Annotated in this window: 58 protein-coding genes (1 of these 58 cut by a window edge); 11 read left to right on the forward strand and 47 right to left on the reverse strand. The window is 68.1% G+C overall.

The annotated features are described in order from the left end of the window. Positions 1-71: 71 nt before the first annotated feature. The 28 genes from J5X75_RS03850 to J5X75_RS03985 all read right to left on the reverse strand — a co-directional run bounded on the left by J5X75_RS03850 (position 72) and on the right by J5X75_RS03985 (position 27,613). Entirely contained in the window at positions 72-245 is a 174-nt protein-coding gene (locus tag J5X75_RS03850) for a hypothetical protein (RefSeq protein ID WP_208465870.1), read from the reverse strand. A 392-nt stretch (positions 246-637) separates the two neighbouring features. Further along, positions 638-1,075, reverse strand: a complete 438-nt coding sequence (locus J5X75_RS03855; protein WP_208465871.1) for a single-stranded DNA-binding protein — start codon at positions 1,073-1,075, stop codon at positions 638-640. 74 nt (positions 1,076-1,149) lie between these two features. Then, positions 1,150-1,560 (reverse strand): single-stranded DNA-binding protein, encoded by a 411-nt coding sequence (locus J5X75_RS03860; RefSeq protein ID WP_208465872.1) that lies wholly within the window; start codon positions 1,558-1,560, stop codon positions 1,150-1,152. 582 nt (positions 1,561-2,142) lie between these two features. Next, the gene (locus J5X75_RS03865; RefSeq protein ID WP_208465873.1) at positions 2,143-2,466 is read right to left on the reverse strand and encodes a hypothetical protein; all 324 of its coding nucleotides are present in this window, start codon (positions 2,464-2,466) and stop codon (positions 2,143-2,145) included. Between the two features lie 330 nt (positions 2,467-2,796). Beyond that, positions 2,797-4,116 carry a hypothetical protein gene (locus J5X75_RS03870; RefSeq protein WP_208465874.1) on the reverse strand — a complete coding sequence of 440 codons (1,320 nt, stop codon included), beginning with the start codon at positions 4,114-4,116 and terminating at the stop codon, positions 2,797-2,799. Further along, positions 4,113-4,859, reverse strand: a complete 747-nt coding sequence (locus J5X75_RS03875) for a GGDEF domain-containing protein (RefSeq protein WP_208465875.1) — start codon at positions 4,857-4,859, stop codon at positions 4,113-4,115. The genes J5X75_RS03870 and J5X75_RS03875 overlap by 4 nt, the downstream gene beginning before the upstream one ends. A 160-nt stretch (positions 4,860-5,019) precedes the next feature. Beyond that, positions 5,020-5,553, reverse strand: coding sequence for a hypothetical protein (locus J5X75_RS03880; protein WP_208465876.1), 534 nt, complete (start codon positions 5,551-5,553; stop codon positions 5,020-5,022). Continuing rightward, positions 5,550-5,900: a hypothetical protein gene (locus J5X75_RS03885; RefSeq protein ID WP_208465877.1), complete on the reverse strand. Its 351-nt coding sequence runs from the start codon at positions 5,898-5,900 to the stop codon at positions 5,550-5,552. The genes J5X75_RS03880 and J5X75_RS03885 overlap by 4 nt, the downstream gene beginning before the upstream one ends. A gap of 4 nt (positions 5,901-5,904) precedes the next feature. Beyond that, positions 5,905-6,063, reverse strand: a complete 159-nt coding sequence (locus J5X75_RS03890; protein WP_208465878.1) for a hypothetical protein — start codon at positions 6,061-6,063, stop codon at positions 5,905-5,907. Positions 6,064-6,397: 334 nt separating this feature from the next. After that, positions 6,398-7,321: a bifunctional DNA primase/polymerase gene (locus J5X75_RS03895; RefSeq protein ID WP_208465879.1), complete on the reverse strand. Its 924-nt coding sequence runs from the start codon at positions 7,319-7,321 to the stop codon at positions 6,398-6,400. Positions 7,322-7,412: 91 nt separating this feature from the next. Beyond that, a complete protein-coding gene (locus J5X75_RS03900; protein ID WP_208465880.1) occupies positions 7,413-8,264 on the reverse strand; it encodes a hypothetical protein in 852 nt (283 codons plus the stop codon). Positions 8,265-8,369: 105 nt separating this feature from the next. Beyond that, complete coding sequence (locus J5X75_RS03905) at positions 8,370-8,756, reverse strand: hypothetical protein (RefSeq protein WP_208465881.1); 387 nt, start codon at positions 8,754-8,756, stop codon at positions 8,370-8,372. Between the two features lie 241 nt (positions 8,757-8,997). Next, positions 8,998-9,852 (reverse strand): hypothetical protein, encoded by an 855-nt coding sequence (locus J5X75_RS03910; RefSeq protein ID WP_208465882.1) that lies wholly within the window; start codon positions 9,850-9,852, stop codon positions 8,998-9,000. A gap of 122 nt (positions 9,853-9,974) precedes the next feature. Continuing rightward, the gene (locus J5X75_RS03915; protein WP_208465883.1) at positions 9,975-10,604 is read right to left on the reverse strand and encodes a hypothetical protein; all 630 of its coding nucleotides are present in this window, start codon (positions 10,602-10,604) and stop codon (positions 9,975-9,977) included. Positions 10,605-10,795: 191 nt separating this feature from the next. Continuing rightward, the gene (locus J5X75_RS03920; protein ID WP_208465884.1) at positions 10,796-12,337 is read right to left on the reverse strand and encodes a ParB/RepB/Spo0J family partition protein; all 1,542 of its coding nucleotides are present in this window, start codon (positions 12,335-12,337) and stop codon (positions 10,796-10,798) included. A 737-nt stretch (positions 12,338-13,074) separates the two neighbouring features. Continuing rightward, positions 13,075-14,079 carry a hypothetical protein gene (locus tag J5X75_RS03925; RefSeq protein WP_208465885.1) on the reverse strand — a complete coding sequence of 335 codons (1,005 nt, stop codon included), beginning with the start codon at positions 14,077-14,079 and terminating at the stop codon, positions 13,075-13,077. Continuing rightward, a complete protein-coding gene (locus J5X75_RS03930) occupies positions 14,076-15,023 on the reverse strand; it encodes a DUF4192 domain-containing protein (RefSeq protein WP_208465886.1) in 948 nt (315 codons plus the stop codon). Before J5X75_RS03930 ends, J5X75_RS03925 begins: the two co-directional genes overlap by 4 nt. A 202-nt stretch (positions 15,024-15,225) precedes the next feature. Then, entirely contained in the window at positions 15,226-16,119 is an 894-nt protein-coding gene (locus tag J5X75_RS03935; RefSeq protein ID WP_208465887.1) for a hypothetical protein, read from the reverse strand. Then, on the reverse strand, positions 16,116-16,598 hold the full coding sequence (locus J5X75_RS03940) for a hypothetical protein (protein WP_208465888.1): 483 nt from the start codon (positions 16,596-16,598) through the stop codon (positions 16,116-16,118). Before J5X75_RS03940 ends, J5X75_RS03935 begins: the two co-directional genes overlap by 4 nt. Positions 16,599-16,693: 95 nt before the next feature. Beyond that, positions 16,694-17,794, reverse strand: coding sequence for a DNA-processing protein DprA (locus tag J5X75_RS03945; protein ID WP_208465889.1), 1,101 nt, complete (start codon positions 17,792-17,794; stop codon positions 16,694-16,696). A gap of 418 nt (positions 17,795-18,212) precedes the next feature. Continuing rightward, positions 18,213-18,863: a hypothetical protein gene (locus J5X75_RS03950; RefSeq protein ID WP_208465890.1), complete on the reverse strand. Its 651-nt coding sequence runs from the start codon at positions 18,861-18,863 to the stop codon at positions 18,213-18,215. Positions 18,864-19,349: 486 nt separating this feature from the next. Further along, on the reverse strand, positions 19,350-19,853 hold the full coding sequence (locus J5X75_RS03955) for a DUF5983 family protein (RefSeq protein ID WP_208465891.1): 504 nt from the start codon (positions 19,851-19,853) through the stop codon (positions 19,350-19,352). Between the two features lie 99 nt (positions 19,854-19,952). Beyond that, positions 19,953-22,091 carry an ATP-binding protein gene (locus J5X75_RS03960; protein WP_208465892.1) on the reverse strand — a complete coding sequence of 713 codons (2,139 nt, stop codon included), beginning with the start codon at positions 22,089-22,091 and terminating at the stop codon, positions 19,953-19,955. A 155-nt stretch (positions 22,092-22,246) separates the two neighbouring features. Continuing rightward, entirely contained in the window at positions 22,247-23,269 is a 1,023-nt protein-coding gene (locus J5X75_RS03965) for a DUF4192 domain-containing protein (protein WP_208465893.1), read from the reverse strand. A gap of 442 nt (positions 23,270-23,711) precedes the next feature. Next, positions 23,712-24,686 carry a DNA-processing protein DprA gene (locus J5X75_RS03970; protein ID WP_208465894.1) on the reverse strand — a complete coding sequence of 325 codons (975 nt, stop codon included), beginning with the start codon at positions 24,684-24,686 and terminating at the stop codon, positions 23,712-23,714. A gap of 100 nt (positions 24,687-24,786) precedes the next feature. After that, on the reverse strand, positions 24,787-25,428 hold the full coding sequence (locus J5X75_RS03975; protein WP_208465895.1) for a GP88 family protein: 642 nt from the start codon (positions 25,426-25,428) through the stop codon (positions 24,787-24,789). Between the two features lie 254 nt (positions 25,429-25,682). Then, the gene (locus J5X75_RS03980; protein ID WP_208465896.1) at positions 25,683-26,348 is read right to left on the reverse strand and encodes a GGDEF domain-containing protein; all 666 of its coding nucleotides are present in this window, start codon (positions 26,346-26,348) and stop codon (positions 25,683-25,685) included. Positions 26,349-26,449: 101 nt separating this feature from the next. Further along, positions 26,450-27,613, reverse strand: coding sequence for a DUF932 domain-containing protein (locus J5X75_RS03985; protein WP_208465897.1), 1,164 nt, complete (start codon positions 27,611-27,613; stop codon positions 26,450-26,452). 695 nt (positions 27,614-28,308) lie between these two features. Here J5X75_RS03985 and J5X75_RS03990 point away from each other — a divergent pair. After that, positions 28,309-28,824: a hypothetical protein gene (locus J5X75_RS03990; RefSeq protein ID WP_208465898.1), complete on the forward strand. Its 516-nt coding sequence runs from the start codon at positions 28,309-28,311 to the stop codon at positions 28,822-28,824. Here J5X75_RS03990 and J5X75_RS03995 read toward each other — a convergent pair. After that, the gene (locus J5X75_RS03995) at positions 28,802-29,722 is read right to left on the reverse strand and encodes an IS3 family transposase (protein WP_307797928.1); all 921 of its coding nucleotides are present in this window, start codon (positions 29,720-29,722) and stop codon (positions 28,802-28,804) included. The two genes, J5X75_RS03990 and J5X75_RS03995, sit on opposite strands and share 23 nt — an antisense overlap. Beyond that, positions 29,719-30,030 (reverse strand): transposase, encoded by a 312-nt coding sequence (locus J5X75_RS04000; protein ID WP_208465900.1) that lies wholly within the window; start codon positions 30,028-30,030, stop codon positions 29,719-29,721. Before J5X75_RS04000 ends, J5X75_RS03995 begins: the two co-directional genes overlap by 4 nt. A gap of 861 nt (positions 30,031-30,891) precedes the next feature. Between J5X75_RS04000 and J5X75_RS04005 the strand changes: the two genes are divergently transcribed. After that, positions 30,892-31,230 (forward strand): hypothetical protein, encoded by a 339-nt coding sequence (locus J5X75_RS04005; protein WP_208465901.1) that lies wholly within the window; start codon positions 30,892-30,894, stop codon positions 31,228-31,230. A gap of 191 nt (positions 31,231-31,421) precedes the next feature. After that, the gene (locus J5X75_RS04010; RefSeq protein ID WP_208465902.1) at positions 31,422-33,104 is read left to right on the forward strand and encodes a hydrogenase maturation protein; all 1,683 of its coding nucleotides are present in this window, start codon (positions 31,422-31,424) and stop codon (positions 33,102-33,104) included. Between the two features lie 220 nt (positions 33,105-33,324). Here the strand turns inward: J5X75_RS04010 and J5X75_RS04015 are convergent, their stop codons facing one another. The 10 genes from J5X75_RS04015 to J5X75_RS04060 all read right to left on the reverse strand — a co-directional run bounded on the left by J5X75_RS04015 (position 33,325) and on the right by J5X75_RS04060 (position 42,033). Further along, complete coding sequence (locus tag J5X75_RS04015; RefSeq protein ID WP_208465903.1) at positions 33,325-34,059, reverse strand: hypothetical protein; 735 nt, start codon at positions 34,057-34,059, stop codon at positions 33,325-33,327. A gap of 278 nt (positions 34,060-34,337) precedes the next feature. Further along, complete coding sequence (locus J5X75_RS04020; protein ID WP_208465904.1) at positions 34,338-35,204, reverse strand: endonuclease/exonuclease/phosphatase family protein; 867 nt, start codon at positions 35,202-35,204, stop codon at positions 34,338-34,340. A 210-nt stretch (positions 35,205-35,414) separates the two neighbouring features. Continuing rightward, positions 35,415-36,803: an MFS transporter gene (locus tag J5X75_RS04025; protein WP_208465905.1), complete on the reverse strand. Its 1,389-nt coding sequence runs from the start codon at positions 36,801-36,803 to the stop codon at positions 35,415-35,417. Next, positions 36,800-36,967, reverse strand: coding sequence for a hypothetical protein (locus tag J5X75_RS04030; protein WP_208465906.1), 168 nt, complete (start codon positions 36,965-36,967; stop codon positions 36,800-36,802). The genes J5X75_RS04025 and J5X75_RS04030 overlap by 4 nt, the downstream gene beginning before the upstream one ends. Before the next feature lie 28 nt (positions 36,968-36,995). Next, positions 36,996-37,805, reverse strand: a complete 810-nt coding sequence (locus J5X75_RS04035; RefSeq protein WP_208465907.1) for an SAM-dependent methyltransferase — start codon at positions 37,803-37,805, stop codon at positions 36,996-36,998. Further along, a complete protein-coding gene (locus J5X75_RS04040) occupies positions 37,802-38,572 on the reverse strand; it encodes a hypothetical protein (protein ID WP_208465908.1) in 771 nt (256 codons plus the stop codon). Before J5X75_RS04040 ends, J5X75_RS04035 begins: the two co-directional genes overlap by 4 nt. 73 nt (positions 38,573-38,645) lie before the next feature. After that, positions 38,646-38,927, reverse strand: coding sequence for a helix-turn-helix domain-containing protein (locus tag J5X75_RS43895; RefSeq protein WP_208465909.1), 282 nt, complete (start codon positions 38,925-38,927; stop codon positions 38,646-38,648). Between the two features lie 276 nt (positions 38,928-39,203). Further along, positions 39,204-39,821: a GNAT family N-acetyltransferase gene (locus J5X75_RS04050; protein ID WP_208465910.1), complete on the reverse strand. Its 618-nt coding sequence runs from the start codon at positions 39,819-39,821 to the stop codon at positions 39,204-39,206. Continuing rightward, a complete protein-coding gene (locus J5X75_RS04055; RefSeq protein WP_208465911.1) occupies positions 39,818-41,326 on the reverse strand; it encodes an APC family permease in 1,509 nt (502 codons plus the stop codon). The genes J5X75_RS04050 and J5X75_RS04055 overlap by 4 nt, the downstream gene beginning before the upstream one ends. 74 nt (positions 41,327-41,400) lie before the next feature. Further along, complete coding sequence (locus J5X75_RS04060; protein WP_208465912.1) at positions 41,401-42,033, reverse strand: GOLPH3/VPS74 family protein; 633 nt, start codon at positions 42,031-42,033, stop codon at positions 41,401-41,403. A gap of 639 nt (positions 42,034-42,672) precedes the next feature. Here J5X75_RS04060 and J5X75_RS04065 point away from each other — a divergent pair. Continuing rightward, a complete protein-coding gene (locus J5X75_RS04065) occupies positions 42,673-42,813 on the forward strand; it encodes a hypothetical protein (RefSeq protein ID WP_208465913.1) in 141 nt (46 codons plus the stop codon). Positions 42,814-43,145: 332 nt separating this feature from the next. Here the strand turns inward: J5X75_RS04065 and J5X75_RS04070 are convergent, their stop codons facing one another. The 5 genes from J5X75_RS04070 to J5X75_RS04090 all read right to left on the reverse strand — a co-directional run bounded on the left by J5X75_RS04070 (position 43,146) and on the right by J5X75_RS04090 (position 47,661). Further along, complete coding sequence (locus tag J5X75_RS04070) at positions 43,146-44,612, reverse strand: SAM-dependent methyltransferase (RefSeq protein ID WP_307797913.1); 1,467 nt, start codon at positions 44,610-44,612, stop codon at positions 43,146-43,148. Further along, positions 44,609-44,929 (reverse strand): hypothetical protein, encoded by a 321-nt coding sequence (locus J5X75_RS04075; RefSeq protein WP_208465914.1) that lies wholly within the window; start codon positions 44,927-44,929, stop codon positions 44,609-44,611. The genes J5X75_RS04070 and J5X75_RS04075 overlap by 4 nt, the downstream gene beginning before the upstream one ends. Beyond that, positions 44,926-45,888 carry a hypothetical protein gene (locus J5X75_RS04080; RefSeq protein ID WP_208465915.1) on the reverse strand — a complete coding sequence of 321 codons (963 nt, stop codon included), beginning with the start codon at positions 45,886-45,888 and terminating at the stop codon, positions 44,926-44,928. The genes J5X75_RS04075 and J5X75_RS04080 overlap by 4 nt, the downstream gene beginning before the upstream one ends. Positions 45,889-46,466: 578 nt before the next feature. After that, positions 46,467-47,162, reverse strand: coding sequence for a GNAT family N-acetyltransferase (locus J5X75_RS04085; protein WP_208465916.1), 696 nt, complete (start codon positions 47,160-47,162; stop codon positions 46,467-46,469). Positions 47,163-47,316: 154 nt separating this feature from the next. Further along, positions 47,317-47,661 carry a hypothetical protein gene (locus J5X75_RS04090; protein ID WP_208465917.1) on the reverse strand — a complete coding sequence of 115 codons (345 nt, stop codon included), beginning with the start codon at positions 47,659-47,661 and terminating at the stop codon, positions 47,317-47,319. 229 nt (positions 47,662-47,890) lie between these two features. On the opposite strand from J5X75_RS04090, the gene J5X75_RS04095 reads away from it, so the two are divergent. Together J5X75_RS04095 and J5X75_RS46600 are read left to right on the forward strand one after the other, a co-directional pair. Beyond that, positions 47,891-48,253, forward strand: a complete 363-nt coding sequence (locus J5X75_RS04095) for a hypothetical protein (RefSeq protein ID WP_208465918.1) — start codon at positions 47,891-47,893, stop codon at positions 48,251-48,253. A gap of 524 nt (positions 48,254-48,777) precedes the next feature. Continuing rightward, complete coding sequence (locus tag J5X75_RS46600) at positions 48,778-50,046, forward strand: NsdA family TPR-like regulatory protein (RefSeq protein WP_504739687.1); 1,269 nt, start codon at positions 48,778-48,780, stop codon at positions 50,044-50,046. Here the strand turns inward: J5X75_RS46600 and J5X75_RS04105 are convergent. Continuing rightward, complete coding sequence (locus tag J5X75_RS04105; RefSeq protein WP_208465920.1) at positions 50,027-50,686, reverse strand: HAD family hydrolase; 660 nt, start codon at positions 50,684-50,686, stop codon at positions 50,027-50,029. The two genes, J5X75_RS46600 and J5X75_RS04105, sit on opposite strands and share 20 nt — an antisense overlap. A gap of 642 nt (positions 50,687-51,328) precedes the next feature. On the opposite strand from J5X75_RS04105, the gene J5X75_RS04110 reads away from it, so the two are divergent. Next, a complete protein-coding gene (locus tag J5X75_RS04110) occupies positions 51,329-52,042 on the forward strand; it encodes a Type 1 glutamine amidotransferase-like domain-containing protein (RefSeq protein ID WP_208466151.1) in 714 nt (237 codons plus the stop codon). Here J5X75_RS04110 and J5X75_RS04115 read toward each other — a convergent pair whose 3' ends face one another. Then, positions 52,043-53,347, reverse strand: a complete 1,305-nt coding sequence (locus J5X75_RS04115) for an NsdA family TPR-like regulatory protein (protein ID WP_208465921.1) — start codon at positions 53,345-53,347, stop codon at positions 52,043-52,045. Between the two features lie 206 nt (positions 53,348-53,553). On the opposite strand from J5X75_RS04115, the gene J5X75_RS04120 reads away from it, so the two are divergent. The 4 genes in view from J5X75_RS04120 to J5X75_RS04135 are tightly spaced (at most 45 nt apart) and all read left to right on the forward strand, a layout consistent with a single transcriptional unit that may run on beyond the window. Beyond that, positions 53,554-54,522, forward strand: coding sequence for a nucleoside triphosphate pyrophosphohydrolase family protein (locus tag J5X75_RS04120; protein ID WP_208465922.1), 969 nt, complete (start codon positions 53,554-53,556; stop codon positions 54,520-54,522). Next, positions 54,519-55,097, forward strand: a complete 579-nt coding sequence (locus J5X75_RS04125; protein WP_208465923.1) for a hypothetical protein — start codon at positions 54,519-54,521, stop codon at positions 55,095-55,097. Before J5X75_RS04120 ends, J5X75_RS04125 begins: the two co-directional genes overlap by 4 nt. After that, complete coding sequence (locus J5X75_RS04130) at positions 55,097-56,059, forward strand: TylF/MycF/NovP-related O-methyltransferase (RefSeq protein WP_208465924.1); 963 nt, start codon at positions 55,097-55,099, stop codon at positions 56,057-56,059. Before J5X75_RS04125 ends, J5X75_RS04130 begins: the two co-directional genes overlap by 1 nt. Positions 56,060-56,104: 45 nt before the next feature. Next, a protein-coding gene (locus tag J5X75_RS04135) for a nucleotide kinase domain-containing protein (RefSeq protein ID WP_208465925.1) crosses the window boundary here: on the forward strand, positions 56,105-57,113 show its 5' portion. The gene runs 26 nt beyond the window's last position; 1,009 of the gene's 1,035 nt are visible here — the first part of the coding sequence; it begins with the start codon at positions 56,105-56,107; its stop codon lies beyond the right edge, outside the window.

Genomic DNA, 57,113 nt, shown 5'->3' on the forward strand with positions numbered 1-57,113 from the left:
TTTTGGTGGTGGGTCTGGGGGGGGGGGGGGGGGGGCCCCCGGGGGGGGGGGGGCCCCCCCCCGCGAGGGGCTCAGTGCAGGCCGATCATGGGCAGCGCCGGGGTGTGCTCGAGGATGGCGAGGGCGGCGACGTGCAGGCCGATCAGACCGGAGAGGTGGGCGAGGCTCTTCGCGATGTCGTGGGTCAGGTGGTCGCGGACCTTACGCAGAACGCTCTTGGGCTCGTTGCCGTCGTTCTGTGACATGGGCGTCACCTTTCGATCGATGAGATGCAATAGCTGACGGTGCGAACAGCGGGTTCAGTGGTTCTCAGGCTGGTCGTCTCCGAGTGCGCGGCACGGCCATCGGGCCGCGTCGAGGCTCAGCCCGAGGCAGGCGCTGCTGTCGTCGTCGCTCCAACACCAGGAGCAGGTGTGCTGGTCGGTGCCGGGATCGGCGCCGCAGTCACTGCACGGCGGGGGTTCCGCCGGGTGGAGCAGTCGGCGGTGTGCTCGAAGTACCAGCCGGTGCAGCAGCCCGGCGGTACACGGACATGAACCAGTGGTGTGGAGTCGCGCATCGGGGGGCTCCTTCACGCGCGCGAGGAAGGCCGCCCGGTCCCGGGATGTGGCCGGGACCGGGCCATGTACGACCCGCGTCAGCGGGAGCGGTGAACGGCTTCGAGGTCGCCGACGACGTCGGGCCATGCCTCAGCGGCGATGGTTTCGCCTTCGGGGCTGGTGACGAGGTGGCCACTGCGCTGCCCGGCGGTGGAACGGTTGCCGATGTCGCGGATGTTGACGCTCAGCTCGCGGGCGTACATTTTCAGCCCGGGGACGCCGTTGTTGTCGTAGGGCATCAGAGTGATGCCGACGACCGTGACGGTGGTCCGCAGGCTGAGCTTGCGGGCCTGCTGCGCGAGTTCACCCCAGCAGACGATGTCGATGACGATTCGGCCTGACGTGCGCTTCTTGTTGCCGTCCACCCATTCACGGAAGTGGGTGATCTCGAACTGGGTGTACTCGCGGCCGTCACGAGCGACACCGGTCTCGGGCCGGCGGCTGACTTTGCCTTCGTAGACGATCTGCGCGAACATGAGCGGCTCCTGCCAAGACGAGGGGTGTGCGGGATACCGGGCCCGGGGTCGGCACAGCCGGCCCCGGGAACCGGTCAGGCGTACTCGGGCTCCGGGACGGTGAGGTCGTCGACCGTCCACGGGGCGTTCTCCGGCTCCAGCGACTCGGCACTCTTGAATCGCATGCTCAGGCTGACGTTGCTGGCGGTGACCTGAAGCTCGGCGGCGGCCTCGCCGTCGGCGCGGCGGTTGTAGGCCCAGGGGCGCAGGTCGTCGCGGCCGACGACGAGGACCGTGTCGCCCTTCTTCAGCGACATGCACCGCTCTGCCAGGCCCTCCCAGGCGGTGACGGTGACCCACGTGGTGTGTGCGTCAGCCCACTCGCCGTCCTTGAAACGGCGGCTGGTGCGGCCGACGCGCATCTGAGCGACCTTCTTGCCGTCGCGGGTTTCGCGCAGCTCGGGATCGTTGCCGAGGTTGCCCTCGATCTTGAAGTCGAACAACATGGGGTGGCTCCCGTCGTGTGGTGCGGGTGCGGCTGCCCCCGGTTCTCGGATCGGGTGATCCGGGGTGCCGGGGTGCCGCGCTGACGGGGCCGGTCAGAGCCCGCCCATGTGCCTGGGGGTGCAAGCCCCCGTTCTGCGGAAGATCTTGGCGGTCGAGCGCAGCGCTGACCTGGGTGCCAAGATGTTCTGCTTGAGGGCTTAGCGCCCTCGGCGCGGGTGGGCTGACCTGCGGGCCATCTCAGCGGCGGACACCTCCGGACGCCCTCCGGATTGCACGTCAAACGCCGGGACTGAGTCCGCGAGTGCACGCTGTGGGTGGTGACCCGGTGAAGGCCCGACGGCCACAGGGCTCCGGCGGAAGTGCCGGAGGTTCGGGCTGTAGCCGAAGGTGTCGCCGACCAGCGGTGCCGGCGGACAGGCAGCAATGGCAGCGTCAGGCCAGGAGTCGACGTCAGTGTGACCGGATCCGGTGATCGGTTGGATGCGGTCGACGGCATGGTGGGGCGATCGGCTCTTGCTGCTTCGAGCCGGTCGGGAGGAGCGGCTTGTCGTGTGCGACGCGGGAGTGGTCAGGGACCAAGGTCAGAACAGGGACAGCTGCTCGTGGCCGCCGGTCGGTATCGGCGGGGTTCGCCTGTTGGTGCGTGATGCCGCGCGTTGAAAGTGCGGGTCGCGGCGGAGCAGGTTATCGACGTGGATGCGGTGGCTCGGGCCGATCCGCGGGTAGCGGATGCCGTTGGTGCCGGGTTGGCGCGGGGCGCGGCGTACCTCGACGTACGGCCAGTGCAGGGCGATGATCGCGCATCGTGGCTGCTGGTAGCAGATCGGCTGGGCCAGCAGGGTTCGCGGCGTGGGCCAGACGCGCATGCCTACCCAGAGGTCACCAGGAACGATCTTGGAGGCCATGGAACTGGAGCCTTTCGTTCAGGCGGGCCAGGGGTCGATGGCCTCGCCGAGCCACAGGGATGGTCAGCCCGCCTTGCTCGCGCGAGCAGGCAATGCGTACTGGGCGGAGTTGTCGTGCGCCCGCGCGGTGCATCGGGGTTTGCAGGCTGACCTTCGACCTGGCCAGGGTGGCGGCGGCTGGCCGCGGCGATCTCGTCTTCGGCCCAGTCGATGGGTGCCAACAGTGACCTGACTTCCGTCTGGATTGCGGCGAACAGAGCGGCTGGGCCAGATCCCTTAAAGAAGCGCCATTGAGGCAGAGACGGTGTCGCCCCTGCCCGCACTGGCTTGTCAACCGTTGCCGGGCGCCGAGCTTTCACCCTCAGGCGGCTGGCGTGTCGTGCCGAGGACCCGCACGGTGGTGCTCGCCTTGATCGGCAGGTTCTCCGGCCCTTTCAGGAATGGGTCGATGTCGATTTCTTGTCGGAGGGTGCGGCCGGGGCCGTATGCCTGGTTGCGTTTGTGGCCGCTGACCCAGAATCGGTGATCGGGTTTCGCTCTGCCGGTTCGTGCGCCGGCTGTCGGGGTGTCGGCCAGTTGTGGGGGTGAGCTTCGCGGTCTGATCCGGAGGAGCCGGACCTCCGGTGCGGGTCGGCGGGCGCGGGCGTATGCCTTGCGGATGGGCGAGTCGACCGGTGTCGGTTCGTCGTGGGTGAGTTGCTGGGCGATGATCAGCCAGGATGCGATCAGCGCGGCCAGTGGGTGGTCTCCGTTGACGGTGAACTCGTGGGGAACATGTTCGACGTGGATGGGCACGAGCCAGCCGATCTCGTGCCGGATTGCTTCGGTGGCGGCCGGTGGCTGGTCGAGGCCGAGGCTGCGATAGCAGATCATCTGCCAGCCGTCTGGTTGTGGGGCCCAGGAGGCGGCGGCGATGCGGTGACGGTGGTCGAGTGGGGTGGACCAGGCCAGTAGGCCACTTCCGGCGGGGACGATTCGGTCGGTGATGTTGGTGTCGGGCAGGTCGGTCAGGACCTCGGCGACGAGTGTCGTGAATTGGGGGTCGATCCAGTAGAGCCGGGCTTGGTCGAGGCTGTCGGCGATGAGCCGACGCGGTTCGGGGTGGTCGATGGGTGCGGGTAGGCCGATCGTGCCGCGGAGCAGCCCGGCGAGGCGGTCGCGGACCTTGGGCAGGGTTGACGCCTTCAGCGGTGCGGCGGTCTGTGCGCCGGTGGTGAGTAGGGTTCTGCCGGGTTCGCGGGTGAGCACGATGGCACGGTGGAGGAGTCCGAGGAGCTGTGCCCTCGGGTCGGCGGGGTGCCAGCGCATCACGGCGATGCTGCGTTGGGTGAGCGTGACGTGGTCGTCCTGTTCGATGAGTGCAGCGCACGGGATGCAGATGTTCCACTGCGTGCTGTAGGTCTCGGTGATCTGGCGGGTGCCCTGGGACATCACCTCGATCTGCGGGGTCCGGTACATCCAGACCGGCTCGTTGTCGCTGCACAGGTGGCAGCGGCGGTACACGTCGGCGAGCTGGTGGGCGGGTACCGGTGCCGGGTTGTGGCCGCCGCCGGCGGGTGCGACGGGGTGTTCGTAGGTGATCGTGCCGTTGTCGTCGATGGGGTTGAGGGCGTAGGTACACACCGTGCAGGCCTTGTCGTGCTCGATCATGCGGTGCCCTCGCCGTCGAGTTGCTCGTCGCGGTCGGCGGGGTGCTGGTCGTGGCGGCGGGGTCCGTGGCGTCCGGCGTTGTGCGGCATCCGCATGTGCGGCAGATAGGTGCGGTGGCTGCCTCGTTGCCGTTTGGCCTGGTAGAGGGCGATGTCGGCCTGGCCGAGGAGGGTGTCGAAGTCGCCGTAGGTGCCGTCGAAGACGGCGATGCCAGCGCTGGCAGTGGGGTGCACGGTGATCTCGCCGTCGTGGGTGAGCAGCGTGGCGGGCTTGGCCAGTAGGTCCAGGATCTCGGCGATCGGCTTGGCGGCGTCGGGGTCGCCGCCGTTGAGCAGGACGGCGAATTCGTCTCCGGCGAGGCGTGCCGCGGCGCCGTCGCGTTCTTTCGCGGCGAGGCTGAGCCGTTCGGCGATGGTGCGCAGCAGGTCGTCGCCGACGTGGTGGCCGTAGGTGTCGTTGGTGTGCTTGAACCGGTCGAGGTCGATCAGAGCGACGATGGTCGGCCAGCTGAGCAGGGCGCGGACGGTGAACAGCTTCGTGGCCGAGGTCCGGTTGGGTAGGCAGGTGAGCCGGTCATGGCCGGCGGCGTACTCGGCGACGCGCAACAGCGCGTCGAGGGTCGCGACCCGGGCATCCAGCCTGGTGATCTCGGCGCGCAGCGCGCGGATAGTGGGCCGGACGCTGACCCGGCCGAGGTAGAAGCCCAGGGTCGCGGTGGCGGCCAGGGCGGCGAGGATAGACACTGGAGACCTCTCTTTGCGGAGAGAACCCGGGACGCACGTTTTCCAGGCGAGGCGCCCGGGGTCCAAAAACATGACGACGGCCCGCCGAGAGGCGGGCCGTTTTTCGTGTTTGTGCCGCGCGTAGCGCGGCGGGATGTCGGTGTGCGGAACGTGCGCTCGGCTACCGCACGGGTTCGGGGCCGACCTCGGCCAGCCGCCCGTCGGTGTAATCGAATCGGGTGGCCGACTGCCAGGCCGCGGGCAGGAACATCAGGGCCGGTGGGTCGCCGATGAGGGCCACGTCGTAGGCCCAAGTGACGGCGAGGATGACCGGCTGGGATTTCTCCAAGTCGGTGAATCCCAGCGCGGCGGTGACCTCGGTGAGCCCGCGCCGCCGGTGGCGTTCGATGGCCAGGTAGGGGCAGAGGTCGATCGCTGAGTGCATGCAGTCGATATGGCCCGGCGGGTCGGTGTAGAGCCGCTGCTGGAATCCGCCGAGGCCGCCGACGAACGCGAGCAGGGAGTCATGCGGTTGTCCGCACAGTCCACACAGCCGGTCGCGGACGCATTCGAAGACGCGGCGGCCGTTGACCATGGCGAAGTTGACGGTGCCGTCGTCTTCGACGTTGACGTACGGGATGGGCAGTCCACGTCGGGGATCGACCGGCCGGGCCGCCAACCTCGGGGCGATGGCGGGCCGCTGTGGGCCGGTCACCGGTCGTCTCCGGTGGACGGCTCGCCGACGCGCCGCCAGCCAACGTCCTCGCAGGCCCACATCTGGCCGTGGACGGTGACCGTGTCGCCGACGGACAGGCTCCGGAGCCGAACGCGGACCTGTCCGGCGAGGGCGAGTTGGATGGCTCTGGCCGGGCCGGCGGGCGCGAGGCCGGGGTGGTTGGATGCGCTGAACGCCGCGTCTGCCCAGTCCTCGGCGCTGTACTCGTCGCCGTCGCCGTCGCCGTCGAGGGTGACCTGCTGCAGGGCGCCGGGCCGGTAGCCGTCGGAGAAGCTGACGTAGCCAGCGTCGCGGTCCGACCCGGTGAACCCCAGCGTGATGATCACGATGTCACCTCGTACTGGTGAGATCGGGGTCGGGAAGCTTCGTACGGTTGGCGAACACCGCGCGGTTGTCGGTGAAGGCGAGCACGACGATGCTGCCGTTGTCGGGCCGGTAACCAAGCAGGTACGGAACGACGGTGGCGAAGTGGACGTTGGTGCGCAGCACAATTCGGGCACGGGAGACGACATGACAATCTCCTTGGAATGAGGGCTATTTCCGTAGGTGAGAGCCAGCGGCCGGCAGCAGGGTGAAGTCCTGGCCGGCGCGGTTGGGTCGCTAGTGGTGAAGGCACCACCCGAGCAGACAGAGGGCGGCCCTGGCCCGGGCGACAGGCGTCCGCGGTCGCGTATGGCGCACAGTGCGGCCGATGGGTCGGGCCAGCGACACCGACTGCCGTCACAGCGACGGCGGTATGGGCCTGCGGCGCGGAAGACCGGGCGGTGGCGCTTGCAAGCATGGAGCACCACCGTGGTGTCAGCGATGCTGAGCAGTCGGGGGCTTATCGGCGAGGTCGTTCGCGGCCGGCACGCCATCCGGAGTCGATGGTGCGCTGGGCCTCGACTCGGCTGAGACCGACCTGCATGGCCGCCTCCGTGAGTTCCTGGCGGGCTGCGGCCTCGTCGACATTGCCGCGGGCGGCGAGCTGTCCCATGCGGAACGCTGCCAGGTGCAGGGTGTTGTTGCGTTCTCCGCCGGCGATGCGGGTGCCCCCGGAGTACACCGGCACAGGTGCCTGCTGGATGCGCTGCAACTCGCCGTCGAGCGCGGCCCGTGCGTACCGGTCGAACCGAATGATCGTCTCGGCGGTGGGACTGCCTGATGCGGCAGGCACCGGGACGAGGGCACGCAGCGACGGCGGGCAGGAGGGAAGGGCCAGCCCGTCCCAGGGCTGCTGAAACACGTATTTGACGCCGCTTACATGAGCCGACGGCGGGGCGACGACCAGGCCGCCGGTGCCGCGCCAATCCACGCCGGGTAGCAGGCCCACCCGGTTCGGTAGATCGGTGGAGGCGTACCAGAGATGCCAGCCGTTGCCGGTGCGCACCAGTGGCGCGGCCGGCTTGACGACGTCGAGGACGTCGAGGACGGCGGCGAGCCCGGCGCCGGTGTCCATGTCGCAGACGTCGAGGGCTGTTCCGGTGGCGAGCCCGACGTTGGCGTGGGGCCACTGCTGCCACCAGGAGCGGATCAGCACCGGGTCGCGGGAGGCGTCGTGCAGGCCGTGCCGCAGCCGCGGATGCTTGCCCACGGACTCGCACGCGTCTGAGCTTCGGCAGCTGCACGTGCTGTCAGCGGCCGGGGTGTGCAGCGGCAGCACGGGAATCCCGGATTTGGCGTACCACAGTGCTGCTCGTCGCAGGTTCGGATCGGCCGGCTGCGATCGGTGTCGTGTGCGTGAGGGTGCGGTCTTGCTGCCGGTCATCGTGAATCACCGGACCGGGGTCGCCGGATGGCTGGGCCGATGGACGTCGGCCAGGTGCGGTGACGGCCATGACCTGGAAGCGGAATGTTGATCATGTTTTCTGTGCCTTGCGTCGGGCCCGTTCGAAGTTCTCGGCGCGCTGGAGCGCCATCAGCCGGGCGATGACCTGGTGGCCGTAGTCCAGGCCGGGGCCGTCGGTCATGGCATCGAAGTCCTGGCCGCGGGCCGTGGCGCCGATGCGGCGCATCTGCTGATAGCCCGGGAGTGTTTCGACCGTGTTGATCAAGGTTTGGCCGTCGGATCGGGTGCGGCCGTAGGTGTAGATCCGCGCGTCGACGTCGACGGCGACCACCATGCGCATCTCGTCCTTGCGAGCGCCGGGGTGTCTGTTAGCCGAGCGGGTCTCTGCGGGATCCTTGATGTAGGACTCGGACAGCAACGCCCAGGCGATCTGCGGTTGCCGGGGGTCGAGCCCGGCGGTTATGCGCCAGTGCCGCCACCATCCCGGCCGGGCTGCGGCCTGCCCGCCGAGGGCGTACAGCACATCGGTCGGATGTCCCTGGTGCCAGAAAGTGTCGGGCAGGTCGAGTTGCTGAAGCACGTAGAGCTGGCGGGCGTGGATCGGGTCCACCGGGAGGTGTGGGGTGGTGCCGATGACAGCGAGCAACGGCTTGTTCCCCCAGCCGTACGTGGCGTGGTCGGCCTCCCAATGCTCCAGGGTCCGCAGCAGAGTATCGGCTTGGGCGGCGTCGAGTATGGTGCGCTCGCCCTGCAGTTCGGTCAGTTCCTGCAGGGCGCGGTCGTCGAGGCGGCTCTGCTCGTCGGCGTGCAGAGTCCAACCGAGGCAACCATCGTCGCCGCAGTCGGCGCATGTTCCGAGCGGCGGGTGGACGTGCAGGCAGGTTCCGCAGCGGTACGGCAAATCGGTGATGCGAACGGTCATGGACTGCTCCTTGGGCATCTGGCATGGGCGGACATGGCGAGACGGCTGCGGCTCGCGGTGATCTGCGCATGGCCGCTGGCAGGCACGGAGGGATCCGGGCGAGGGTTACAGGCCGAAGAGCTGCTCGACGGAGAGCCCCGCCGTCGTGTCGGTCAGTGCCATGCGGGCGGTCTCGTGGCCGAAAAGGTGATGAACGAGGTCACGGGCCGGTCGCCAGTCGCGGTGCCATGAGCCGTCTCCGCCGATGGCGAACGTGTCAGGTAGCAGTAGGTGGCAGCGCAGTAGCGTAGCGGTGACGGCCAGGTCGTACGGCAGCCGGCGGGTGTCGCAGTAGAACCAGTGCCGCGGCCGAGAGCCAGGCGACGGGAGCAGGAAGCTGTCGCAGCCGGCCTTGTCGGCGCCGTTGAATGCGATGCCGGAAAGCGCGTCGACAAGTGGTGGGCCGCTGCGATCGGGTCCGGCCAGCGCAACGCTGCGCGACACCTGCTGCACTATCCGAGTCGTGTCGTGGACGACCGACGGCCAGGCCGCAGCATAGGCAGGACTGTCCGGCTGGTAGCGCCAGTAGTGGGTGTGACCCACGATGCATCAACTCCCGGAGTTTCGGCGAGTTCGGGCAAGGTGGGGCGTGATCGCCCGTGGCAGGGAAGGAACGGGCGATCACGCCCCGGGCAGCCCCGCCCCGGGGGCAAGAAGGGCCCGGCCAGCGGGGGACCGGGCATGCGGAGGAAAGTCAGTGCGACGCGGCCGGGCGCGGTGGATCGGCCGCGATGGCGCGCAGGGTCCCCACAGCGCGGCGTAGTTCGGTCTGTACACCGCCGAATGCGGTGTCGGCCTGCTCGAGACGGCTGGTCAGGTGGTCTCGGCGACTGGCCGGGTTCGTGCCGTCGAGGCTGGTGATGAACCGGCCGTGAAGGCGTTGGTCGATCGCCGTTGCCCAAGAGGTGACGACGGTGCGGGTGCGGCCGGTGAACAGCATGAGGTTCTGGATGAGGCTGATGGCGTGGCCGGTGGCCAGGACCGGCGGCAGGGCGTGGATCGCCTCGTGCAAGGCGGTGCCGAGATCGCCGATGGGCAGGTCGTGTGGCTCATCCGGGAAGGCTGTGACGCTGCGGGGGCGGACGCAGAGCAGATCGTCAAGATCCTCAAGTAGCAGCGACAGCCGCAGTCGGCCGCCGCGGTGGCCGCAGCGGCGGCAGTCGCACGGTCCGGCGAGGACATGGGCTCCGTGCCGCGCGGTGATGCTGCCCTGGTAGTGCACCGGTTCCATGTCGGTGACCACCAGTAGCGCTCCGGCCGCGAGCGGTGTGAGCTGGTGTGCGAGCCGGGCGGTGTGCTGGGCCGCATGGTCGCAGGCGTGACGCACGTCGTTCCACCGCCCGTCGATACGGGCCGGGCCGGGTTCGGCCCCCGGCGGGCAGATGATGTCGGTGACGTCGGCGATGGCCGTCGCGATCGCCGCAGTGGCGGCGACTGCGGCGGTGATCCCTGCGCTGCGCCCGGCCGCAGTCACGGTGAGTTCGGGGTTGCGGTCGGCGCGTAAACGGTTGAGCAGGTCGATGACGGTGGCGGTGTTCAGCCCGCGCACGAGGTTCCTCCAGCAGATCCAGGCCGATATTTCAGACAGGGCGCCAGCTGGCGCGAGTCACGGTGAGGTGCGCGCCGCGACGGGCCCCGAGGGCCATGGTCGGGCGCGCACCTTCGCCGGGTTCAGCGCGGTGAGATGTCGAAGGTGCTGGCATCCGGGGAGGTGGCGGTGGCTTCCGGGAACTGGGTGAGAGTGGCGACGGCGACGGCGATGACCGGTGCGGCTTCGACACGAGCGTGTCGCTCGTTGGTGGCGTCGAGGTCGATGCGTAGCTGAACGTGCGCGTGCACGGTGGCCGACCGGCCGTTCACAGTGACGGTGAGATCCTCCGGATGTGTGTAGTACACGTGGACGCCGTTGAGCTGGCGAAGCTGGTCCTCGGCCTGCCGGATGATCACTATCGCGGCCTTACGCGCGGGGAGATCGCTGCTGGCAGCGACAGTGAGATCGACGGTGAGTGTGGTGTCGACGAGGTACGGCCAGCCGCGGTGGGTGAGTTCGACCGTCAGTTGCTCGTTGAGTGCGTCGACGATGTCCTCGAAGTCGTGGCACCAGCCGCGGTTGCCGGCCTCGGAACGCAGGCGCTCGCCGATGCAGGCGATGTCCGCCTGGTGGAGCCGCAGGCGCTCGTCGGCCAGCTGGCGGTGCCGTTCTGACTCTGCCGTGGCCGCCGCCAGCTGGGCGCGCAGTCGCACGACGTCGGCGATGGTGGTGGTGGAGGCGGCTGGCCGCCGCCGTAGGAGCCCGATCATGAGGTGTTCGCTTTCTCAATCGGCAAGGGATGAAGGTGGTCGACTGGACCGCCGGCACTAGGGATCCGCCGCCGCAGGAAGCTGGACGACGAGGTGTGCCGGGCTGGTACTCGGCCGGCCTGGGAAACGACGGCACGGTGGGGGCCCTGCGCGAGCAGCACAGGGCCCCCACCGTGGGTTGGTGACAGGGGTCAGGCAGCGGTCGCGTACTCCGAACTGTCGTCCTGCCCCGAGGCGAGCGCTGCGGGGTGCAGGGCCACCGGATCGGTTACCTGCGGATCACCGATGTCGTCGTCGGAGACAGACGGCGATGACTCGCCATCGGGTTCACCGCCTCCGGCGACGCGATCGTCGTCGGCCGCAGCCGTGTCCTGCTCGTTCGACGTCGCGGCGTCCGGGTCGCTGTCGCCCAGCTCCTCGTCCTCGTCCACGGCGTCGGCTGCGGTGGCCGGCAGCAGTGACTGGTAGAGCAGCTGTTCCGCATCGGACATCGGGTAGCCGTCGGCGGTGAGCCGGTCGAACCAGGCGACCGCGGGCTCCTTGCTGATCCAGCTCAGGTTGCGCTGCAGGGCATCACCGAGGTTGTTCTCCTGACTGCACGCGAACTTCGCGATCAGGCTCCGACGCAGCCGGTCCTCGCCAGCCGTGGCGATCTCGGCGCTGGTGAGACCACCGAGAGCCCGATACAGGCCGTCGAGGTCGCTGCCGCGGTACATGCCGTGGCCATTGTTGGCAGCGCGTAGCGCCGCAGTGGCCAGCTTGCGGCAGTTCTTGGCGGTGCCGTAGTTGCGCTGCACGAACTCGTGGCGCACCGCGGCGGCCGCCCGCAGTCCGTCGAGCATTTCTTCGCGGCAACGGTCCTTTTCCTGCTGCTCGGCGATCTCCTGCGGGCTCATGCCCTCGTGTTCGTCGGTCTCCGGGAGGTGGTAGCCGTACTTGGCCGGGTCTGCGCAGTAGATGACGGTGCGGGCCTGGCCGCCGTTCTTCTCGACGAACGCGTGGAACCCCGACAGGGTCTTGACCTTCTCGACGTCCAGGGGCTGGTTGTCGGCGTCGACGAGCCGGTCGGCGGCCACAGCAGTGCTGCCGTACCCGAATTCGCGTGGCTTCGGGGTGACGTCGACGCCGTCGACGAGCAGCTGGGCTTTCTCCAGGTCCCGGCTGCGGCGGTACGTGCGCTTGTCACGCAGCGTGCTGAGGGTGTGCTTGAACTCGTACTCGCCCTTGTCGATCTTGCCGAGCAGCCGCTGCTGGTCTTCCGGGGAGTCTGCGAACTCCTCCAGCCCTGTCGCCATGTCGATCGTCAGCGCGCCTGAGTTGAGGGCACGCTGCGCGCGGGCTGGCAGGGACAGGGCCTTGACTGCTGTCCTTACCTGATCCACCGCGATGTTGCGGGCCTGAGCGATGGCGTCGGCATCCCAGTCGAGGTCCAGCAGCATCTGGTAGGCGCCGGCCTCCTCCATGGCTAGGAGGCCCTTATGGTGGTGGTTGATCTCCAGCATGGCCAGGATCTCGAACGCGGCGCTGGCGTCTTCGACGATGATGCATGGCACCGCAGTCTGCCCGGCTTTGATCGCCGCATAGTGGCGGCGCTTGCCGCCGTGAACCTCGAAGACCTCGGTGACCGGCTCGTCCACCTCGTCGCCGTCGACAGGGGGCGTCGGTTCGGTGGGCAGCTCGTTGACCGGTGCCGGGCGGCTGACGACGACTAGCGGATCGCGGACACCGAACATGCTGATCGACGCGATCAGTTCCCCGAGGTCACCGAGTTCCTTGCGGGGGTGCAGCGGGCTGTCACGCAGGTGCCGCGGGTCCAGATAGCCGGCCCGAAACGGGGGCAGCGGGACCTCCTCCCCAGTGTTGAGCCGGATCGGGCCGACGACGATCTCTCCGACGACAACGGGCGAGGCCGGTTCGAGGCTGGTTCCCGCCGACGCTGCGACCTCCAGAGTGGCGTCGGTGTCGGGCTTCTCAGCCTCGCTGGAGTTCTCCGCGTTGATAGCGACAGTAGTCACGATGGATCTGTCCTCCTAGAAAGAGAAAAGAAGAGGCCGAGGGCGTCCGCCGAGGGCTGGGTGGCCTGGGCGGTGCTGGCACGATCCGTTCGGGCCGGCCGATCGGCGCAGACCCGCAAGACCCACCGGGCAGCAACAGCGAAGCTCGGCGGGTGCAGCGAACGGTGGGTCTTGCGGGGCCAGACGCGGTCGGCCAGGATCAAGGGCCAGCGCCAGCAGGGGGCCGCCGCCCGCGGCGGCGAACCCGAAACGAGCCAGATAAATGCTGGAATGGCCTTCGCGGTGGAGAATCACTTCCCTCAACAACGCGCGAAGGCACATTCACTTCTGAAAGAAATGCGTTCCTCGTAGCTGCTCAAGGCTGCCACGAGACGCCCAGACTGAACAATTCTCTGGTATTGAAACCGGGTGCAGGGCACTTGCGGCCCCGCGTGGGAATGTCGTCGGAGGCGGCGTCAGCGGCCCGGCCGGCGGGCGCGGGCGTATCGATATCTCGTTGCGTGGGCAGCGATCCGGTTCCGCGTGCCGGGCCGGGAGCGCCGTTGTTCGGCCATCAGGCGGGCGGCGAACAGCGGCGCCAGTTCGGTGATCGGCCATCGCACCCGCCGGCCGTCATGGACCGGCCCGACGCCGGCGGCGGTGACCACCTCCCACAGCAACTCGGTGACCCGCCGGGGCTCGGTGCGGTCCCACACCTGCCGGTACCGGGGCCGTAGCTGCGAGTACAGGTCGATGGCCGCCAGCCCCCAGGAGTCGACGATGTCCTCACGGTGCAGCGCCTGCCGATCGTCGATGTCCAGGACAGCGTCAAACTCAGCCAGCGAGCACAACGCATCGACAGCCTCAGGTGGCAGGTCAGCGACGAAGGCGCCGAGCTCGGTCACGTCGGTGGCCACCGTGTCGGTCCAGACATCGGGGAACCGGCGGTGCAGCACGCGAAAGTTGCTGCGTTGCACGGCGCTGGCGAAGCCGGCCACGCCATCGCCGCAGGCGACCTGGCCGCAGTTGACGTAGACAGCCTGACCCAGGCTTTGGCGCCAGTCAGTGACCGCTGTGGGCGGCACGTATCCGGATCGGCGGTGGCGGGAGTCGGTGAGGCCGAAGCGGTATCCCGCATGATGCAGCCGGTCGAGGACCACGGCAGCGGTGTCCTCGAACCGCAGCAGAAGGTCGCCCTGGTCACGCGGCAGATTCAGCACGTCCACCTTGCGCGCGGCTGCGGTAAGGATGTTGTCCGGCGCACCGGCCGACACGATGATCACCTCACCGCCCGGCGGCACGGCAAGCTCATCGGTGACAGCCAGCCGGTCGATTCCGATCAGCGTGAGCGGTGGGGCCTGACCCGCCATTTCCGGGGACATGGCAGTCTGCACATTCACGTGCGCGCCAGCACGTGCGGCCAGCTCCCGGATGTGTCCGATGACGCCCAGGTCACCGGTGATCAGCAACGCGCCGTTCACGGGTGACTCCGCGACGACGGCGTGTCCAGGCTCTGGGCGACCGGCCAGCGCACCCGGTGGGCGGGCAGGTGTGCACCCACGATAAGGCTGACGATGCGGGCGAAGCCGTCTGCGGGATCGACCTTGTTGGCCCGGTCGAGAGCGGCCTCGGCCAGCGCGTCCTGGCCGCAGCGCCACGCCGACCAGGCGGCCAGACTCGCCGGTGCGACCACATGCTGCTGCGGGGCGCGGCGGGTGACGTCGAGCCACAGCTCGCGCTGCCAAAGGCGGCCGCTGGTCTGGTGCCACGCCGCAGTGAGCCGGTCCTTGTCGTGCAGCGCCAGGCACAGCCGGGCCACCTGGTCAGCGGTGAGCCGCTCGCCGGTCTGGGCCGGCGCCATCAGCGACGCCACGTCCGTCTCAGACAGGGCGCCGTTCTCGTCGAGGGTGTCGAGTGCCGCCTGGGTCTCGGTCTGGGCTACCGGGTCGGGAGCAACCAGCGTGTGCAGGTCCTGCCGTGAGGGCAGCGCCACCCGCCCGATCATGGCCATTCGCGCGGCCGTCTGGGTGCTGCGAGGGTCGACAGCGATGCCGTCAGCAGGCGTGCAGTCGCACTGCGGAGTCAGACAGGTCAGGACCCCGTCGTCGTACAGGAAGCGGCCGAAGACGGGCACCAGGAGCCGCAGTACCTCACTGATCTCGATGATTTTCCGACGCTGGTTGTGGGGTCCGTAGCCGATCAGGATGATGCCGGCCGTGCGGTCGCGAATGCGCAGAGCCAGGTGTTCCAGCAGTGCCTCGGCCGGCTCGTTCAGCGGCAGGCTGATCGCGTGCGGCCAACGGCGTTCCGGCTGGTGGATGATGGCGACCAGCGCATCGGTGGGATGGTAGCCGAGCAGATACGGGACCAAACCTAGCAGCTGATCTGAGCCACCCGCACGCGGTGGGAAAGCGGATTCGAGCATGGTTGTGGAGCTCCTTAAGGCGAATGGAAAAGAGGGCCGGGCGGTGTCACCGCCCGGCGGGACGAACTGTTCGGACGCCGGGAACGCGGATATTCATCGCGGTGTCAGAGAGCAGCGCGGCGTCACCGACGATCACGTCGTATGACGCGGCGGTCAGCCCGGCACCCGCGCATCGACGCGTCCGGGCGGCCGTCGCGCCTGCTCAGGTTGGCCGGTTACTGTCGGCGTCCACAGCGAGATCGGCGTTGTGCTGCGCGGCGATATGCCGGGCGATCGATTCCGAGGCGACGTCGGCGACGGTGGGGATACCCGACGACGGTGGCGCGTCGACGGGCATGACCGACCATCCACCGATCAGGTCGTTGGGCTGTGCGAACCAGCGGGCATGTGTCAGGGCGCGACTCAGCGCCGGGCCGACCAGGCCTTGCCACCATCCGGCGGTCGCCTGATCTACCGGCGCGGCGGGCCTGTCGTCGTCACCGGCAAGGCCGGTGTCGGTGACGGCGGACTGGCCCAGCAGGTAGGCCGCCAGCAGCCGGGCTTCGTCGAGGCCGTAGACATCCCACCAGGCGCCTGCCTTGATCCAGAGAGTGTGCTGGTCAGAGCCACAGTAAGGACAGGCCGGCAGATCGAGGCGCTGTTGCAGGATGACCCCGTACACCTGGCCGGTCAGCCAGTACCGCCACTGCCGCGCGTCGTCGGCCAGGTGCGGTGCACCGGTTCGGGCGCGGTACTCGCCGGTGTCGAACAGGGCGACCGTGGTCTGGCCATCACGCAGCCAGGCCACGGTGGTGGTGTCGTGCCACTGCCGCAGATAGCGCTCGAACCGGCCCGGATCGGCAAATCGTTCGTAGGCGTCGGCAACCCGCGCGCCGCCGGCCGGCTGGAACACGTCACCGGCCAGCCGAGCCCGCCCGCTGAGACCGATCAGTAACGCTGGAGCGAACGCGTCACCCCACGGCGGGGCGGGGTCACCGTCGACAACGATCAGCGCGCGCCGGTCCGGCAACAGCGCATCGGTGACAATCTCGACCGCGTGCGCCGCCGTCCACGTGGCGGGGCAATCGGGAGACGGCGGTGTGCTCGAGGCGGTCACGACCGGCTCCGCGGTAGATCCGCCGCGGTGGACAGCAAGGCACGGTAGATCTTGTCAGCGGTGGACAGGACGGCGGCCAGCACGAACGCGGCTACATCGTCGGCGCCGCGAAACAGTCTGGCGCTCAGCTGACCGGAGGCCACGGTGGTGACATGGCCGACGGTGACCAGGACGAGGAATCCGCCGTCACGCCGTTCGCCGAGCACGGTCGGCTCGATGCGGATCCCGGTGATCGGGGCGTCGAAGGTGAGGATCTGTCGGGAGACGCAGGCGTCGATGAAGTCGGCCACGTCGCAACCGAAACTGGCCGATACGGGATCAAGCGCGTCGACGGCCGCCTGCAGCAGCTCGTCGGACTCCGACAGCGACGCCTGCTGCCGGTGCGCGGTGAGTTTGGTGTCGTCAGCATGTACGACCGGCCAGATCTGTCGCCGGCGGTTGCGCCGCGAAGGGAAGAACCGGAACGAGGAGAAAGGCATCAACGTCTCCAGAAACACAAAGCAGGGCGCCCACCCGAAGGTGAGCGCCCTGCTGTACCGGGGAAGAAGGGGTGTGCGGGTCGGCTGCGGTGTGGTCAGCTCCTGCGGTTGATCGCGATGGCCTCCCGGCCGCCGCTGGCGTCATGCACCCAGACAGTGAGGTCGACCGGGACGCTTGGTGCGTCGACCACCAGGTCAAACGCCGTGTTGGCGGCGTGCGCCACGGATGCGGCCCACACCATGAACGGCCCATGTCGGCGGCGGCCGAGGGCAGCGCCACCGCTGCGCAGCTCCACAGTGACCGTGAACGGCTTGATGAACGCGGGCCTGTCGAAGCCGACGGCGTTGATCACGTCATCGATATTGGTGACCATCTCCGCGGAGCCTTCGACGACGAGCTGGTGACAACCGGCCGCCAGGGCGGAGGTGACCGGTCCCGGCACTGCACACACGTAGAAACCGGCGTGGGCCGCGTGCCGGGCGGCCAGCATGATCTGACTGCCCAGCGAAGCTTCCACCACGACCGTGCCGGCAGCGAGCCGAAACAGCAGCTGGTCAGCGAAAATCCTGCGTGACGGTGTCGGGCTCGATCCGGGCGGAAACGGGCTGATCACCGTGCCGCGGGACGCCGCACGCGCTACGGCGTCGGCCACCGGGGGCCTGAATGGCTGATCGAGACCTTGGTCACCGACCAGGACGGTCCTGCCGGCCGGCACCGACAGCGCCGTCGAGAGTGCCCGTCGGGCGATTCCGGGTGCCGTGCTCGTGACGATTGTTCGCCGCGCTTCGGTGAGACCGAGCGTGAACTCTTCGGCTACGCGCAGGCCGTACTCACTGCAGGCGCGGGCGCCGGTGAGCGTTACCGATTGATCGAGCAGGGAGGCGAGGTCCGGGTTGCCCTGTATCCACAGGGCTGGCAAGTTGCAGCCGGTGCCGGCAGGCCAGCCGGGATCGTCGGGAACGATCAGGGTGGCGCCTGCCGCTCTGGCACGGTCACGAAGCGAGCGGCCCAAGGCACGTAGTTTGTCCAGCGCCTGTTGTTCGCCGATGGGCAATCCGTCAGCAGGTTTCGGGAACACCCAGGAACCGGGCTGTAGGCCTTGGGCTCGGACGGCGTCGGCCAGATGGTCGGGCAGGGCACGCCCGGTGTAGTAGGACAGGCCGGCTCGGATGGTGCGATCGTTGTCGGTGCTCATGCGGCCTCCGCGTCACCACTAGCGGTTGGTCCGGCGGCAGCGGCGATGCGGGCGCCGCCGGGAGGGACGGCACGAAACCAGCCCGCCCGGCGCGCAGACGGCGTCCAGCCCCGGCCCCCGTACACCCCGAGCCGCTACGACACCGCACGACGAGGCGGGAGTGGATCGTGGCGGCCGGTGGCTTGACGACGGCGGTGCCCAGGCGGGACCGTGCCAAGTCCCTTTCCGGCAGGCGCGGCACCGACTGCCCGGCCGCGCACGGCTGAACGCGAGGAACACGGCAAGCAGTGCGCTGGCCGGCGCACTCGACGATCAAGAGCGGCGCACGGGAAGGCGCGGGTCGCCGGGATCGCGACGCTCATCGCCGCTGGTAGCCGTCCTGACCGCTGCCAGCGGCGTGGTGGCAGTGATCGGCCGGTCAGTTCAACGCGGCGTCAACCTTCGTAACCGCCCGGCGGGCCACCTCTTCGGTCAGCGCCGTATCGATAGCCTCACCGGCCTGCTGAACGATGAAGACGAGCACACCGCCGCGCCGCACGACGGCCATGTCGAGGTTCACAGTCCTGCCGAACACGGTGGCCGTCGTGCGGAAGGCGAACGTCTCATCGGCGAGCTGAGGGAACGACAGCGCCGTGAAATACATGTCGAACGCAACGCCGCTGTCCATCTGGGTGGTGAGCTTCTTGCATGCCGTCACGGCCTCGGAGAAATCGGCCAACATGCCTTGCGCGTCCGTCTCGGCAAGCGGGAGCAGCGCCTCGCTGACGTCGGATCCGTCGGGAGCGGTGAACTCGGCGGAGACGTCGTCGGCTCGGCTCACCCTCTGCATCACGGCGTCGTATGCGGGACACTGATCGTAGTCTCCGGACGAGTCCTTCTTCGGCGCGCCGGTGTCGGGCTCGGCGATCCAGCCGGTCGGCAGGTCGGCCGCGACCAGCAGCGCACTTCTCGCCTGCTCGGCAGTCAGCGTCCGAAGCGGTACGTGTCCCACGGTGCTGACGGCGCCAGAGTCATCGACGGTATGGGCACGCTCGTCACCGGTGCCGCTACAACCGGCGAGAACGGTCACTGTCACTGCTGCCGCGATCACCCATAGCCCTGCGCGCATCATTCCTCCCCGTAGGAAATCGCCCGACGACATCGGCGATCATCGTAGCGTTGGTGTACCTGCCTTGTGGACTGTCGTATCGGATCCCGCTGGTCAGGCGTATCCCGCGCACAGGGTTCCAGCCCGGGGATGACCTGTGCTGGAGCCGGAAAGGTCAGCGGTTTCACACGGGAAGTGTCCGCAGCGTGAGGGGTCGGCTCTGACTGGCATCGGGCGCAGGAAACCGCGGACCTCGGTCAGCGCGAGGCCGAGCAGGTTGCGGCCCGGCCGGCGGGCAGGATCATGAAGCAGCGGGTCCGCGGTGCCCGGGCCGGCACCCCACACCCCTTCCAGGAGCGTCCTGCCCGTCAACACCTGTGCCGCATGGTGGCGCGGACCGCGGCTCTTGCTGTTCGCACTCGACGTGGTGCCGGGAATCGAACCCTCGGGTGTGTCGGCCGGCGGGTTTCACCAGTCCCACGACGGCAACGCATCGACGCGGTCGGCATCGCTGTGAAGCAGGATGTAGGAGGCATCGAAGCGGCTCGCGTATTCCCACAGCTGCCATACCTCCTCCGGCACGGTGTCGGGGTGATCAACGCGGTGTTCGGTGAGCATGCCCGGGACGTACAGCAGCCAGCCGTATTCGGTGTCGTGGGCGGTGACACCGGAGTAGTCGTCCAGGTCATCGCAGATGTGCTGGGGCAGGTGATGGGTGGACAGATCGAGCACGCACAGTATCCGCGGACCTGCGGTCCTGGTGGTCAGGTTGTTTCGGGCGCGGTTGAGCCAGCCGTGAAGCGCGGTCTCGGTGCCGGCGATCTGAATGCCGTCCTCGCCGCTGTCGGTGATGATCGACAACGTGCCGTCGGGCTCGGGCTCGTCGGCGTCTTTGGTGATCTCGAACGTCTCAGCACTGTCCAGGACGCGGACATCATGCGCTGCTTCGACGCGTTCCAACCTGATCGACATGATGGTGCCTTCCTGCCGGAGCGACGGGGTATCGGTGACGGCCGCCGCTGGCCTCGCGTCGAGGCCGCGCCCAGCGACGGCCGGTCTGCATTGCTGGGATCAGCCGTGGCGGCTGCTGTTGTCGTCAGCCGCGGCGGCGGTGACCGGTCCGGTGGCACCGCTGTTGGAAGGCAGATGCTTGTCGAGGCCGAGCCGGCGGCGTTCCAGAGTGATCAGGGCCCGGGCGGGGGCGTGCCAGCTGTCGCTGTCCATGGCCGCCGCGCTCTGGCCTTCGGACAGAGCGCGCAGGGCCGGGATGTGCTGCGTGTAGGAATCGCCGAGCTTTTCCAGGTCGGTGCAGGCTCGCTCCATGGCGTCGCGCATCTTCTTGGTCCAGCGTCCGGGCTGCCCCCACTTGGTACGGGGACGGCCGTGCAGGGGTCCTTCGCAGAGGTGGTAGCCGAGCCAGACGACCGGGGGGTGTATTCCGGCCGCAGTGGCGAGCAGCGCGTTCTTGTCGTAGTCCCAGGCTCTGCCGCCGCGCTGCTGGCGGTGTCCGGTGGCCTTCGGCTTGGTGAGGGTGCGCCAGTAGTCGGGGTGGACGCCGGTGGACGCGACCAGGTCCTTGGCGTCGCGGAATCCGCCGTCGGTGATAGCACCGGGAAGACGGTCGACGAGCAGGTGGGCCAGTTCCCGGCGGACGGCGGGCACTGCGGGGTCGTCCGCCGCTGTCAGGCGCTGCTGCCTGCCGGCTGGCTCGGGTACGGCGACCAGATCGGGCAGTCCTGCGCCATCGGCTAGATAGCCGAGCAGCAGGGCGCCGAAGTCGCTGAGCAAACGCTCGAAGCCGCGGGTGCGATCTCGGTAGTCGCGGATCGGTAGCCAGCGTCCGCCGCCTCGGTGGCCGACGCGGTGCGCCGATTCGTGGACCATTACCAGCAGGGTGCGGTGCCGGTCGGCGAGGACATCGCGGTGGATCGCCGTGTCGCCGGTGCTCGGTGTGTAGAAGCCGTCCGCACACGGGCTTTCCTCGCTGGCCGAGTAGACGCGGACCCGATCGAGGGCGAACGGGCCGATAGCGCGGCGGACGAGGTCGCGAGAGGAGGTGAGCATCTCACGCTCGGCGGCAGTGAGCGCCTTGTTCGGCACCCAGGTGGTCTTGTTACGGCTGCGTTCGTAGTGGCGGGTCTGCCGTGTTCGGGCAACCTCGACACCGAGCAGGTCCATCAGCGACCGCTGCAGGTAGCTCGACAGACCCTTGGCGGCGACCTCGGTGTAGCCGTTGTCGATCAGGTCCAGCGCCGCTTCCTCATTGCCGGTGGTGGTGTAGTACGTCCAGTCGGGTAGATGGGTCCGGGCCCACCAGCGCCAGGCCGCGCGGGTGTAGGGCTCATACACCTCACTGAAGAACTGCTCCAGTTCCGCCAGCCTCCCGCCGCCGAGCACATGCTGCGCGAAGCGGTCGATGATCTTTTCGTCCTGACTGGTGGCGAGCATGGCCCGCACGGCGGTGCGCAACGCACCCGCGTCGACGACGGTCCGATCGCGGTTCTGCAGGCCCTTGGCGTCCAACGGCAGGTCGTAGGAGGCCAACAGATCCGGTTGGACATTGACCAGGACCCCACCGATCCAGACTCGGCCCGGCTCACCGTCGAGCACACACTGGCCCGGAGAAGCCGGTGGCCGGTAGCCGGGCTCGGTCAGGGCGCGAAATCGGCCCCGGGCCTCGTCAGCGAGTTCACGGGAACATTCGACGGTGAAGACCGTGCCTTTGACCCGGCCGGTGCGGTACAGGTGGTAGACCAGCAGCTCCGCACCCTGCTGCGATAGCGACGGGACCAGGCCGTCGAGCAGCCGATGCCGCTGCACGCTCGGGGTGAAGCCGTACCCGACGGTCTCACACCGCACCTCGCCGATCTGCGGACTGCGCGCCAAGACGAGCGCTGCCAGTTTCTTGCCCTCACCGAACTGACCGATCTGCCCGGCGCCCTTCGTCGAGTGGCCGAGCACGAGCCCTTCCTCCGGGATGCCCGGCCCATCATCGGCAATGATCAAAACGCCGTTGGCCCAGCTGACCCGAGCGTTCGGGTCCTCATCCAAAGCGTTGGCAATGAGCTCGGACAGCGCCCGAACCGGGGTCCACGAACTCACGTAATCAGGAGAAATGGGGTAGGTGAGGGTGCTCACGGTTGATTGGTCCGCGTTGCTGGTGGTGTCGAGGCGGTCGGCGGCAACGGCGGTGGCCGTGGAGTCGTCCACGGATGTTCTCCTTGCTGAAAATCGGGGGTGGGCAGCGCGAGACGGCAGCTCGCAGGTACCAGCGGTGTCGTTCCGGCGCGAAGGAAAAGCCGCCGAAAATCGGCACGGCGACGGCCGGTGCCGCGGCATGCGCGGGCACCGGCCAGGTCGTGTGGTCAGCCGAGGAGCCGCTCGAGCGGGATGGTCTCCGGCAGCGGCCAGGGCAGCTTCTCCGGTTTGAGCGGCGTGGTCAGGATGGTCGCGATCAGCACCGACAGACTGTTGTTCGGCGACGCTGTCGCCGCCCTGGTCAGCGCGGCCCACGCGAGCAGGGATTCATGGCGTCGCCAGGCGTTCCAGGCGAGCAGGTTCGCCGGCGTCGTCACGTAGGCATCAGGAACCCGGCGGGTGAGATCCCGCCACAGCTCGTGCTGCCACTGCTGATCCGTGGTCGCTCGCCAGGCCGCGGAACGGCCGTCGGCGGCAGTGAGCGCCACCGCCAGGTCCGCGACCTGCTGATCAGTGAGCCGGTCGCCGGCTCGCGCGATCGCCAGGCTGGAAGACACGACGTCGGCCGGATCCGGAAGCAGCTCCGGCAGCGCCGCGAGCGCCGCGGCGATGCGCTGCTGAGCATCGGTGTCGCCGGCAATCATGTCGGCCAGGTACTGCGCCGACGGCAGCACAGCCCGGCCGCGCAGCGTCATCTCCGCGGGGATGACACTGCTGTCGGGATCGAGAACGGCACCCTGCTCCGGCGTACAGGGACAGCCGGAGCCGAGACAGTAGTAGCGGCCCTCGCAAACCAGCAGGCAGTGGCCGACCCGCACCGCCGTGTGCAGCTTGTCCGCGATCTCGATGAGCTTGTCGCGGTCCGACAGCGGACCGTATCCCACGACGAACGCCGCGGCGGCGTCCGTCGTCGAGGCCATGTCGGTGCTCTGTTCGAGAATCAAGGGCAGCGGTGTGTCCCGGTCGAAGGCCAAGCCATCGGTGAGCAGGCCGTCCAGGTTGAGGAACACTACGATCACGCACTGGTCGAGATGGACACCGACCACGTACGGCAGGGCGGCGAGCAGATCGGCAGGGCCACGGGCGACAGACGGCATTGATTCGAGCATGTGATCACTCCAGGTATCGCAAACGGGCTGCGGCCCCGATATGCGAACTACCGGAGGTGTACCGCGATCGGGAGAGGCCACCGATCGCGGTACACCGGTCCGGGACGGGCGCGGGGCCGCACTGACCCCGGGCGCGGACCGGCCTTGACGGCCCAAGGGCCGGCCAGGGCCAAGCCCCGGGCGGCACAACGGCAACAGCGCCCGTCGGTGGCAGCACCGGGGCCGCCCAGGGCGCCGTGCCCTTGCCGGTCCGGGACGGGGCCGGTATAGGCGCTTGCGGGCAGTGACGGCCACCGCCCTCTGGCCAGCCGCGACACCCGCCACGACCGAGCAACCTGTGATGGCTCCCCCATCAACCGCCCCGGATCAAAACGGCAGCCGCGCCGGTAGTGGACGAGCGTCACTTTTGAGCGGTGTACGCCTCGCCCGGTTGCCAAGATCGCGCGTAGAACCGGCGACCACGAAAGGTCTGCGGCACCCCCACGCGGGCCGGTGTTAATCGTCTGCGAGTACCGGAATGGGGTCAGACGGCGGGCTGGCCGATGTCCTCGAGCACGTCGTCGACTGAGGTGACCACCCGGGTGGCCGGGTGCCGGCGCAGCAACGCATGGCAGCCCTGCGACAGCACGGACGTGATCGGGCCGGGGACGATCATTGCCGGCCGTATCAGGTCGATGGCGCAGCCCAGCATCCGGCTGGTGCCACTGCGGGGCGCGGCCTCCACCACGACAGTGCCCGCCGTCACTGCGGCGATGATTCTGTTTCTCAAGAGAAAACGATGCCGCAGCGGCTCGGCACCGGCTGGCCACTCACTAACCAGCAGCCCACGGTTGGCGATCAGGTCGAACAAGGCGGCGTTGCCGGTCGGAGAGGGCCGGTCCAGTCCGCCGGCGAGCACCGCGACGGTTCGCCCGCCCTCGACGGTCAGCGTGCCTCTGTGCGCAGCAGCGTCAATCCCGTACGCGCCACCCGAGGTCACGGTCCATCCACGATCGGCCAGATCGGATGCGAAGTCGGTAGTTATGCGGATGCTGTAACTGGTCGCGGCACGGGCACCGACGATGGCCACGGACCGGGTGAAGGCATCACTCAGCGACCAGTCACCCCGCACCCACAGGCACAGCGGGGGCATGGCGTCGCGACGGCCTCCGCCGAGTGTTCCTACCTGCGTGGTCGCCAGATCGTCGAGGGATGTGGGCCACTCGCTGTCCGAGGGTGTGACCAGCCGAATGCCCGAACGGTCCGCGCGCCGCATCGCGATCTCGGCGGCCCGCCGGGCATCAACCCCGCGAGTGCGCGCTGCGACAGCGGCCCGCCGGTCGGCGTCGGCGATGTCCCCGGCGAGCAGCTGGTCCAACGTGGCGATCGCGCCGGACTGCTGAACCATCGACCAGACGCTGCTGTTACCGGGGTCGGCGAGCCAGGTCAGCGCTACCCGGGCAAACCGGTCCGCGTCGGCCGCGGACCGGCTCGTCTGCGCGATGTCGTGCTGAGTCATGTGAACCTCCCGAGAGGGTGAGCAGAAGTGGAAGAAGCGGTGTGCTCACGCTGCTGGCCGGGCACGCGGCGAGCCCGCCGCGGCCTCGAAGAGATCATGTTCAGGTCGATGGCTGTCGGCTGAGGTGGTTTCTGGCGGCGTCCGCTTCGTGCTGCCAGGTGCGGAACGTGCGCTGGCCCTCCAGCTTGAGGCAGGGCGGGATCCGGTTGGCGGGAATGCCGACTGGTGCCGGGCCGTCGACGGCGAGCAGATCGGAGGCCGACTGGTCGTGATAGCCGGCCGCGCAGTGCCTCGACGGTCGGGAAGACGTTGACGACCCGGTCCCGGTACTCGTGAGCAGATGATCCTGGGCGCCGCCGTAGCTGTACGCCCAGCGGAGGTTGGACGGCGGGCACGGCTTCACGAGCTTCTCGAAGCGGCGGATCTCCTTGGTGTGGCAGTAGAACCAGCTGCCGGGGTGGCCTTGCATGGTCGTCAGCCACGCCAGGTAGGCGTCGGAGAAGAAGTCGCCGGCGTCATGGACGCGCACGATGGTGCCGCAGCTCTTACGGCCGATCTCGTCGATCATCTGTCGGGTGAAACCGGGCAGGTCGTCGAGCACATAAACGAGGTTGCGTTTGTGGCGTCCCCGGACGGGCCGGAACCGGTACGAGCCCGCCCGGGCGTAGCAGACTTTCGCGCAGATGCCCGCGTTGGGGCAGGCATTTTGTTGGTACGCCCGTCGACCATCCGGCCCGCCCATGCGGGCAGGCGTCAGTTGATGATGCCGTCACGGCGCAGGTTGCGGTTCTGGGTCAAGAGCCGGCCCGGGCGCACAGCGAGATGCTGGGCAGCAGACAAGCCGCAGTCCGTAGCAGTGAACCCTTCTGGTGTGATGGGCAGGAGGCTGACAGCGCGGGTCCGGGGTGTCCGCAGTGACTGGCCCGTGGGCCGGGTGGCGTCCTCGCGCGGATGCGTTGGCCGATCAGACGGAACCCGCCCGAATTGGCGCTGCCGCTACTGCTCGGTGGTGTCGCGAGCCCTGCGGCGGTCGGCTTCTGTTCGCGGGTAGGTCATCCCTGCCGCGAACATGACTGGCCTCTTGGCGTGTTTGCCGTGGTAGAGCGCGATGTCGGCGTTGGTTAACGCGCTGTCCCACGGGTAGCCGGCTGGTACGGATGCCAGGCCGGCACTGCCGGACACCGTCAGCGGGCCGGTCGGCAGATCAGTGATGGTGATGGCGGCGGTCGCCGCGGCGGCGACCGCCTCGGCTGTCGCGCTGGTGGCCGCGGGCAGGATGACGGCGAATTCGTCACCGCCGAGACGTCCGGCCCAGCCATCGTGCTGGGATGCCAGGCCGGCTAGACGGCGGCCGAGCGCGGACAGGATTTGATCGCCGACGGGGTGCCCGTGTTGGTCGTTGGCCAGCTTGAAGGCGTCTAGATCGACCAGAATCACCTGTCGGCCTTGTCCGGCCGTGCGGGCGTAGGCGTCCTGGAGGCCGGAGCGGTTCAGCAGCCCGGACAGTGGATCATGCAGAGCCCGGCGGGTCAGCGTGTCGACCTGGGCGTGGAGTCGCCGGATGACCGGCGTCGCGGTGAGTCGTCCGGCGACGGCGCCGATCACGACGGCGGTGAGGTATGGCACGGCGGCGCAGAACCAGTGCATGAGTGGCGCCTCCACACGGAAATCACCCGGATCCCGCAGTCGTGGACGACTGCGGGATCCGGGAAGGTGGCTGGTGCGGGTGCCGGTCGAACGGGCCGGTTACGGGGCCGGCCGCGTCAGGCCGTGGCGGCCCTGGCTGCGAGGTGCAGCGCCTGGGTGGCGGTGGTCTCCATCCGGTAAGCGACGTCGGCGTCAGCGACGCTGCGCCCGAAGGAGGTGACGGCCTGCATGATCCCGCCGGCGCTCAGATCGGCGCCGGTGATGAAGTGCGCCAGGATCTCCTTCTGCTGTTCCTCGGTGTACTTGAGCTCCTTGCCGACGATCTTGATCGTCTCGTCCGGCCGGGAGACCACGATCCCGGCGGCCTGCTCCAGGTCGCGAACGGCCCGAGTGACGAAGTCGACGTCCAGGTAGGCGCGGACGGCGTCGATGGTCTGCGCGGTGATCAATTCGAGGAGCTTGCGCAGTGTCTGCGGCGAAGGGTCGATGATCCCGTCATCGTCGGTGATCTTGGCGCCGATGTGGGTACGGCTGAGCACACCCTTGTCGATGGTCTGACCGTTCTTGCAGATCTCGACCCGTATGAACGGGGCGACGCTGTACTTACCGAACCCGGTCTCGGAGTTGGTGAGCAGGAAACCGCCGAAGATGACCGGCAGATCACTGCCGCGGCGACCGTCGAACGGCGAGCGATAGTTGCGCAGCAACTCCGGCGCCATCACCTGCACCTCGGGAGAGATGAACCGGACGTACACGCGCCGGTCGGTGAGATCGCAGGACGCCACCTTGACGGCCACGCCAGCCTTACGGATGCCGTCCAGGGCGGCCAGCAACACATCGAGGTTGTCCAAGCGCAGAAACCGGTCGGACAGGAACGCGTGGGTGACACCGTCCGCTCCGGCTGCCGCATTTGCCGAGCGCCGGCAGCGCACCAGGAAGCGCCGGTGGTCGCGCTCAAGCCACGTGTTGATGTTGTAGTCCAGCGCCGGTAGGTTCTCGTCAGCCATCCGCCGCAGGTAGGGCCCCGGGATCTTCAGCTTCTCGGCGATCCCGCCGAGGGCGATGTCGTTGAGCTCGTAGGTGCCGTCGCAACTGGTGACGCCGTCCGGGCTCAGGCGCGCCTCGGTTCCTGCGATGATCAGTTTGCCGTCCTGGCAGCTCAGGGTGCCGGAGCCGGCAATGACGTCCATCGCCCGGGCCTTCTGGTCGTTCAGGATCTCCATGAGCCGGGCGATGTCGATGTGACGGTTCGGTGCGACGGTCAGAGTTGGCTGAGCCATGAGGCACGTCCTCCACGAACGCAAAGCCACCACTGCTGTGGCGGCTAACGGGACGCGCCCGCCCGAGCCGGGTCCGAGACGACCGGCGGGCGAGCGCGTGCTGGCCCCGGTGCCCGTGGCCCGGCCCGGCTGGACGGACGGCAAGGCGAGTACGAGGAGATCTCTGGCCGAAGGCCAAGATGTTCTCGGGCTCGGCTTGCGGACGGCGCCGGGCCGAGCCAACGTGCCCGGCCAGCACCGCCGCCCACCCGGGGCCAGTTCGGCCCGCTCGGTGACAACATCGCTCTGATCTGAGGCGTCCACCTGGACGGCTCAAACCGGGCCACCGCGCCACCGTCCGCCGAGACGCAATCAGGTTGCTTCCAGGCAGGCCGGGATTCCAGGAGATCGGCGCTTTCCCGCCTGATTTTTCCTTGGGCGAGCGGGACAGCCACGGACAACCGGAGTCAACAGCAGACAACTATTCGCGTTGCTTCCCGTCCGGCAATCTCAAACGCGGGAACGGCATCAAGCGCCTCGTCGGCGAATGTCTGAGATGGAGATCGCCGGGAATGTCTCACGCCGTTCGCACCCCTGAAATTCGGGATGCGATTGATGCGACGACCTGCCGAGAGCAGTTCTACGGAGGCATATGTGCGCCTGGTGCCAATGCCCTCTGCCCATTTCGCTGCTCAGAGCCTGTCAGGAGTTCTTCCATGTCACGTAGACCCGTCATCGCGGTGCGCCGATCGCGAAAGACGATTCTGATGGCGGTGGTCACCGCAGTCGCCGTCGGTATCGGTGTTCTGGTTGTTTCCGGCCCGGCTTCGGCAAGCGTATCGAAGCATCATGGCAAATGGATGAGCCAGGTCGCCGGCTGCAAGTCGAACTTCCGGATCGGGAAAACCGCCCGGATGGTGGCCGAAAATGGAGCGGACTACGGCTGGGTGGAATGGCGGGCGAGCCGGACCGGCGCGTGCGCCGGCTACCAGTGGGTTCGCCTGCACTTCACCCGGAACCTCGGCTTCGTCGCGGACGAGTCGGACTACAAGGACTGGGGGATCTACTACAAGGACAACCCGTGGGGGCGGGGCATCAGCACGTTCCACAAGTACAACATGAAAGTGCGAGGGCTGCGCTACTTCAAGGCCGGCGCCTACAACTCACGGATCTTGAGTTTCCCCCGGTTCGATGGAGCAGTTTTTCCTGCTACCAGCCGGTGGCAGGGGTGAGCAATACGGGCTCGGCCTGGCTTGCCTGAGCGTGATGCCAGGCCGTCTCGTACTCGTCCGGGCTCAGGTAGCCGAGTTCCTTCTGGATACGCTGGGTGTTGTACCAGCCATCGATATACGCGAACAGCGCGTTCTCGGCCTCGTCGCGGGTCCGCCACTCACTGCGATAGACCAACTCGATCTTCAATGTGGACCAGAAGTTCTCCATCAGCGCGTTGTCGTACGAGTCGCCGACAGAGCCCATCGAGGGCAGGATTCCGTTGTCGTACAAGCGTTCCGCGAACCGGAACGACGTATAGTTCGAGCCCCTGTCGCTGTGGTGAATGAGTTCGCCGTCACGGACCTGACGCGAGTAGATCCCGTATTCGAGGGCGGCCAGGATCAGATCGGTGTCACACCGGGTGGAAGTCTTCCAGCCCACGATCCGGCGCGAGAACGCGTCGCGGACCGCGGCCAGCCAGAACACTCCCTCGGCGCACGGGATCCGGGTGGCGTCGGCCACCCAGAGCCGGTCCGGGGCGTTCGCCCGGAACTGCCGGTTGACCAGGTCCGGGGCCGGCTCCCGGGTCGGGTCCTGCTTCGTGGAGCCGCCGCGCCAGCCGCGTCGCAGGAACGCGCCCTGCCAGCCCTGTGCGCGCATCAGCCGCTCGACCCTCTTGCGGCCGACCCGGATCCCCTCCCGACGCAACTGCTGATGCACCCGGTCGGAACCGTAGGTGAAGCCGGACGCCTCCCAGACCTCATAAATGTTCGACAGCAACCCGAGGTCGACCACGTCGCGGTCGCAGGGCTGTTCGACCTGCTTCTTCCAGGCGTAGTAGGTCGACTCACCGATTTCCAGGACCCGTAGCAGGAGCGCGACCGCGAAGCGGTCCGACTGTTCGTCAACGAACGTCAGGACCGTCGCCGGGTCGGGTCGAGCTCCGACGCGAAATACGCTGAGGCGGCTTTCAAAATCTCGTTCGCCCGGCGCAGCTCCGCGTTCTCCTTTAGCAGCCGCCGGTTCTCCTCGAGCATGTCCGTGGTCGGCCGATCGGCGCGTTCGCCGGCGTCGGCCTCGGCCTGCCGGATCCAGTTGCGCAACGCCTCCGGATGCACGTTCAACTGCTCCGCCAGCCGCTTGATCACCGGCTTCGGATCCGAGTCCCGATACAGTCGCACGGCACGTTGCCGCAGCTCATCGGGATACTTCTTCGGTGCTGCCACGGATGCTTCCTCCCCATGGCCATCAGACCATGATCATGAAGCTCCATGAAAGCGGGGGTCCCTCATCTTCTACGCGCCCAATGAGAAAGCCTGTGCGCAGCTATACACCTATGCCAACCGGTACCGTGTCGGCCTGGAAATCAAAGGCCAGGGAGATCTGCCCAGACTCAAGTATTGCGCCTGACTCTGACGGTCCCCGCAAGCCGGGTCGACGACATGTGTGTGATCGCTTCATTGTCCTGAACGGCCATGCACTCTGAGGTGGTCCTTTAATGGGGGTAGCGATCGATGGAGTCCTGTCTTCTCGTCGCTGTGCCGGATGGCGAATCGTGTGAGGGCCGGGGTCATCCCGGCCCTCCGGCACGTTACGGCATCAGAGTCGGGCCAATGCGCCTACTCGGGGCGTTGCTCGACAGCCGGGTCGCTGCGTGATTCAACTTGCACACCATCATCTATTCCAATGCCCTCCCATCTGCGGGTGGTCGGACTGGTGGAGCGCAGGGCGAGAGCGGCCAGACGGCGGGATCCGGGCGGGACTACAGCAGCCAACCGCGGAGTACTGGGGACAACCGCAGACAACTATCCGCCCCTTGGCGTGTTCGGCAGCATCAAATCAGCGAGCGGGATTTTCGCGGGCACGAGACGAATGCGCCTTGTCGCACGGAGAGGTTACCGGAAGTCGCTGGTCGTAGCTGACGTGTCCAGAGGGGACAGACGACGGCCCCAGCGGCAGCAGAGAAACGGGGTCGCTCTGTACCGGTGCATCAACAGGATTTGCCGGCCGCTCGCCGATCGATCGGTCGGACGGAATGCCGTCAACGCGGAACGGAGTGGACGTTGAATCTTCTGAAGAAGAGTCTGATGATCATGGCCGCCTCGGTCGTGGCCGCGACCGCGCTCATCGTCGGTGGTGCATCCCCAGCATCGGCAGCCAGCACCTCGTGCACGGCCCCGTATTGGTACCCGCCGTGGTACCGCACGTGCACGACCGGCACGATCTCCGCCAACAGCAAGCACGAGATCTCGATCTCCACCTCGGCCTGCACGGGCAGCCCGTGGAAGGTATGGGATACGGGCACCGGCGTGACGATCGCCTCGGGCACCGGCACCGCCAGCCGGAAGGTCGGCGGGCTCTACGGCACGTACAAGGCCAAGCTGACCGACGCGTGCTGGCGCGACAGCATCTACCTCAGCAGCTGAGCCATCGTGCTCCGGCCGGGACACCCGAACGCCCGGCCGGAGCACACGGTGCGCCGCGACCACAACTTCTCGAGACGCCCTGGGCCCGGCGTCCCCTCTGTCTGCCCAGATGTGAATCCGGATACCGGCTCCCGGGCGCGTGGTGGGGCGGCGGCGCCACTGTCCCACCGATCCGACTGCACGGAGGAATCGTGCGCATCCTGCTGCTCGTGACTGCATTCAACGGCCTTAGCCAGCGTGTCTGGTGCGCCCTGCGCGATCTTGGGCACGACGTCGGCGTACACACAGCCGGTGAGGGGCCCGACATCACCGCCGCTGTCACCGCTGCGGCACCGGACTTGATTCTGTGCCCCTACCTGGCCCAGCGGGTGCCGGCCGAGGTGTGGCAGCACTGGCCGACCGTGATCATCCATCCCGGCCCTGTTGGTGATCGTGGCCCGTCGTCGCTGGACTGGGCGATCACCGAGGGAGTCGCGTGCTGGGGTGTGACCGCGCTGCAAGCAGCCGAGGAAATGGACGCCGGACCCGTATGGGCGAAACGCACGTTCGCCATGCCGGCGACCGCGGTGCGTAAGTCGGCGTTGTACGCGGGGCCGGTCGCCGACGCTGCGCTGGAGTGCGTCCTCGAGGTCGTCGAGAAGGCAGCCGATCCCACGTTCGTCCCGACGCCTGCCGAAAAGCTGCCGGTCGGGGTGCCCGGCGCCAGGCCGCGGCCGGCGATGCGTCAGGTCGACCGGATGATCGACTGGGCCGGATCGGTCGAGCAGATTCTGCGCCGTGTCCGCGCTGCCGATGGGGCGCCGGGGGTTTTGACCGAGATCGCTGGGCTGCCGGTGTACGCCTACGACGCCCATCCCAGTGGGATCCGCAAGGGCCGGCCCGGTGAGGTGCTGCTGCGCCGTGAAGGCGCGGTGCTCGTGGCGGCCGGTGACGGCAGCGTCTGGCTTGGCCATCTACGTCAGGCCACCGTCAACGGTGAACCGGGAATCAAGCTGCCAGCAGCGACGGTGCTCGGCTCGCTCGTGCACGGCGTCGCGCACGCGGCCGCAAAATCCGGTCGCGCCCCGGATGCTGCCTTCGGATACGGACAGATCCGATACCGGCGTGACCGGGCAGCGGGCTGGTTGCACTTCGACTTCTACAACGGGGCCATGGCGGTCGGCCACTGCCGCCGTCTGCTGTCCGGGCTCCGGCACGCTCTGGAGCAGGACACCCGTGTCGTGGTGTTGTGCAGCGGCACCGAAGTATTCAGCACCGGAATCCACCTCAATATGATCGACAACGCGCCGGACCCGGCTGTCGAGGGCTGGGCGAACATCCGTGCCATCAACGAGGTGTGCAAGGAGATTATCAACTGCACCAGACAGACGGTGATCGCTGCGTACAACGGTTCCGCCGGTGCGGGTGGCGTCATGCTGGGGCTCGGCGCCGACGTGGTCGCCGCTCGCGACGGAATCATTCTGAACCCGCACTACGACATAGGTCTGTTCGGGTCCGAGTTGCACACCTACACCCTGCGGGCCCGGGTCGGCGCTGATCGCGCGCGACGGTTGTTGTCGGCCAAGGCCCCGATCAGCGCCGACCAAGCTTCACGGATCGGCTTGGTCGACGACGTCGGACCCCGTAACCCGGACAGTTACCTGGAGTGGCTGGCCACGCTGGCGGCGGAGGAAGCGGATCCGGCCTTGGTCCGCGCCAGGTCGGAGGCCAAGCAGCACCGGCTCGCCACGGGGCTACCTATCGGCGTATTCGAAGCTCGGGAGCTCGCGGAAATGAGCTGCGACCTGTTCGACGACCGATCGGGGTTCGCCGCTGCCCGGCAAGCGTTCGTGTCGAAGACCAGCAAAGCCCTGCCACAGTTGCTGGCACGATAAGCGGAGGCGAAGGATTCGCGTCGCTACGCGGCGGGCGGTAGCGAGGATTGGGCGCGTTCGCAGAACTCCAGGGCGGACGCTGCCCGGTCGGCGACGCATTCGGGATGCTGTGCAGCCATGCGACTATCGCCGCGACCACGTGAATCGGCGCCGTGGGATGCCGTAGTGCCGTCGCGGTGGCGGGTTCTGTGGCTCCCCCATCAGGCCGAGGGTTGGTGTCTCAAACGCTACCGGTCTCGTCGAGCCGGGCCAGGCCGGCGAAGAGCCGTCCTGCTGCGGCTTCGGCGGCCAGTGCGGCGGTGATCGTGGTGTCATCCGCGTTGCCCAGAGCCTGAGGAAGGTCGACGGCGACGAGCGCTACCGCCTGCTGATCACGGGCAGCGGACAGCCAATCGGGCGCTAACGCAGGCTGTGGATCGCCGGGTGCGGGGCCCCAATCGCAGGCGAACTGCGCCGCTTGGTCGCCGTAGTGGGTGTCAACGCCGGTGAGCGTGTCGCCGTCGACCCGTACCCGCCAGGCTTCCGGCAACGAGGGCGGCCGGTCGCCTGGGGCGACCGGCCTTAGCCCACTGGCCCGCCAGAAGACCGTCCGGGCATCGACCGGTCCTCCACCCAGGTCGGCTATCGTCGCCGACCCGCTGCGAACCAGCGCGGGGAGATTGCCGAACCAGCCGAGCCACACCGCAACGGCGTTCTCGCCGCCGGCGAGAGCCGCGCACAGCGCCGCGAGGGGCCCAGCCACGGCCGGATCGTCAAGTGCGCCGCTGCCGGGGTCGCGGTGCGACTGCGGGTTGCCGGTCGGTTCGGGCCGTGGGCCACGCGATGCCATGTTGTCACCGTAGACGCTGAACTGATTCGCGTAGCGCGATGCCGCGGCCGCCCATCGGATACTCGGCTGTTCCGAGGAACCCGCGTTGGCCCAGTGGGCGTTGTAGCGGTACCAGAAGTCCATCATGTCGTGACAGCACAGTGGATCGTGGGCAGGTCGTTCGCCGACGATGGGATCGGTGCCGCGATCACGCCGAGATCGCGTTGCGCGGCGGCGAGCCGCCGGTGCCCGCCCTGCTGCGATCCGCGAGTCTCGTTGAGGATGAGCACGTCCGGCGAGGCGCTCCGGAGTCGTTTGCGCAGTAGCGGCCACCGTCGGTGCCGTGTCCGGTCTCGTCTTCCAACCCGCCGTGCTGGAGATTCTGCACGGCCAGCGGTGATGTGCATGGCGTGATATGCGTTGTTCTACAGGGCTGATGCGTCGAATGTGACGACGACGGGCAGGTGGTCGGTGGTGTCGCCGACGGCGTCCGGGTCGACGACGGTGTATCCGGTGACCGCCTCGGTGGGGAAGTGGTGGGTGGCGTACCAGCGGTCGATGCGGCGGGCGGGGTGGTTGTCGGCGGGGTGGTGGCCGGTGGTGGCGGCCCAGTCGGCCCCGGTGAGGCGGGCGCAGTCACTCATCCGGCCGAGATGGCTCGCTTCAAGGCGGTGCGCGGGACGCCGATCGACCTCGCCGGTGGCGGTGAGCTGGTAGGCGTGATCGGGATGCCACGACAGGCCTTGATACGGATCAGGGTCATAAGCGCGGTCACTGCCGATGCAGTTGAAGTCCCCGCCGAGCAGCCCCGGTGTGGCCCCGGAGTTGAAGACGCGCAGCAGCTGGGCGCAGTCCATGGTCGACCAGGTCAGGTCGAACGGGCTCAGCTGCACGGAGCCGACCCGCAGCGGCCGGCCAGCGAAGTCGAATACGACGCTGACCGCGCTGTGCCACATCCCACCTCCTTCGCGGGTCAGGGTGTGCAGGCTGCCCGGCACGGGGGTGATGCCGTCACGCCAGAGCAACCCGGTGTGGCGGATGAGGCCGCCGACCGCGACGGCCGGTTCGCCGTCGATGTCGCAGATGTGGTCGACGGCGGTGGCCAGCCGGCGCAGCCCGCGTACGGCTCCGGGACGTTTCTGCTCCTGGTCGGCTCCGGCTGCGGTGATCTCCTGGACGGCGACGATGTCGGCGTCCAAGTCCCGGATCAGGGCTTCGAGCTGCCGGTAGCGGGGCTCGTCGGCGTCGGCGGCGTACAGGTTGTAGGTGTTGATCGAAGCCACAGTGATCATGCAGTACTCCTTGGGAAAGTTGACGGCGTCGGGCCTCGCCCTACAGGAGACGGGCGATGTCGTACGCGGCTTGGCGGGTGCCGCCGGTCGAGGGCGGCGAGAAGTGTGATGCGGTGTCCGGGCTTGTGGCGGTACACCGTCGATGACGGAGCCAGCGGGGGTCGGCGCCGGGGCGTCGGTGCGGGCCTTTGGTGATTGTCGGTAGGCGTGTCATGCGGGGTCGCTTCCCGCGGCTTGTGCGGTCACCATGTTGGGGACTGGGTCGGGCCGCTGGCGGGGTGCGGCTGTGGTGGCCGCCTGGCCGGTGTGGGCTGGGGTTGGCCATCGGACGTGCCAGCCCGGGTAGAGGACGGCGATCAGATAGGCGCCGGCGCAGGTCCAGAGAGTGGCGGGCAGGGCGGCGGTGAGCAGGGTGCCGGCGATCGCGCCGGTGAGGCTGCCCAGGGGGATACCGAGCCAGGCCCAGGCGTTGATCAGTGCGCGGACACGTCCTTGGAGGTGTTCGGGGATCAGCCGGATCTGGGCGGCGTCGAGGATGACGTTGGTGGTTCCGGAGCCCAGGCCAGCGACGGCGAAGACGGCGAGGACGATTGCTGGGTCGGCGCCGGCTGCGACGACCAGCAACCGGGAGACCCCGCCGAGTGGGCTGGTGATCAGGTAGAGCGGCCGGGGCGGGAGCCGGTGGCCGATGCTGGCGGTGAGCAGGGCAGTGACGACGGCGCCGCCGCCGAAGATCCCGGCGGCCAGGCCGGTCAGTGCGGGACCGTGGCCGTGGCGTTGTGCCCACGCTGGTAGCAGGATTGTCAGGAACAGTTGGTCGAGGCCGTTGGTGACCAGGTACATCAGGACCAGCGCCCGCAGGGACCGTTCCCGGTGCAGGAAGGCGCTGCCGTCACGCAGCTGCCGCAGATAGCCGGAGCTGTGCCCGGTTTCGTGGCGCAGCCGCCGTCCGCGGTTGGTTGCGCTGATCACTGCCGCGACCGTGAACAGGCCGGCGACCAGCCACAGGACACGGGGTCCGATCCCGGCCAGCAGTAGCCCTGCCCCGATCGGGCCGAGGGTGGTGGCGGTGCGTTCCACTGCGGTCGCGTGGCCTGATCCGAACTCCACCGGCCGGCCCGCAGCGGCGGTCACCGCCGGGAGCCAGACCGTCTTTGCGGTGGCGGCCGGGCCGTCGACGGCACCGACACAGGCCATCGTGATGGCCAGGAGCCACAGCGGCGGCGGGCCGGATACGGCCAGCACCGTGATCGCGGCCGCCGAGATGAGATCACCGAACCCGGCGACCGTCCGTGGCCCGCACCGGTCGATCAGCGGACCGCCGAGGACCTGGGTGACCACGTACGGCAGCGTGTGACAGACCCCGACCAGCCCGGCGTGAGCCGGGTTGCCGCGGTCGGTCATGGCCAGCCATGGCACGACGATCAGCAATGCCCTGTTCGCGGTCAACGCGGCAGCCTGAGCGCCGAGCACGCCGACCAAACCCACCCATGACCTGCTGCCCCCAGCAGGACCGGCGGTGCCCGCCGCGGTTCGGCCCTGGGCGACAGGTGTCAAGCGGCCCGGCCGCGGCGGTCCGGCAGGCCGGTGCTGGTTCATCGACTGTCGCTGTCTGCGCGGAGCCCTCGCTCGGGTGGGGTTGCCGCCGGGTCGCGGCTGGCGAACAGCAGCGTGAGCGCTCGTTGCAAGCGGTAGGTGCCGACCCGGATCGCGGCCTGCGCAGCCGAGCGGGTGTGGGCCGGATCAGCTTCGTTGATGATCATCCTCACCTCGTCAGTGCGGGTCGGGTCGCTACGGTTTGCGGGCCGCGCCCGCCCAGTAGTAGGCGGCTTCCGGGTTTTCGACCTTGCTGTCCGGGCGCCAGGCGGAGACCGGGACCAGGCCGGGTTCGAGGAGCTCCCAGTCGCCGAAGAAGCGCTCGACGGCCTCGCGGTTGCGGGCCACCAGGGTCATGCCGGCGCCGGTGGCGGCGGCGACCGCGGCGTCCACCTCGGCCGGGTTGAAGTCGGCGGTCGGGTGGGTGATGGCCAGGCAGCTGCCGGAGGGCAGGGCGTCGCGCAGCTCGGCGACCTTGGTCCACGGGTCGTCGGTGTCGGCGAGCAGCATTAGGATGGCGATCAGGGTGAGGCCGACAGGCTGGGTCAGGTCGAGGGTCTCGCGCAGGGCCGGGTCGTCGAGGATGGAGCGCGGCTTGCGGATGTCGGCGGCGATGTACTCGCTACGGCCGGCGGGGTCGCTGATCATCAGGGCGCGGGCGTGGACCAGCACGATCGGGTCGTTGTCGACGTAGACGACGCGGGTCGACGGGGCGATCTGCTGGGCGATCTCGTGCAGGTTGGGCCGGGTCGGGATGCCGGTGCCGATGTCCAGGAACTGGCGGATGCCCTCCTTGGCGACCAGGTCACGGGCCGCCCGGTGGACGAACTTACGGTTCTCGCCGGCCATGTACTTCATGCCGGGGATGGCCTGGATGATCGCCTCGCCGACGGCGCGGTCGACGGCGAAGTTGTCCTTGCCGCCGAGCCAGTAGTCGTAGATGCGGGCGGAGTGCGGCACGTTGATGTTGACACCGGGCGAGGATGGGATGTCGCTGGTGTTCATCGCGGCCCCCCAGTGCCGTGGCCGTACCAGGCGTTATCGGCGGCGCGCATGGCTTCCAGATCGGGAGTCCCGGCGGCCATGAGGCGGCGGGCGCAGACCGAACGGTGCCGGGCGATGATCACGGTCGCTTCGGGTGAGCCGGAGGTCAGGATCGGCTCCAGTACCGCCTCCAATGATCCGGGCAGGCATCGACTGCGTGCCAGCAGGCCGCACGCCTCGGCCCGGAGCCCACAACCTACGAGGACTTGGCCGTAGGCCACAGCGATCCGAACTCCGTGCTGGCTCCAGCGTTCCGGTTCGCGCAGCCAGGCGCGCCAGGCTTGCTCCGTGTGCCGCAACGCCTCACCACAGCGGCCGCCATGGTGCAGGCTGTCCGCTAACCGCAATCGCATCAAGGTCGCGGCCGAGTTCTCGTCCCAGCCCATCTGTTGGAACAGTTGCCACACGTCGGCCCGGACGAGAGCGGCATGCCGGTAGCGGGCCTGATCCTGAAGGACTTGGCCGAGGAGGTCACCAGCCAGCGCGTGCCGCGGAACGTCCCCGCAGGCCACGGCAGAGGTGTAGGCGAACCGGGCTGGCGCCTCCACTTGATTGGGCACGTAGTCGGATGCGTGGAGCAGCTTCGCGAACTGCAGGGCAGCCGCGATGAGTCCCTCATCGGTGGTGTAGCCACTCAGATCCACCACGCTGAGCCGGCTTTCGAGCAGGGCCAGGGCTTGGGTCACCTTTTGCTCGTCGATCAGGCGACGGGCGGTGAGTACGGCCATCACCCACTGTTGGGAGCAGGGCGGCTCGCCACGATGTGGGGCGTCTGCGGATATCCGTCGAAGCCAGGCATCATCACCGTTCACGGCCGCCTCTTCGTGTGGTGCGGCTGTGGCGGTGTGCCGGCCGGCGCGGCTGCTTTGCTTCGACCAGCAGCCGATGGACGAAGCCGAAGGAGCGGCCGACCTTGGCGGCGATGCCGCGGATGGAGAGCGGCTGCTTCTCGTTGGTGTAGAGCCCGACGACGGTGGTTCGGAGTTGGTCGCGGGCTGCGCCGGTGACCGGGACACTCGGGCGGCGACGTCGGCCGAAGCTTTGCTGGTCCGTGTCGGACGGGCTGAGCGGGGCAGGTGTCACGGCTGCTCCTTCGCTGGGGACAGATCACGGGAAGGGGCGGGAAGCCGGGCCTTCCTGAGCGGGTCATGTGGTGCCGGGGGGGCGCGGGGTGGGCGCGCCCCCCCCCGTGCCGGGGGTACCTGCCCTGGGGGGCCCCGGGTGTTGGCCGCCGCCTCGTCGGCGAGACGAGGCGGCGGCGCCGCTGGCCTGTTGGTGGACCGGTCGGCGGTGGCGGCGCGTGGACCGCCACATGCCCGGCCCGGATGAAGAGCTGGGGGGTCCGGGCCGGGCAGCTGGTCAGGTCACCCGCGCCCTGCTGGCGCCGGCCGGCCGCCACATTGGGTGCAGCTGCGGGCTGTCGGGGGTGACCTGGTAGGGGACGAGCGCTTCGAAGCCGAACCGTTCGTACACGCGGCGCGTCGCCGGGCCGGTCGCTTCGAGGAAGGCGGGGCGGCCTTCGTCGTCCAGACCGGCATGGTGGTGGGTGAGCAGGGCGGCGCCGAGCCCGCGGCGCTGCCGGCTGGGGTGTACGGCGAGGAACGCGAGGTAGTCGTGTGGCTGGCCGGTCGGATGGTGGTGGTGCATGGCCTGATCGAGGGCGAGGAACCGGTGCAGGGCGGGGCCGACCGCCTGGCGCAGCCGCTGGACGTAGTCGTCGATGACGATGCCGAACTCGTTGTCAACGGCGTACCAGAGCGCGACCGCGTCCTGGTCGATGACATGGACGTGGCCGTGCTCGACGGCGTGTTCAGCGAAGATTCGGAAGTAGCCGGGGTAGGCGAGGGCCCGGTGACGGGGATCCGGGATGAGCCAGGGCCCGAATTCGCCGCTTTGGAACGCGGCCGCGAGGAGGCCGGTCACCAGCGCGACGTCGTCGGGTTCGGCGCGGCGGATTGTGATGTAGGGGTGGGTCATCGGGGCACCGCCGGGTGGGGGACGGCGGTGAGTGGGGCGATGGCGGCTGCGGCGCCGTCGCCGATGACCCGGTAGACGTGCGGTCGGCGGGCGGCGAGGTAGCCGGCCCACAGCAGGCCCGCCACCGCCGCCGCCAGATACAGCGCCGGCAGGATCCGGGCGACCGGGTCGTCGGGCGCCAGGCCGAGGAGCCGGTTGAAGTCGAACACGGTCTGCACGCTGATCCAGCCGAGCGCGACGGCCGCCAGCACACCGGTGAGGATGCTGCTGGTGACGCCGGATGCGTCGCCGGTGCGCAGCCGGGCGAAGTAGGCGACCACCGCCGTGGAGGTGAGCGCCATCAACAGCAGCACGCCGAAGCCGCCGAGCACGGTGAGCCAGAAGAACATCTGGGTCAGTGGGTCCCAGCCGAACCAGGCGTAGCAGCCGACCGCGATCACGGCGAGCCCGGTCTGGGTCAGTGAGCCGCCGCGGGGTGCCTTGGACTTTGGGGCGGTGGTGCCGAGCCAGCGGGCCAGGATGCCTTCGCGGCCGAGGGAGTAGAAGTAGCGGGCGGCGGTGTTGTGGAACGACAGCATCGCGGCGAACAGGCTGGTGATCAGCAGCAGCCGGCCGATGGTGACGATGAACGCGCCGACGTAGGGGGCGGCGAGGTTGAATGTCAGCTCGGGGCCTTCGGCGGTGGCGCGGGCGACGACCTGGTCGGGGCCGGTGGCCACTGAGATCGCCCAGGTGCAGAAGGCGTAGAGGCCGCAGATCATCGCCAGGGCGATGAACGTGGCGCGGGCGACCGTGCGGGAGGGGTCTTTGGTTTCCTCGGCGAACACGGCGGTGCCTTCGATGCCGACGAACCCGGTGATCGCGATGGCCAGGGCGGTGCCCGCCTCGTCGCCGAGCAGCCCGGCTGGTTGCAGGGTGGTGTAGGTCAACGTTCCGCCGGCGGGGTGGGTGACCTGCGCTATCGCCAGTACGAGGGCGACGACGGTTTCGGCGATCAGCAGGGTTGCCAGGACCTTGCCGTTGAGGTCGATGCGGCTGACGCCGAACACCGCGACCAGGACGACGCCTGCCCCGGCGATCAGCCACCACGGGACGGTGATGCCGTGGCCGTCGAGGAAACCGGCGGTGATGTAACCGAACCCGCCGACCAGGCCGATCTGCATGGCGTTGTACGCGAGTACGGCCATGAACGCGGTCGCGACGCCGAACGGTCGGCCCAAGCCGCGGGTGACGTAGGTGTAGAAGGCGCCGGCATGCGAGATGCGGCGGGCCATGGCGACGAACCCGACCGCGAACAGGCCGAGGGCGATCGCGACGGCTATGTAGGCGACCGGGATGCCGGTGACGGCGGTGACGGCCCAGCCGGTGGTGGCGCCGGAGCCGACCACGGTCAGCGGGGCGGCGGCGGCCAGCACGGTGAACACCAGCGGCCAGACACCGAGTTTGCCGGCAGCGAGGGTCTGCAACACGACGCTGCCCTGCGAAGCGGGGGCGGAACGGGACACGGGGGTGTCTCCTCAAGTAGACGAATCAGCAACGGAAAAAGGGGGGTCGGAAGAGGGCTTGAACGGGCGACGCCTCAGGTGGCGGTGTTGACGGCGTTACGCACGGCGGCCTCGGTCAGCCCGACCAGTAGCCGGATCGCGTCGGGGGCCTTGTCGGCTTCGTAGCGCAGGGTCTCGGTGACGTTGATGTCGCGTGATTGCAGGACGGTGCGGTGCCAGTCGCAGGCCTGCAACAGTCCACCCAGCAGCTGGTCGGACGTGGCCAACTCGTCGCCGCGGTTCAAACGGTTCAGCAGCCGCGCCCAAGGCCAGGCGGCGTTGGACATGTCGGCCGGTCGGTACGTGACCCGCCGCGTGAGCAGCCTGCGCGTCTCACGACGGACGACATGCCCGCCGCGGACCATCCGGTCGGCGACCTGGCCGTAGACACTGTGGGCCAAAAACGGCAGCCAGATCGTCACCGGATGGGTTTCGCGCATCAGATGGTCCAGCACGCTGTGACATACCGCGTCGTTCGGCGGCATCCGCGACACCACGCGCGCCTCGTACGCCGCGGTGATCGTGAGGTGCCCGGTCAACACCAGCTCGCCGAGCAACGCTCCCGCGAGTACCAGCCCGGCCACGTCCGGATGCAGTAGGAGCTGGCCGTCGCGCTCGCTGTGGATCAGCCGGAACAGGTCATCGGCGGGCGGCGCATTGCGGACCACACCCCGAGCTCGCGGCACGAGCATCGGTGTGGGGCCCGGCGCTACCGCGGTCCCTGTCGGCGGCGGTTCGGGAGCCGGCGGCCAGGCAGGAGGCGGAGAGCTGTTAACCGGGGCCTGCTGGTCACGCTGGTGCCGCCCCGGGGAAGTGCTCACCACGCTAACCCCACGACACAGTTCCTTATGGCCGATCGTCGGGAGGAAGGTGGGGCGGGCACGCCCGCAGCCGCGACGCCAGGAAACAGCGCGCCCGCCCTACCCCGGCCGGCTCCCAGCTGCTCAACCAGGAACCGGAGTTCTCCCTGGCGCGCCGTGGCTCCGGAGCCCACCGGCAACGCGGGCGTGCGCGCATTCGGCGGGCAACAAGCGACTTGCCCGATGACGATGTTCATCGCATTCCCTACATAGGGCACGGTCCGGTTCGCGTTCGGACTGTGCACGCGGCTTTCCGCCCCAATGAGGATTTCTTCCCGGCGGGCGGGCGCTCAGCTTGACGTCGCAAAATGGGACGGGCTGATGGTTTTTCACGCGCCCTTAAGGATCACAGCAGTATCGATCGAACGGAATACCAAATCGATGTGCATCGACGGTCGCAGATCAACATCCATATTGCCATGACCAGCCACTTCAAGGGAGCGAAACATGATCCACGGCGGTGTGAGCGTTGTCATCGTCATCCCCGATAAGGAAACGCTGACGATACTGATTCTGGCCGTAGCGCCGCCTATCGATCCCCATGCGCCGCACGAAAGATTCGGCTCTCCTGCGAAGGCCGGCGCCTAGAGATCTGCCGATTGATCCTCACATCGAGCGGATCCCAATGAGTGCGCTGACCGCGTCTGCCTGTCGCTTTCCGCGAGCCGCCCACGAAGGGGCAACCGAATGCCAAAAGCGCAGCCAGAATTCCGCTGGTATGCCGCCGGCCCACGACAAGGAGCCGGTGCTCACTGCTGCTTTCCGGCGGTGCGTGCCGGGCGCTGCCAGGCGCCGGCACGGGTTTGACGCCAATCGCTGCCGCAGCGGCCGGTTCGGGGAGAGCGGCTCGCACTCTCAATTCAGGGCGGCGCGGGCTGTCTCGGGGGTTGCTGGGCGTGGGCCGCGCCTGCCGGTCGTGGTTACGGGAGTCTCCCCACGACGCCGTAGAGGCTCACCTGCTCAGGCGGCGGACGGTCGTTCGGGTCGTCGACGGGGCGCCAATCACTGACCGCGACGAAGCCTGGCTCCAGGACATCCAGACCGGTGAAGAACGAGGCGATGTCGTCCTTCGTGCGGGTGCGGGCGTCAGCGGCACCCGAGGCGTACATCTGCTCATAGGCGGCAGCTTCTTCGGCGGTCACGAAGTCCGGCGTGCCATGCGAGACGATCAGGAAACTGCCCGGTGCGGCTGCGTCCAGCAGGATGCGGACCACCCGCTGCGCCTCGGCCAGGTCGGGGATGAAGTGCAGCACCGCCGCCAGCACAATGCCCACGGGGCGGCGCAGGTCCAACGCCTTCGCGAAGTCGGGGTGCTCCAGGATTTGCTCAGGACGGCGCAGGTCCGCCTCAATGTAGGCCGTGTATCCCGCCGGGTCGCCCACGGTCAGCGCCCGTGCATGCGCCCCGACGAGCGGGTCGTTGTCGACATACAGCACCCGCGACTCCGGTGCGACCTGCTGCGCGATCTCATGGGTGTTGCCAGGCGCCGGCAGCCCGGTGCCGATGTCCAGGAACTGACGCACACCGCCCTGCGCCACGGCGTCCACGGCGCGACCCAGGAAGGCACGGTTCGCCAAGGCCGCCTTTCGCACCCACGGGAACCGTTGCGCGATCGCGTCACCGGAGGCCCGGTCGGCCTGGAAGTGGTCCTTGCCGCCGAGCCAGTAGTTGTACCGGCGGGCCGGGTGTGCCTTGCCCACGTCCAAGGTGCTCGACCTCCACGGTGACGCGCCGTCGGATACCAACCTAACGGCGGTGTCGGGAGTGGATAATCCGTTTCCCCTGCCGGACCGCGGCTCCGGGGGCGAATGGTCCGCGGCCGCGAGATCCTCGGCCTGCCGGCTCACCGTTGCTGTCCCGTCGGTCTCTGCGTCGTCGGGCCCGATGTCGTCGACCACCGGTTCCAGCGTCCGCTTGTGGTAGAAGCCGAGGTCCCTGTCGTTGTCGACCCCGAAGAACTTCCTGAAGGCGGCGCGACGGTACCTCGAGGGCCAGAGGACCTCGCCGCGCTGATACCGGCCGAATTCGCGTTCGTCGAAGAGACCGCCGTTGGCGGTCGCGAGGTCAACGTCGGGGAAGAGCTTGGCCATGATCTTGTTGAGAACTTCCACTGCTTCCGCCCGTTGCATGCGCGCAGGCCGACCGTCGGGACACGTTTCCGTCGCGGACGGCATCCGCAATAGCCGCGCCACCAGCTTCGGGTTCGACGATGCCTTGCGCCGCCTGCCCGGCGCGTCGGAGCGAGGCGCGGTTCGATCGAGCTCTTCAGTGGATGTAGGCATGGATGCCTCCTTCTCATGCCGTTGGTGACGCGGACCCGGCGTCACCAACGCGTCCGCGATGATCAAGATCTCCTCGGCGGCGCGCCTGGCCGGGTGCGCGGTCACGCCGCCACCTTCACTGTGGGCGGCTGGCAGGCAGGCAACAGCCGCACCCGGCTGGCCCGATAGTCACGCCGCGGTCGTTGGTAGTCCGGTCGTACCCAGCCGCCCAGCGCCTCCGCGAACCCCGCGTCCGGCATGTTCGTCCTTAGAAACGCCTCCGCGCTCAGCCCGTGCCGGATCGCGGCGGGTAGCACGGCGCACCGGCCACCACCACTGCGATACGGCCCCAGCTGCTGGATCGCGGACTCCGGGTGAGCGAGCACCAGCTCGCGCGCGGCGTCCAGCGACGACTGCTGCCACACCGCCTTCCTGGCGTTCACAGGGTGTCCCACGTCAGATGCCGGCGGCAGATCCGGTCGTGGTAGCGGCCGATCCGCAGATCATCGGCGTCGATCAGCCGGCCGACCATTAGCCGGTACCTGCCGGGCAACACCGCCAGCGCCTCGACCTCGACAAGCTCGGCCTCGCGATAACGGCCGCAGCGCCGCAGCATCATCAGGTACGGGCTGACGATGTCTTGCCCCAGCCACGGGTCATGACCCTCCCGGTCCCGCCAGCCCCGCCATACCCGGCCGGCGAGGCGGATGGCATCCCCGCACCGGCCGAGCGCATGCAGGGACACCGCCTGGCGGACCCGAGCCACATCGGCCGCGTCCGCGTCGCCGCACCACACATTCGCATCGATCGCCGCCTGATAGGCGTCGGCTGCCCGCGGCCACCACCCGCAATCCACGAAGGCCCAAGACTCGGCGACCTGAGCGGCCAGCCGAGCCGCTTCCACCGTGCGCGGATGACCCCTGCCCCTGAGCAGCGCATTGGCGGCTCGGCTGTAACCCGCCCACGCCACGCACGTTGCGGCAGCATCGGCATAGGTGGCTCGGCTACCCAGCCGGATGTGCACAGCGTCGGCCAAGACGAGGTCCGGCGCGGCGAGCACTGGATCGATTCCCGCGAACAGCGGCGCTACCAGCTCCCCTGCCCCGCGACAATCACCGTCCTCGGCCAGCAGCGACGCCCGACCCACGACCGCGGCCCGCGAGTCCATCGCCATCACGTCGGCACCGGATGCTGGGCTCGAGGACGGGTTCACCACCGAGCCATCCTGCTGGCCGTCCGTGCAAGTCTCATCCAGTAGACCGGTCAATCGGCGCCGTAGGCGCGGACTCAGCGGTTGGATTCCCAGCAGCTCGCGAAGAGCGCGTAGCTCGTCATCACCGAACTCCTCCGCAGGCTCGTCGGCACCGTCCGAAGAAGGCCCCTGATCCTCGAACGCACTCATCACAAACCTCCCCAGATGCAGGGCGAGACACATCGTGGCGCGAACGCGGCTGATGGCCCTGCCAGGCACTCCCGCCGGCCCGCAGACAACGCTCGAACAAGCTGCGCAGAAAGGCAGGACCCCGCGTCGGTTCGGCCCTGCACCGGCGACGTCACGACACTCCTACTCCACTACGACCGGCCTGCCAGCCGACGGCGGGTACTGGTTCCAGCAGCCGGTGTTGCGCACACGGACCGCACTACCAGGTCAGTCATGGCGTCTCACCCCCCGCCGGCTGCCTGCTCAAGCATCCGTTTCGTCCTACACGGCCATGGCATCCGGCATGCGCACGTCAGCCGCAACGGATCGCGCCAACACCACGTCGGCCGGTGCACTCCTCCAGCGCCGCTCCAGAAACGAGAGGCCATGGCAACTCCTTACTGGTCCGTCTGACGGTCGAGTCGATGGGATGGCTTATCGCCGCTACTGCGCGGAACGTCATGGCATCCGGCTGCCGTACATGTCCGCGGCCAGGCAGCACGAATACCAACCGCCAAGGGCGCCGGATGACGTGTGAGCGCTGATGTTGTTCACCGGCACTACTGCTTCCCGCGAAGATGACGACCGACATCGATCAACCTGCCGGCTGCGGCCGAGAAGCGATGCCCGGCTTGATTAACCGGACTCTGCGGCTCCGGCACGACTACCTCACGCCTCCAAAGCGGCCACAGCTCGATCGGATAGTCAGCAATCACGATCGGCTCCTCGTCGGCCTCATAGCCGTGCCGTTGGAAAGATCTTCGAGCCAGTTCGCCGGGGACCGTCACATACCGCGGCCCAGATCCGGTGATGAACCTGCGGGGCTCGGTGATCAGCCTCGTCCCGATACCCCGTTGCTGGTGCGCAGGCAATGTGCCGAGATAAGCCAGGTGCTCATGCGCAGCAACCGGATGACGCTCGACGAGCGCTCGATCCAACTTGAAGAGCCGCCTCGCGAAGCCCGACGCGTCAGGGCCCGGCCATGTCGGCTCGGCGAAGAACACGGATTGCTGCGAACACGGAAGCCACACTGCGACCGCGACCGTTCCACCGGACACCTCGACGACGCGCACGACACCATGCCGCACACCGTCGGCCACCACGGTTCGGAAGCGCTCGAACAGAAGCACGCCGCAGACGGCATTACTCTCCAGCCAACGACCGATCGGGCTGACCAGAGCTGCGGAGGCAAGTACCCCCGCAGCTGTGTTCATGTCCCAGGGTGTGGCGTCGCGAATCGCCAACTCTGTCGACATGGCCTCAACCTCCGCCCGTCAGGTCCGCTGCGGTATCGATCGAAAGAGTGTTCCGCCGAACCTGGCCGCCTGTTCAGACGAAGACCTGGTACGGGCTGCTTGCCCAGATTGGAGACCGAAAGCGGGCGGGCCAGCACCGATGTCGTGCTTGATGTCATCCATCTGCGGCATGCGGCTTCGGCTGGTAAAGATTGGGCTGACCCGCTTCGGCAGATATACCCGCGGCAGCGAGCACCGCGACGACGGCCGCAGGTGGGAATCCGAGCCTGTCGGCGATCGTGATCACCGTCTGCCTGCTGCTCGTGTAGCGGCCGAGGATCGCGGCGCGAATGCCAGGGCTTGCCCAGACGTCCGCGTTCTGGAGTGCGGGCTCCACGACGACGGGGTGCCGTCTGGCTGGCACGTTGAATTTTGGGGTCGCCGGTGAGTTGTTCGAGTACGGAGTGGCGAATCCTGACAGCGGGCCGGGGCCTGCGGTGCCTGCCTGGTAGTAGGCCATGGTCCGCGCTGCAGATTCCTCGATGTCGCCTGATAGCTGGCTCGTCGCCGAGTAGATCTGAAGCGAGGTAGGCGGCAGCGGCCGTCTCTGCAACGACCAACAGTCCACTGTAGGTTCGGAGCGTTTCCTGACCTGCCGTCGTCAGGCCGCACTGTTCAATCAGCCGCAGCGCCTGCAAGAGCAATACTGGGCCGTGGAGGAGCATCGGCTGATGGTGCGGTGTCCAAGCGTGCAAGACGATGTCCGCCTGGCGCAGAGCGTTCTCACAGTCACCACTGGAGTGCAGCAGCCGCGCGAGCGCCAGCCGAGCGTGGGCATGCTGATCGGCGGGGCCGCAGCGTTGATAGTGCGAGGTCAGGGCCCGGCGCAGGTCGATGGCTGCGGCGATGCAGTGATGATCGCGAAGCACATCGGCGAGGCGATCGCTGGCTTCGAGCGTGTCGGAGTGGCCGTCGCCCCGCAGAACGAGCGCGGCGCGATAGGCATACATCGCCCAGGGCAGCTGGACCTGGCTCGCGGCGGCAGTTCGAGTGTGCAGGAGAGCGGCCTGCAGCAGCCGCTCGTCAAGCGGTGTGGCATGCGTGTCCAGTAGCGCCAACCGATGCCCGAGGTCGGTCACGGAATCGTGGTATCCGCCGGGGCCGGTGCTGGTTCGCAGGCGATCACAGGCCGCTAGCAAACCGGCAAAGTCATCGGAATGATCGACAAGCGCAACCGCCGGATCCTGGCGTTCGAAAGTCAGGTAAGTACTCACGTCTTCCCCATCAGCATTCGAGACGGGACGTATCGGTCAGCCCTGTCCTCGGCCAGCAGCAGCGCCCGTCGTGGCGGGTGCGGCCACGGTCACGCGCAGTCCTCGTAGTCCTCACTCGGCCCCACCGCCCGACGCGCCACGGCTGCGTCCCCGCGGACGACGGCGCATCACCGTATAGCCCCGTTTCCGGATCTCGCCGCTACGCATGGTTAAACCATGACTGATCCATGTGGACCGCGTAAGGCCGTTTACAGGACTTTTAAAGGACTTGGAATATGAGAACTACGCTGTAAGACTCTAATGCGGCATGGAGAAGACCTCTGGTTCTATGCTTCGGAGACCAGCAGTGATGGGAGAGCATGATGAACCCCCGCGCCCGTGGGAACACCGCCCTCAAGGCCGCACGCCAGCATGCAGGCTTTTCCTCGCAGCAGGCGTTCGTAGACGCGCTAAATCGAGCCGCGCCCCGAATCGGTCTAGGTCAGATGGAAGTGAGCGTTCGGCAGGTTCGACGGTGGGAGTCAAGTAATCCGCCCTGGCCCCGTGCGGAACACCAACGACTCCTCGTTCATGTTCTCCAGCTTCCGGTGGAGCGACTCGGCTTCACGCCTCCATGGGAAGCCGCAGATCCTGCCGCTGCCCGCGGCGCCTCCGCCGTCCATGGCGGCCATGCCGGACCGGGAACGCCACTTCCCTCGGCATCGAGGTCGGTTCAGCCACCCACGATCGGCGCCGATTACAGCGCGATCACAGCTGCACATCGTCGAATGTATTCGAGTGTGCAACCGACCCACCTGCACCTCGCGGTCGTTGAACATACGCGGCTAGGACTCCAGTTGCTCACGGAGACAAGCGGGGTAGCTCGTCGGGTGGTCTCGCTCGCATTGGCCGAGTCGTTACTGCTCGCCGGCCGAATCGAGTTCTTCGACCTTCGGCAGTCCGAGGAAGCTGACGCAACTTTCATCCGCGCCTTGCAGGCCGCCGGGGAAGCCGATGACTCGCTGTTGGGCTCGGCCATCCTCGCGCACGCGGCTTTCATCCCCGGCTGGAACAATCATCCGGCGGAGGCTGCCGAGCGCCTTCGAGCCGCCCGGACTTACGCCCGGCGAGGACCGGCGTCCGCCGAGTTCCTGGCATGGATCGATGCCGTTGAGGCCGAATGCAGCTCTCGTTGCGGGCATCCCGGCGATGCGCTTACAGCCATCGACAGCGCCGAGGACGTTCTCGCGTCCGAAAATGACAACCACTCGCCTGAGTGGTTCACATGGTTCTCCGCCGCTCGACTGGCGGCCTTCAAGGGCAACATCCAGCTCCTCGCAGGCCGCTACTCCCAGGCGCGGAGTTCTCTAACCGAGGCATTAACCGGCCTGGAAGCTGGCGAAAGCAAGCAACGTGCGGTAGTTCTGGCTGACCTGGCCACCGTGGAGGTGTCCCAGGAAAAGCCCGTCGAATCATGCAAGCGCCTGCACGAAGCTCTCGATCAACTCGCGGTCACTTGGTATGCGACTGGTATGGAACGTGTCCGCAAGGTTCGCGAAGGTCTCCAACCATGGGCCGACCTCGATGAGGTTCAGTCGATCGACGACCGGCTCTACGGCTGGAGCACGACGCTCAACGCCCTGCGAGGCTGAGTGTCTCAATTCGGGCAGGCAGCTCCGCCAACGAGTCGATACGCATCGTAGGCACCTGAGCGGCTTGAGGATCCTGCTGCTGAATGAACCCCCAAGGCCCCCGGCGTATCAGAGCCGTCTTGAAGCCCGCAGTGTTCGCGGGAAGAATGTCGTTGTCCAGGCGATCGCCCACGTAGATGGCTTCTTCCGGCTTGCACGGCATCGACGCCGCCACCGCGTCGAAGAAGGCGATGTTGGGCTTCGAGACGCCCCAGTCGTCTGACGTGGCGATCATGTCGCTGGGTAGGTCGAGGGCACGGAGGATGCCGCCCGCTCGTACGGTCTGGTTTCCGGCAATGCCCACCCAGAGTCCTCTGTCGCGTAGGGCCGACAAGGCTGGACGGACATCAGGGTAAAGATCCTCTTCGCCGAACCACTCCGGCTGGCCAGCGGCTGCACGCTTTTCGCGCTCCTCCGCTAGGTCGAAGCCAGATCGGAACACCTGAAAGGTCTCCCGGTAATCCAGTCCTCTCGCGATCACCGCGCCGAACACGGCCGAGAAGGTGTGCCGTGGTACTCCGAGCCAGTCAGCCCAGGTGCCGTACTCTCTCGCCTCATTTACGAGACACTCACCAACGTCGAAGACTACTGCTTGGATCACGCCGAGCAGCCTAGCCTCTGATGCGGAGGCTCGGTGGGCACAGATCGTCCGTTCCGCAGATCAGCGCTCCCCTGGCGGGCCAAATGCAACCGTCATAGCCAGGTGCTCGCCCTCACGAACGCTGGCTGACCGTCGCTGAGCAGCAGACTGGCGGCCTGGACGGGCCTGTCAAGATAACGGCTCTGGCTCACATTCGGTGGTGACGTGCTGTAGCGGCACTGTGGAACTGAGCGAGAGGCCCTGACATCGCCAGTTCGGGATAGGTCGGCCTTTACTTCGAGCCGACAGAGGCAGCAGCCCACTACCTTTGGTCGGATAATTCCGAGCTACCCAATGCAGCCAGTCGGGATTCGGGCCGGTTACTCACTGCTACCACCGAAAGTGAGACAGAGCCGTTATTCGTACAGTCCCGCCTGGACCTGGGGAGGAGGCGAGTGTGGCAGGTAGCCGCGCTCGCTCTCCCGGGCGCCGGGCACTCGGGACGACGGCTGCCGGTTCGCTTTGCCATTCGAGCGGCATCGGCGGTTACGGTAGCGTTCTGTAGTGATGTGCATCTATGTTGGTGCGGTCAAGGCCTTCGGGGTGTCCGGTGGCGCTCAGGAGTGGGTGCGCCTGCTGAGCGGTCGTGTAAGGATCACTGCTGTGACCGCCGCAGCGCCGACGATTCTGGCGACGACAATGGGGTTTCACCGCGGGGGCCGGGCGTGGACACCGTCGCCCGTCTTCGACTTGGCGTTCCGGTTGGCTGGTGATTCGGAGCAGCCGCGGCTGTGCCTCCTGGCAACCGGTAGTGGTGACAGCCCGTCCAGCATCGTAGGGTTCTACGGCGCGTTCGCCGGGAGCAGGGTGCAGGCGTCGCATGTCGCATTGTTCGAGATGCCGAATGTGGAGGACGTGGCGTCCCATCTGCTCGCTCAGGATGTGATCTGGGTCGACCGGGGAAGTGTGGTGAACCTGCTCGCGGTCTGGCGAGCGCATCAGCTCGATGAGGTGTTGCATCGATGCTGGCAGGCCGGTGTGGTGTTGGCGGGTGAGTCGGCTGGGTCGTTGTGCTGGCATGCGGCGGGCAGTACCGACGCGTACGGGCCGGGCTTGTCGGTCACTTCCGGGTTGGGGTGGCTGCCATATGCGAACGCGGTGCACTACCGGGAACGCCGTAAGCATTTCCACCGGGCGATGCGGGACGGGCTAATGCCGGACATCGGGTACGCCACTGATGTGGGAGCCGGGTTGGTCTATCGGGGGACGGACCTGGTGGAGGTTGTTGTGGACCGGTCCGGCGCGGGTGGGTACCGGGTGCAGGTCGCCGGCGGCGAGGTCGTGGAGAGTGCGCTGCCGGTGCGGCGGCTGGGATAGTCAGCCGGCCAGTCGATGGGTGACCTCGCGGACGTCGTCGCGGTCGGGCCAGCGGGCCAGTACGGGCAGCGCGCGGCGTAGCTCCGTGATGGTGGTCCGTGAGGGGATCGTTGAAGTGGTGTCCAGGACGTTCAGGATCAGTTGGCAGGCGAGGCCGGGTGCGCCGGCGTGGGCGTGGGCTTGGGCGAGTTTGGCGGTGGTGATCGCGGAGGTGCGGGCGGAGCTGGCGCTGATGCGGGGTAGGCGGGGGCTGAGTGTGTCGATCGCGCGGTTGCCGGCGCCGAGGTAGACATCGCAGGTGGCGGTGAAGATGCTGAGCAGGTCGTCGTCGGGGACGCTGGCCTGTCCGGGTGTCGGCAGGCTGCTGCTGTCGTCGGGCTGCTGGAACAGCGCGGCGGTCTGGTCCAGCGCGTATCGGGCCTGGTCGGGGCGTCGGTTGAGGGCGTATCCGTAGGCGATTTGTTTGTAGGCCAGGGCCCGGACTCTTGCCGGTGCGGCCGGTACCCGTAAGGCGCGTTGGGCCTGTTCGACGGCGGCCACGCCGTCGCCGGCGTGGCTGATGGCCAGCATGGAGCGGCGCACGTGGGTGTACGCGGCCATGCCCGGCCAGCCGGCATGGTGCGCCCACTGCTCGGTGCGGTCGGTCCAGTACAGCGCAGACGGCAGGTCGCCTGACTCCTCGGCCATCCACGACAACGACTCGTCGTAGCGGGCCAGAACCAGACCGAACCGTGCTCGCAGCGGCGGGGGAGCACGGCGGTGCAGCACCTCGGCCAGAGCGACCTGTGCGGTGAGTGGCCGGATCAGCCTGGCGGGCGCCATCACCCGTGCGGCGTTCTGCAGTCCGGTAAGGGTCGTTTCCAGGCCGGCGAGGACCTCCTCGTCGACCGCCATGTCCTCGGTTGCGTGCTGCAGGCCAGCGAGCAGGGTGCCGCCGACCGCACCGATGCCCGCTGCGGCGAGCAGTTCCCGGCGAGAGATCGGCACCCGGATGCCACGACCGGGTATCAACACGAGCACCACGTCCTCGCCGAGGTCACGAACGTTGCGGTCACTGTCGCCGGGCCCACGGGTGTCGGCGAGGGCGGTAATCGCGCCACCGGTGTCGTAGAGCAGGTCCAGGGCAGTGGCCAGCCACGGAGCAAGGCTACGTCGGCCGGTCTCCACCTGCGAGAGCAGCGAGGGCGCACAACCCACCCGGCGGGTGACCGCGTCCAGGGTAAGCCGCCGGCCACTGCGAAGACGGCGCAGAACCGCGCCGAGATCAGGGTCTACGTGGGTGGCGTCGTTACCGGGTCTCTTCACAGTTCTTCACACCCCGCCGTGCGAACCTCGGTTCACCGAGACGCTGACGTCAATCTATGCGTAGACGTGGCGGGAAAGACAGCATGCCGGGCTTACTCCCGGGTGGTCGGCACCCCCACGCCGGGAGGCGACGCTGTGAGTGTCGTGAAGCTATTCGGCGCCCTCCCGATGATTCACCGCAGGCCGGACCCAACAGGAGGTGGCCCGTGATCGAGTTCAAGGAGTACCAGCAGGCAGCTCAGCAAACGAGCCGGCTGGCGTTGGGAGGCCCGCAGGCCGCCATCGCCCCGATGCTCGGCCTGGCCGCCGGAACCGGCTCCATCCTCAACGTCTACCGCAAATATTTGCGCGACGGCGTCGACCTCGCCGCCTATCGCGAGTTCCTGCGCGAAGAACTGGGCGACCTGCTGTGGTACGTGGCGGCGGTGGCGACGGCGTTCGGTCTCGATCTGCAGGACATCGCGACGGCGAACCTGCACCGCACCCGTGATCGCTATCCGGTCGGCCCGCCGGAGCAGGCGCTGATGGAATTGCCGGTTTTCGACGCCGCCTGCCCGCCGCAGGAACGCCTACCGCGCCGGCTGGTGGTCGCGTTCGCCGAGGAGACCCTCGGGTCCGGGCGCCGGGCAGCCCGCCAGATTCTGCTTGCCGCCGAGCCGAACGCCTTCCCCGACGGCCCGGTCCACGGGGAGGCCGGCAAGGTGGCCGGTTACCGGGTAGGCGGCCCGCTGGGCGATCCGTTGACCGACAACTCCCGTCGTTCGGACGCCTACCGCTATCACGACGCCATCCACCTCGGCTTCCTGGCCGTCTTGAACTGGTCACCCACGACCCGGGCGCTACTGCACCTGAAACGCAAGTCGGATCCGATGGCCGATGAATGCGAGGACGGAGCTCGCGCGGTCTTCGCCGAGGAGGGCCTGGCCGCGGTGCTGTCCCGGCTCGCCGTCCGGCACGCGGGTTTCCAGAGCGAGGCGAGCGTGGACGGTGAGGTCATCGAGGTCGCCCGCGCGGCCTCGATGGACCTGGAGGTGCAGTCGCTGCCGGTGTGGCTGTGGCGCCGCGCCATCCAGCAAGGCTTCCAGGCGATGCGACACCTAGCGGAGAACGAAGGCGGCTACCTCGCCGTTGATCTTGACGCCCGCGAGTTGACCTACCACAAGGTTCTGCCATGAGCGCCGCCAGCGAATTCCGGGCCGGGCTCCGCCGGCTGCACGCCGAGAAGGACACCGCCTACCGGACGGCGTGGAAGCGCCGCGGCGAGCTGCTGTCCGTGCTGCCCAACATCGCCCGTAAGGCCGACCGGCTGGAATCCGCCGGTGCCGGTGCCCCGGGAACCCGCGACGAGGACCTGATGGACACGGTCGTCGACCTGCTGGTCTATACCCTGAAATACCAGACGCTGCTCGGCGACCAGGACCCCGCCGTCGCCGCCCACCTCTTCGACCAGCTGCCGCCGCCCTACAGCGACGGCCGGCAAGGGTTCGAAGTGCTCCTCGACGGGCTCGACCTGAGCCCGCTGGACGAGCCACCGTTCACCGCGTCGGCCGCCGAGGCAACGACCGAGGTACTGACGGCATTCCAACGGGTCGAGAGCTGCTTCACCGGGAACGCGGTGCCGGCCGGTGAACGTCAGCGGCGGGCAGCCGAGCTGGCGGCGGCCGTGGTACGGATGCTCGCCGTGTTACGGCACAAGAAGCCCTCCCTGTATCAGGGCTTTCTGGACCGCTGGGGCGGAGGCGATCGGTGATGCGAGCCGACGACTTCACCAAGTTGCGCGCAGACCTGGAGAACGAACTGCTCGCCGGTGCCCGCTGCGTTGCCATCCTGGGGCTCACCGAAGTCGCGCTGCGGCTTCTCGACGTTCTAACCGGGTCAGGACTGATCGCGGCCGTCGACGGCATCTACACCACTACGGAACAGCCTCCGACCGCCTTGAGTGTGCCGGTGGCTCCTATGGCGGCCCTGCGGCATGCGGCACCCGATGTGGTCGTGGTCGCCTCCGACGAAGACAAACAGGACCTGCTGCTGGCTGCCCTTCCTCACCTGCAGGGCACTCCGAAGGTGATCGTGGCCGGATACCGCCACCTCGACTTCCGTGACCCCACCTACGAGCAGGAACGCGCCCAGCTGCTGGTGCCGAGCCTTGCCAACGGATACCCGCACAGCCTGCCGCACCTATACCAGTGTCTGGCCAACGCGGCCCGCCTGCAGCTGGCCGGCGTGGTCGCCGAGTTCGGCATGTTCAAGGGCGGCACCACCATGTTCCTGTCGCGGATCATCGAACGTCTCGGGGCCGACTGGCCGGTGATCGGGTTCGACAGCTTCGCCGGCTTCCCGGCTCGGCGCAGCCCGTTGGACATGTACGACCACCCCGACTGCGTGTTCACCGACCTGGACGCCGTCCGCGGCTACCTGGCCGGCCGCAACGTCGAAATCGTGGCCGGCGACATCGTCGAGACCGCCGCCCGCCTGCAGACCGAAGACGTCGTCCTCAGCTTCATCGACACCGACAACTACAGCTCGGCCCGCGCCGCCCTGGACGTGGTCCGCGAGCGCACCTTTGTCGGAGGGGCGATCGTCTTCGACCACTTCACCGGCACCGACCGCTTCCGCTACACGATCGGGGAACGCATCGCCGGACTACCTCTGCTGGATGACGCCCGCTACTTCCATCTGCACGGCACCGGAGTGTTCTATCGTCAACGCTGACCAAACCCGACAAACAAGATCAATACGTACGGCGATGGGAGCCCCATGACACTGCGACCCCCTGTCGCACGCAACGGCATCTACGAGCACTACTGGGCCTTCGCGTCGCGGCGCCAGGCGGCCTTCGAGCGCCGGGTCGCAGGCCTGCCCGCCCCATGGACCGACGATCCCATCCTGCAGACGTTCAAGTTCTGCAACGTATACCGGGCTGCCGACCGCGTCAGCCAGTACATGATTCGCGACGTCTGCTACCACGACGAACCCTGCACGCCGGAAGACCGGCTGTTCCAGATCGTGGCCTTCCGCACCTTCAGCAAAATCGACACCTGGCGGGACGTACACGCCACCCTGGGGCGCTATCCCACCCTCGACGACCTCGGCGACGGCTCGTTCACCCGAGCCCTCGACGAGGCGCGCCGCCGCAACGGCGGCCTCTACACCGGCGCGTTCATCCTCTGCGCGACCGACGCCTACGGGCAGGGACTCAAACACCTCAACCACGTCGAACTGTTCCGCCACATGTTCCTGACCGACGACCTCGGCGCGAAACTCCTCGCCGCGACCTCCCTGCGCGAGGTCTACGACCAGCTGCACGGCTACCCGCTCATGGGCGACTTCATGAGCTACCAGATCAGCATCGACCTCAACTACTCCGGTCTGATCAACTTCTCGGAGAACGAGTTCACCCAGGCCGGACCGGGCGCGCTCCGCGGCATCAAGAAATGCTTCACCGACCTCGGCGACTACACACCGGCCGACACCATCCGCTGGATGGTCGACAACCAGGAGAAGGAACTGGACCGGCTGGGTCTGCCGTTCAACGGTCTCTGGGGCCGCCCGCTGCACGCCATCGACTGCCAGGGCCTCTTCTGCGAAACCGACAAATACTGCCGGGAAGCAGCCCCCGAACTGGCCAGCGCCCGCAAGCGAATCAAGGCGCGATTCACGCAGACGGCCGAGCCCATGGAATTGTTCTTCCCGCCCAAATGGGACATCAACCAGCAGGTGCCGACGGGTCAGGTGCTCGGCACCACAGCATCGCCCGACCGGATGT

This window comes from Actinoplanes flavus, from assembly GCF_017592555.1.
GTDB lineage: Bacteria > Actinomycetota > Actinomycetes > Mycobacteriales > Micromonosporaceae > Actinoplanes > Actinoplanes flavus.

Coding starts and splice junctions, on each gene's coding strand:
- J5X75_RS03850 (WP_208465870.1), bottom strand. CDS start 245: ATGTCACAGAACGACGGCAACGAGCCCAAGAGCGTTCTGCGTAAGGTC.
- J5X75_RS03855 (WP_208465871.1), bottom strand. CDS start 1,075: ATGTTCGCGCAGATCGTCTACGAAGGCAAAGTCAGCCGCCGGCCCGAG.
- J5X75_RS03860 (WP_208465872.1), bottom strand. CDS start 1,560: ATGTTGTTCGACTTCAAGATCGAGGGCAACCTCGGCAACGATCCCGAG.
- J5X75_RS03865 (WP_208465873.1), bottom strand. CDS start 2,466: ATGGCCTCCAAGATCGTTCCTGGTGACCTCTGGGTAGGCATGCGCGTC.
- J5X75_RS03870 (WP_208465874.1), bottom strand. CDS start 4,116: ATGATCGAGCACGACAAGGCCTGCACGGTGTGTACCTACGCCCTCAAC.
- J5X75_RS03895 (WP_208465879.1), bottom strand. CDS start 7,321: ATGACCGGCAGCAAGACCGCACCCTCACGCACACGACACCGATCGCAG.
- J5X75_RS03900 (WP_208465880.1), bottom strand. CDS start 8,264: ATGACCGTTCGCATCACCGATTTGCCGTACCGCTGCGGAACCTGCCTG.
- J5X75_RS03915 (WP_208465883.1), bottom strand. CDS start 10,604: ATGATCGGGCTCCTACGGCGGCGGCCAGCCGCCTCCACCACCACCATC.
- J5X75_RS03920 (WP_208465884.1), bottom strand. CDS start 12,337: ATGTTCGGTGTCCGCGATCCGCTAGTCGTCGTCAGCCGCCCGGCACCG.
- J5X75_RS03930 (WP_208465886.1), bottom strand. CDS start 15,023: ATGCTCGAATCCGCTTTCCCACCGCGTGCGGGTGGCTCAGATCAGCTG.
- J5X75_RS03940 (WP_208465888.1), bottom strand. CDS start 16,598: ATGCCTTTCTCCTCGTTCCGGTTCTTCCCTTCGCGGCGCAACCGCCGG.
- J5X75_RS03945 (WP_208465889.1), bottom strand. CDS start 17,794: ATGAGCACCGACAACGATCGCACCATCCGAGCCGGCCTGTCCTACTAC.
- J5X75_RS03955 (WP_208465891.1), bottom strand. CDS start 19,853: ATGTCGATCAGGTTGGAACGCGTCGAAGCAGCGCATGATGTCCGCGTC.
- J5X75_RS03970 (WP_208465894.1), bottom strand. CDS start 24,686: ATGACTCAGCACGACATCGCGCAGACGAGCCGGTCCGCGGCCGACGCG.
- J5X75_RS03975 (WP_208465895.1), bottom strand. CDS start 25,428: ATGGGCGGGCCGGATGGTCGACGGGCGTACCAACAAAATGCCTGCCCC.
- J5X75_RS03985 (WP_208465897.1), bottom strand. CDS start 27,613: ATGGCTCAGCCAACTCTGACCGTCGCACCGAACCGTCACATCGACATC.
- J5X75_RS03990 (WP_208465898.1), top strand. CDS start 28,309: ATGTCACGTAGACCCGTCATCGCGGTGCGCCGATCGCGAAAGACGATT.
- J5X75_RS04005 (WP_208465901.1), top strand. CDS start 30,892: ATGATCATGGCCGCCTCGGTCGTGGCCGCGACCGCGCTCATCGTCGGT.
- J5X75_RS04015 (WP_208465903.1), bottom strand. CDS start 34,059: ATGATGGACTTCTGGTACCGCTACAACGCCCACTGGGCCAACGCGGGT.
- J5X75_RS04020 (WP_208465904.1), bottom strand. CDS start 35,204: ATGATCACTGTGGCTTCGATCAACACCTACAACCTGTACGCCGCCGAC.
- J5X75_RS04025 (WP_208465905.1), bottom strand. CDS start 36,803: ATGAACCAGCACCGGCCTGCCGGACCGCCGCGGCCGGGCCGCTTGACA.
- J5X75_RS04030 (WP_208465906.1), bottom strand. CDS start 36,967: ATGATCATCAACGAAGCTGATCCGGCCCACACCCGCTCGGCTGCGCAG.
- J5X75_RS04035 (WP_208465907.1), bottom strand. CDS start 37,805: ATGAACACCAGCGACATCCCATCCTCGCCCGGTGTCAACATCAACGTG.
- J5X75_RS04040 (WP_208465908.1), bottom strand. CDS start 38,572: ATGGCCGTACTCACCGCCCGTCGCCTGATCGACGAGCAAAAGGTGACC.
- J5X75_RS04050 (WP_208465910.1), bottom strand. CDS start 39,821: ATGACCCACCCCTACATCACAATCCGCCGCGCCGAACCCGACGACGTC.
- J5X75_RS04065 (WP_208465913.1), top strand. CDS start 42,673: ATGATCCACGGCGGTGTGAGCGTTGTCATCGTCATCCCCGATAAGGAA.
- J5X75_RS04080 (WP_208465915.1), bottom strand. CDS start 45,888: ATGAGTGCGTTCGAGGATCAGGGGCCTTCTTCGGACGGTGCCGACGAG.
- J5X75_RS04085 (WP_208465916.1), bottom strand. CDS start 47,162: ATGTCGACAGAGTTGGCGATTCGCGACGCCACACCCTGGGACATGAAC.
- J5X75_RS04090 (WP_208465917.1), bottom strand. CDS start 47,661: ATGGCCTACTACCAGGCAGGCACCGCAGGCCCCGGCCCGCTGTCAGGA.
- J5X75_RS46600 (WP_504739687.1), top strand. CDS start 48,778: ATGAACCCCCGCGCCCGTGGGAACACCGCCCTCAAGGCCGCACGCCAG.
- J5X75_RS04125 (WP_208465923.1), top strand. CDS start 54,519: ATGAGCGCCGCCAGCGAATTCCGGGCCGGGCTCCGCCGGCTGCACGCC.
- J5X75_RS04130 (WP_208465924.1), top strand. CDS start 55,097: ATGCGAGCCGACGACTTCACCAAGTTGCGCGCAGACCTGGAGAACGAA.